At 47.2% G+C, this 56,826-nt stretch carries 62 protein-coding genes, 6 tRNA genes and 1 riboswitch (1 of these 69 only partly in view); of the genes, 20 read left to right on the top strand and 48 right to left on the bottom strand.

The features are described 5' to 3' along the window. From PAEAM_RS30460 to cysT, 7 genes are all read right to left on the bottom strand, one after another. Positions 1–255: MBL fold metallo-hydrolase (locus PAEAM_RS30460; protein WP_133120502.1), on the bottom strand; the 255-nt coding region annotated here is incomplete at its 3' end. A gap of 17 nt (positions 256–272) precedes the next feature. After that, on the bottom strand, positions 273–437 hold the full coding sequence (locus PAEAM_RS32075) for a hypothetical protein (RefSeq protein WP_165790115.1): 165 nt from the start codon (positions 435–437) through the stop codon (positions 273–275). A gap of 103 nt (positions 438–540) precedes the next feature. Beyond that, complete coding sequence (locus PAEAM_RS30465; RefSeq protein WP_100529921.1) at positions 541–987, bottom strand: hypothetical protein; 447 nt, start codon at positions 985–987, stop codon at positions 541–543. A gap of 157 nt (positions 988–1,144) precedes the next feature. Next, positions 1,145–2,209 carry a sulfate ABC transporter substrate-binding protein gene (locus PAEAM_RS30470; protein ID WP_100529922.1) on the bottom strand — a complete coding sequence of 355 codons (1,065 nt, stop codon included), beginning with the start codon at positions 2,207–2,209 and terminating at the stop codon, positions 1,145–1,147. Between the two features lie 25 nt (positions 2,210–2,234). After that, positions 2,235–3,299 carry a sulfate/molybdate ABC transporter ATP-binding protein gene (locus PAEAM_RS30475; RefSeq protein ID WP_036610770.1) on the bottom strand — a complete coding sequence of 355 codons (1,065 nt, stop codon included), beginning with the start codon at positions 3,297–3,299 and terminating at the stop codon, positions 2,235–2,237. A gap of 1 nt (position 3,300) precedes the next feature. Next, on the bottom strand, positions 3,301–4,098 hold the full coding sequence (locus PAEAM_RS30480; RefSeq protein WP_017689977.1) for a sulfate ABC transporter permease subunit: 798 nt from the start codon (positions 4,096–4,098) through the stop codon (positions 3,301–3,303). After that, positions 4,095–4,910, bottom strand: coding sequence for a sulfate ABC transporter permease subunit CysT (gene cysT / locus PAEAM_RS30485; RefSeq protein ID WP_017689978.1), 816 nt, complete (start codon positions 4,908–4,910; stop codon positions 4,095–4,097). Before cysT ends, PAEAM_RS30480 begins: the two co-directional genes overlap by 4 nt. A 494-nt stretch (positions 4,911–5,404) precedes the next feature. On the opposite strand from cysT, the gene PAEAM_RS30490 reads away from it, so the two are divergent. Further along, entirely contained in the window at positions 5,405–5,806 is a 402-nt protein-coding gene (locus PAEAM_RS30490) for a secondary thiamine-phosphate synthase enzyme YjbQ (RefSeq protein ID WP_100529923.1), read from the top strand. 189 nt (positions 5,807–5,995) lie between these two features. On the opposite strand, the gene PAEAM_RS30495 is transcribed toward PAEAM_RS30490, so the two are convergent. From PAEAM_RS30495 to tkt, 5 genes are all read right to left on the bottom strand, one after another. Continuing rightward, on the bottom strand, positions 5,996–6,598 hold the full coding sequence (locus PAEAM_RS30495) for a TetR/AcrR family transcriptional regulator (protein ID WP_036669101.1): 603 nt from the start codon (positions 6,596–6,598) through the stop codon (positions 5,996–5,998). 5 nt (positions 6,599–6,603) lie between these two features. Further along, positions 6,604–7,236, bottom strand: a complete 633-nt coding sequence (locus PAEAM_RS30500; RefSeq protein WP_036610785.1) for a YigZ family protein — start codon at positions 7,234–7,236, stop codon at positions 6,604–6,606. A 176-nt stretch (positions 7,237–7,412) separates the two neighbouring features. Then, positions 7,413–8,768 (bottom strand): glucose-6-phosphate isomerase, encoded by a 1,356-nt coding sequence (locus PAEAM_RS30505; protein ID WP_017689982.1) that lies wholly within the window; start codon positions 8,766–8,768, stop codon positions 7,413–7,415. A gap of 236 nt (positions 8,769–9,004) precedes the next feature. Next, the gene (gene ppnP, locus PAEAM_RS30510; RefSeq protein WP_017689983.1) at positions 9,005–9,322 is read right to left on the bottom strand and encodes a pyrimidine/purine nucleoside phosphorylase; all 318 of its coding nucleotides are present in this window, start codon (positions 9,320–9,322) and stop codon (positions 9,005–9,007) included. A 149-nt stretch (positions 9,323–9,471) separates the two neighbouring features. Next, a complete protein-coding gene (gene tkt / locus PAEAM_RS30515; protein WP_036610788.1) occupies positions 9,472–11,514 on the bottom strand; it encodes a transketolase in 2,043 nt (680 codons plus the stop codon). A 437-nt stretch (positions 11,515–11,951) separates the two neighbouring features. On the opposite strand from tkt, the gene PAEAM_RS30520 reads away from it, so the two are divergent. Beyond that, a complete protein-coding gene (locus PAEAM_RS30520) occupies positions 11,952–12,431 on the top strand; it encodes a hypothetical protein (RefSeq protein ID WP_100529924.1) in 480 nt (159 codons plus the stop codon). A gap of 74 nt (positions 12,432–12,505) precedes the next feature. Here the strand turns inward: PAEAM_RS30520 and purU are convergent, their stop codons facing one another. Together purU and PAEAM_RS30530 are read right to left on the bottom strand one after the other, a co-directional pair. Further along, positions 12,506–13,399 (bottom strand): formyltetrahydrofolate deformylase, encoded by an 894-nt coding sequence (gene purU / locus PAEAM_RS30525; RefSeq protein WP_100529925.1) that lies wholly within the window; start codon positions 13,397–13,399, stop codon positions 12,506–12,508. Between the two features lie 42 nt (positions 13,400–13,441). Next, positions 13,442–14,548, bottom strand: a complete 1,107-nt coding sequence (locus PAEAM_RS30530; RefSeq protein WP_017689987.1) for a deoxyribonuclease IV — start codon at positions 14,546–14,548, stop codon at positions 13,442–13,444. Positions 14,549–14,718: 170 nt separating this feature from the next. On the opposite strand from PAEAM_RS30530, the gene PAEAM_RS30535 reads away from it, so the two are divergent. Further along, positions 14,719–15,186 carry a DUF2621 domain-containing protein gene (locus PAEAM_RS30535; protein WP_036610792.1) on the top strand — a complete coding sequence of 156 codons (468 nt, stop codon included), beginning with the start codon at positions 14,719–14,721 and terminating at the stop codon, positions 15,184–15,186. Between the two features lie 159 nt (positions 15,187–15,345). Next, a complete protein-coding gene (locus tag PAEAM_RS30540) occupies positions 15,346–16,257 on the top strand; it encodes a TIGR01777 family oxidoreductase (RefSeq protein WP_100529926.1) in 912 nt (303 codons plus the stop codon). 12 nt (positions 16,258–16,269) lie between these two features. Here the strand turns inward: PAEAM_RS30540 and PAEAM_RS30545 are convergent, their stop codons facing one another. The 16 genes from PAEAM_RS30545 to PAEAM_RS30620 all read right to left on the bottom strand — a co-directional run bounded on the left by PAEAM_RS30545 (position 16,270) and on the right by PAEAM_RS30620 (position 30,525). Next, entirely contained in the window at positions 16,270–18,042 is a 1,773-nt protein-coding gene (locus PAEAM_RS30545; protein WP_100529927.1) for a DUF6382 domain-containing protein, read from the bottom strand. 49 nt (positions 18,043–18,091) lie between these two features. Continuing rightward, positions 18,092–18,607: an A24 family peptidase gene (locus PAEAM_RS30550; RefSeq protein ID WP_100529928.1), complete on the bottom strand. Its 516-nt coding sequence runs from the start codon at positions 18,605–18,607 to the stop codon at positions 18,092–18,094. Between the two features lie 11 nt (positions 18,608–18,618). Beyond that, positions 18,619–19,650, bottom strand: a complete 1,032-nt coding sequence (locus PAEAM_RS30555) for a hypothetical protein (protein ID WP_100529929.1) — start codon at positions 19,648–19,650, stop codon at positions 18,619–18,621. A 29-nt stretch (positions 19,651–19,679) separates the two neighbouring features. After that, positions 19,680–21,812 (bottom strand): hypothetical protein, encoded by a 2,133-nt coding sequence (locus PAEAM_RS30560; RefSeq protein ID WP_243391511.1) that lies wholly within the window; start codon positions 21,810–21,812, stop codon positions 19,680–19,682. Between the two features lie 76 nt (positions 21,813–21,888). Continuing rightward, a complete protein-coding gene (locus tag PAEAM_RS30565) occupies positions 21,889–22,566 on the bottom strand; it encodes a TadE/TadG family type IV pilus assembly protein (RefSeq protein ID WP_100529930.1) in 678 nt (225 codons plus the stop codon). Further along, the gene (locus PAEAM_RS30570) at positions 22,547–22,738 is read right to left on the bottom strand and encodes a Flp1 family type IVb pilin (RefSeq protein ID WP_100529931.1); all 192 of its coding nucleotides are present in this window, start codon (positions 22,736–22,738) and stop codon (positions 22,547–22,549) included. The genes PAEAM_RS30565 and PAEAM_RS30570 overlap by 20 nt, the downstream gene beginning before the upstream one ends. Before the next feature lie 11 nt (positions 22,739–22,749). After that, a complete protein-coding gene (locus tag PAEAM_RS30575) occupies positions 22,750–23,619 on the bottom strand; it encodes a type II secretion system F family protein (protein WP_100529932.1) in 870 nt (289 codons plus the stop codon). A 12-nt stretch (positions 23,620–23,631) separates the two neighbouring features. After that, positions 23,632–24,375, bottom strand: coding sequence for a type II secretion system F family protein (locus PAEAM_RS30580; RefSeq protein WP_100530030.1), 744 nt, complete (start codon positions 24,373–24,375; stop codon positions 23,632–23,634). Between the two features lie 61 nt (positions 24,376–24,436). Beyond that, on the bottom strand, positions 24,437–25,720 hold the full coding sequence (locus PAEAM_RS30585; RefSeq protein ID WP_100529933.1) for a TadA family conjugal transfer-associated ATPase: 1,284 nt from the start codon (positions 25,718–25,720) through the stop codon (positions 24,437–24,439). Continuing rightward, positions 25,717–26,943 carry a nucleotide-binding protein gene (locus PAEAM_RS30590; protein WP_100529934.1) on the bottom strand — a complete coding sequence of 409 codons (1,227 nt, stop codon included), beginning with the start codon at positions 26,941–26,943 and terminating at the stop codon, positions 25,717–25,719. Before PAEAM_RS30590 ends, PAEAM_RS30585 begins: the two co-directional genes overlap by 4 nt. Positions 26,944–27,103: 160 nt before the next feature. Beyond that, complete coding sequence (locus PAEAM_RS30595) at positions 27,104–27,487, bottom strand: VOC family protein (RefSeq protein WP_047842030.1); 384 nt, start codon at positions 27,485–27,487, stop codon at positions 27,104–27,106. A gap of 210 nt (positions 27,488–27,697) precedes the next feature. Further along, positions 27,698–28,561, bottom strand: coding sequence for a DUF6612 family protein (locus PAEAM_RS30600; protein WP_100529935.1), 864 nt, complete (start codon positions 28,559–28,561; stop codon positions 27,698–27,700). A 99-nt stretch (positions 28,562–28,660) separates the two neighbouring features. After that, positions 28,661–29,083, bottom strand: coding sequence for a thiol-disulfide oxidoreductase DCC family protein (locus tag PAEAM_RS30605; protein ID WP_100529936.1), 423 nt, complete (start codon positions 29,081–29,083; stop codon positions 28,661–28,663). Between the two features lie 188 nt (positions 29,084–29,271). Further along, a complete protein-coding gene (locus PAEAM_RS30610; protein ID WP_036610814.1) occupies positions 29,272–29,550 on the bottom strand; it encodes a hypothetical protein in 279 nt (92 codons plus the stop codon). 99 nt (positions 29,551–29,649) lie between these two features. Then, a complete protein-coding gene (locus PAEAM_RS30615; RefSeq protein ID WP_036610816.1) occupies positions 29,650–29,895 on the bottom strand; it encodes a zinc ribbon domain-containing protein in 246 nt (81 codons plus the stop codon). A 210-nt stretch (positions 29,896–30,105) separates the two neighbouring features. Beyond that, a complete protein-coding gene (locus PAEAM_RS30620) occupies positions 30,106–30,525 on the bottom strand; it encodes an organic hydroperoxide resistance protein (RefSeq protein WP_036610819.1) in 420 nt (139 codons plus the stop codon). Between the two features lie 401 nt (positions 30,526–30,926). Here PAEAM_RS30620 and PAEAM_RS30625 point away from each other — a divergent pair, with 401 nt between their 5' ends. Continuing rightward, on the top strand, positions 30,927–32,222 hold the full coding sequence (locus PAEAM_RS30625; RefSeq protein WP_047844170.1) for an Nramp family divalent metal transporter: 1,296 nt from the start codon (positions 30,927–30,929) through the stop codon (positions 32,220–32,222). A gap of 105 nt (positions 32,223–32,327) precedes the next feature. On the opposite strand, the gene PAEAM_RS30630 is transcribed toward PAEAM_RS30625, so the two are convergent. Further along, a complete protein-coding gene (locus PAEAM_RS30630) occupies positions 32,328–33,011 on the bottom strand; it encodes an HAD family hydrolase (protein ID WP_036669077.1) in 684 nt (227 codons plus the stop codon). 334 nt (positions 33,012–33,345) lie between these two features. Continuing rightward, on the bottom strand, positions 33,346–33,744 hold the full coding sequence (locus tag PAEAM_RS30635) for an HAD family hydrolase (RefSeq protein ID WP_235193755.1): 399 nt from the start codon (positions 33,742–33,744) through the stop codon (positions 33,346–33,348). A 115-nt stretch (positions 33,745–33,859) separates the two neighbouring features. Then, a riboswitch (cyclic di-AMP (ydaO/yuaA leader) is annotated at positions 33,860–34,035 on the bottom strand. A 371-nt stretch (positions 34,036–34,406) separates the two neighbouring features. Here PAEAM_RS30635 and PAEAM_RS30640 point away from each other — a divergent pair. Further along, positions 34,407–34,886, top strand: coding sequence for a glutathione peroxidase (locus tag PAEAM_RS30640; protein ID WP_036610823.1), 480 nt, complete (start codon positions 34,407–34,409; stop codon positions 34,884–34,886). Positions 34,887–35,032: 146 nt separating this feature from the next. Here PAEAM_RS30640 and PAEAM_RS30645 read toward each other — a convergent pair. Further along, a tRNA-Leu gene (locus tag PAEAM_RS30645) sits at positions 35,033–35,115 on the bottom strand. A gap of 443 nt (positions 35,116–35,558) precedes the next feature. On the opposite strand from PAEAM_RS30645, the gene PAEAM_RS30650 reads away from it, so the two are divergent. From PAEAM_RS30650 to PAEAM_RS30660, 3 genes are all read left to right on the top strand, one after another. After that, on the top strand, positions 35,559–36,260 hold the full coding sequence (locus PAEAM_RS30650) for an urease accessory protein UreF (protein WP_162158974.1): 702 nt from the start codon (positions 35,559–35,561) through the stop codon (positions 36,258–36,260). A 266-nt stretch (positions 36,261–36,526) separates the two neighbouring features. Beyond that, positions 36,527–36,730 (top strand): hypothetical protein, encoded by a 204-nt coding sequence (locus tag PAEAM_RS30655; protein WP_017690011.1) that lies wholly within the window; start codon positions 36,527–36,529, stop codon positions 36,728–36,730. A gap of 27 nt (positions 36,731–36,757) precedes the next feature. Further along, a complete protein-coding gene (locus tag PAEAM_RS30660) occupies positions 36,758–37,393 on the top strand; it encodes a nitrogen regulation protein NR(II) (RefSeq protein ID WP_053061478.1) in 636 nt (211 codons plus the stop codon). Positions 37,394–37,423: 30 nt separating this feature from the next. On the opposite strand, the gene urtE is transcribed toward PAEAM_RS30660, so the two are convergent. From urtE to urtA, 5 genes are all read right to left on the bottom strand, one after another. Further along, positions 37,424–38,119 (bottom strand): urea ABC transporter ATP-binding subunit UrtE, encoded by a 696-nt coding sequence (gene urtE / locus PAEAM_RS30665; RefSeq protein ID WP_076209466.1) that lies wholly within the window; start codon positions 38,117–38,119, stop codon positions 37,424–37,426. After that, positions 38,097–38,906 (bottom strand): urea ABC transporter ATP-binding protein UrtD, encoded by an 810-nt coding sequence (gene urtD / locus PAEAM_RS30670; protein ID WP_100529938.1) that lies wholly within the window; start codon positions 38,904–38,906, stop codon positions 38,097–38,099. The genes urtE and urtD overlap by 23 nt, the downstream gene beginning before the upstream one ends. Further along, positions 38,869–39,960 carry an urea ABC transporter permease subunit UrtC gene (urtC, locus tag PAEAM_RS30675; protein WP_100529939.1) on the bottom strand — a complete coding sequence of 364 codons (1,092 nt, stop codon included), beginning with the start codon at positions 39,958–39,960 and terminating at the stop codon, positions 38,869–38,871. Before urtC ends, urtD begins: the two co-directional genes overlap by 38 nt. Positions 39,961–39,981: 21 nt before the next feature. Further along, complete coding sequence (gene urtB / locus PAEAM_RS30680) at positions 39,982–40,887, bottom strand: urea ABC transporter permease subunit UrtB (protein ID WP_036610830.1); 906 nt, start codon at positions 40,885–40,887, stop codon at positions 39,982–39,984. Between the two features lie 182 nt (positions 40,888–41,069). Next, positions 41,070–42,320, bottom strand: coding sequence for an urea ABC transporter substrate-binding protein (urtA, locus tag PAEAM_RS30685; protein ID WP_100529940.1), 1,251 nt, complete (start codon positions 42,318–42,320; stop codon positions 41,070–41,072). Between the two features lie 261 nt (positions 42,321–42,581). Here urtA and PAEAM_RS30690 point away from each other — a divergent pair, with 261 nt between their 5' ends. Genes PAEAM_RS30690 through PAEAM_RS30715 form a run of 6 tightly spaced genes read left to right on the top strand, consistent with a single transcriptional unit; the run spans position 42,582 to position 47,365 of the window. After that, positions 42,582–42,884, top strand: a complete 303-nt coding sequence (locus PAEAM_RS30690; protein ID WP_100529941.1) for an urease subunit gamma — start codon at positions 42,582–42,584, stop codon at positions 42,882–42,884. A gap of 17 nt (positions 42,885–42,901) precedes the next feature. Beyond that, complete coding sequence (locus tag PAEAM_RS30695) at positions 42,902–43,291, top strand: urease subunit beta (protein ID WP_036610844.1); 390 nt, start codon at positions 42,902–42,904, stop codon at positions 43,289–43,291. Beyond that, positions 43,288–45,006: an urease subunit alpha gene (gene ureC, locus PAEAM_RS30700; RefSeq protein ID WP_100529942.1), complete on the top strand. Its 1,719-nt coding sequence runs from the start codon at positions 43,288–43,290 to the stop codon at positions 45,004–45,006. Before PAEAM_RS30695 ends, ureC begins: the two co-directional genes overlap by 4 nt. 33 nt (positions 45,007–45,039) lie before the next feature. Next, positions 45,040–45,735 (top strand): urease accessory protein UreF, encoded by a 696-nt coding sequence (locus PAEAM_RS30705; RefSeq protein WP_081595027.1) that lies wholly within the window; start codon positions 45,040–45,042, stop codon positions 45,733–45,735. 33 nt (positions 45,736–45,768) lie between these two features. After that, positions 45,769–46,488: an urease accessory protein UreG gene (ureG, locus tag PAEAM_RS30710; RefSeq protein WP_100529943.1), complete on the top strand. Its 720-nt coding sequence runs from the start codon at positions 45,769–45,771 to the stop codon at positions 46,486–46,488. Then, positions 46,469–47,365, top strand: coding sequence for an urease accessory protein UreD (locus PAEAM_RS30715; protein ID WP_165790116.1), 897 nt, complete (start codon positions 46,469–46,471; stop codon positions 47,363–47,365). The genes ureG and PAEAM_RS30715 overlap by 20 nt, the downstream gene beginning before the upstream one ends. A gap of 108 nt (positions 47,366–47,473) precedes the next feature. Here PAEAM_RS30715 and PAEAM_RS30720 read toward each other — a convergent pair whose 3' ends face one another. From PAEAM_RS30720 to PAEAM_RS30735, 4 genes are all read right to left on the bottom strand, one after another. Then, positions 47,474–47,899, bottom strand: coding sequence for a helix-turn-helix domain-containing protein (locus PAEAM_RS30720; RefSeq protein WP_036610863.1), 426 nt, complete (start codon positions 47,897–47,899; stop codon positions 47,474–47,476). 169 nt (positions 47,900–48,068) lie between these two features. Next, positions 48,069–48,151 (bottom strand) — tRNA-Leu (locus PAEAM_RS30725). A 17-nt stretch (positions 48,152–48,168) separates the two neighbouring features. Then, positions 48,169–48,244: transfer RNA gene (locus PAEAM_RS30730), tRNA-Lys, on the bottom strand. 106 nt (positions 48,245–48,350) lie between these two features. Continuing rightward, a tRNA-Glu gene (locus tag PAEAM_RS30735) sits at positions 48,351–48,422 on the bottom strand. A gap of 306 nt (positions 48,423–48,728) precedes the next feature. Here PAEAM_RS30735 and PAEAM_RS30740 point away from each other — a divergent pair. Continuing rightward, the gene (locus PAEAM_RS30740; protein ID WP_047842021.1) at positions 48,729–49,505 is read left to right on the top strand and encodes a DeoR/GlpR family DNA-binding transcription regulator; all 777 of its coding nucleotides are present in this window, start codon (positions 48,729–48,731) and stop codon (positions 49,503–49,505) included. A gap of 4 nt (positions 49,506–49,509) precedes the next feature. After that, positions 49,510–50,406, top strand: a complete 897-nt coding sequence (locus tag PAEAM_RS30745) for a Cof-type HAD-IIB family hydrolase (RefSeq protein WP_100529945.1) — start codon at positions 49,510–49,512, stop codon at positions 50,404–50,406. Between the two features lie 70 nt (positions 50,407–50,476). Here PAEAM_RS30745 and PAEAM_RS30750 read toward each other — a convergent pair whose 3' ends face one another. Both PAEAM_RS30750 and PAEAM_RS30755 read right to left on the bottom strand, forming a co-directional pair. Then, positions 50,477–51,148 carry an MgtC/SapB family protein gene (locus PAEAM_RS30750; RefSeq protein ID WP_100529946.1) on the bottom strand — a complete coding sequence of 224 codons (672 nt, stop codon included), beginning with the start codon at positions 51,146–51,148 and terminating at the stop codon, positions 50,477–50,479. 93 nt (positions 51,149–51,241) lie between these two features. Continuing rightward, positions 51,242–51,901: a flavin reductase family protein gene (locus tag PAEAM_RS30755; protein WP_100529947.1), complete on the bottom strand. Its 660-nt coding sequence runs from the start codon at positions 51,899–51,901 to the stop codon at positions 51,242–51,244. Positions 51,902–52,008: 107 nt separating this feature from the next. Between PAEAM_RS30755 and PAEAM_RS30760 the strand changes: the two genes are divergently transcribed. Continuing rightward, positions 52,009–52,707: an ArsR/SmtB family transcription factor gene (locus tag PAEAM_RS30760; protein ID WP_100529948.1), complete on the top strand. Its 699-nt coding sequence runs from the start codon at positions 52,009–52,011 to the stop codon at positions 52,705–52,707. Between the two features lie 222 nt (positions 52,708–52,929). Here PAEAM_RS30760 and PAEAM_RS30765 read toward each other — a convergent pair. The 3 genes from PAEAM_RS30765 to PAEAM_RS30775 form a co-directional block, all read right to left on the bottom strand. Next, positions 52,930–53,018, bottom strand: a tRNA-Ser gene (locus tag PAEAM_RS30765). Between the two features lie 6 nt (positions 53,019–53,024). Next, a tRNA-Asn gene (locus PAEAM_RS30770) sits at positions 53,025–53,100 on the bottom strand. Between the two features lie 93 nt (positions 53,101–53,193). Continuing rightward, positions 53,194–53,655, bottom strand: a complete 462-nt coding sequence (locus tag PAEAM_RS30775) for a SprT family protein (RefSeq protein WP_036669054.1) — start codon at positions 53,653–53,655, stop codon at positions 53,194–53,196. A 119-nt stretch (positions 53,656–53,774) separates the two neighbouring features. Here PAEAM_RS30775 and PAEAM_RS30780 point away from each other — a divergent pair, with 119 nt between their 5' ends. Further along, positions 53,775–54,131, top strand: coding sequence for a hypothetical protein (locus PAEAM_RS30780; protein WP_047842018.1), 357 nt, complete (start codon positions 53,775–53,777; stop codon positions 54,129–54,131). A 182-nt stretch (positions 54,132–54,313) separates the two neighbouring features. Further along, positions 54,314–54,457, top strand: a complete 144-nt coding sequence (cmpA, locus tag PAEAM_RS30785; protein ID WP_017690033.1) for a cortex morphogenetic protein CmpA — start codon at positions 54,314–54,316, stop codon at positions 54,455–54,457. 180 nt (positions 54,458–54,637) lie between these two features. Here the strand turns inward: cmpA and PAEAM_RS30790 are convergent, their stop codons facing one another. Beyond that, positions 54,638–56,826: the 3' portion of a Tex family protein gene (locus PAEAM_RS30790; RefSeq protein WP_036611182.1), read on the bottom strand. 34 nt of this gene lie beyond the right edge of the window; the window shows 2,189 of its 2,223 coding nt (coding positions 35–2,223); the start codon falls outside the window, past its right edge; the stop codon is at positions 54,638–54,640.

Consider the following 56,826-nt stretch of genomic DNA (forward strand, 5'->3'; position numbering starts at 1 on the left):
GTCAAAATGGGCATGAGTGATGAGCAGCGTATGCACCATACGTAATCCCTGATCCTCCATCTGTGATCTCCAGTCTGGTCCGCAGTCAATCATGAACTGTTCACTCGTACCATCCCCACCACCGTCAATCAGAACAGAAGAACGTTTCCGTTTATTCTCTCCCGTAAGCCTTGCCTCTGTACATACTTTGCACTCACAATACACACGTGGAACGCCCATCGCATCGCCAGTGCCCAGAAATGTTAGCTGATTCAATCCGCATTCCCCCTGAATTAATGATATGTAGATTGTAATCGTCCACCTCCGTTTTTGCAAAAAAAAGACCATCCCGCTGCAGTTCTCCACTGCAATTCGGGACAGTCTGTGGTCTGACCGTTCACCGTCAGACCTTTAATTCCATGCTTCGCTCCATTCGGGAGCGTACGCTTCGTCAGCATGTGATGCAACCTTATAAGCGGGTCATCCGCATGAAGGATCAGGCCTTACCTTTTAAACAGGCCACGACCGATTAATTCGAGTCACATCCACTCCGCGCTGGAACTATACCAGTGCCCGCAGCTTCAACGTCAGTTCCTGACCCGCAGGTACATCCTTCGAATCCGTAATGACCCAGTTCGATGCAAGCCGCTTCGCCAGTACCTCTGCCTGCTCCGGTTTCAACTGTAATCCGGTGATGATTCCTTCACCCACTGTGAAGTCTTTCTCGGGCTGTACCTTGAAGGCTTTCTCCAACCAGATTCCGAGTCCACCACGCGTGTTAAAGGTAATCCGGTAGCCATCTTTTACTGCTGCCTCCAGATTTTCACCATGCTCATCCGCATACGAGAAAAATTCGTTATATCGGTATTCCTCTTCAGACACGGCGTCAAAAGCGGAAACGTCCTTCGCTTGAATAGCTTTTAAAATTTCTTCCTCAGGCATCCCCTTACCGCGGGCCTGCTCCAGTCGAATTGCTGTACTTTGGGATAATTTGATCTCTGCACTCATCCAACTCACACCTTCCTGCTAGTACTATGTAACAATCATGATTCAGTATACCTCTATTATAACCTTTTGGCAGTAAAAAACCTCCATCTCTACTTCCATTGAAATGAAGGTTTAGTATCCACATGCTCGGTTACCTATTCGATTACATCAGCAATACTCATAATCCAGCGAGTACCTGATACCACACGCCGCGTTTGGAGTACAACGTACTTCGTACCTCGTCCCATCCACCCAGATAGTTGATATCAAATAGTCCTTCTGGCGTTGGGAATGTCGACTCTGTCTGTGCAAATACATCTGGATCTACTGAACGAAAACCATGCTTGGCAAAAATGCGCTGTGCCTCTGGTGTACGCAGATATGCGACAAAGGCTTCTGCCAGTTCGCGATTTCCATGTTTATCGGCATATTTATTCACCACAACTGCCGGGTTCTCAATCAGGATCGTATTTTTTGGAATGACGATGTCATAATCTACATTTTTGGCGATCCGGGCAAGCAATTCATTTTCATACGTGACGATGACATCACCCACACCATATTCGAATGCCGCCATCGAAGAACGTCCACTCTTGTCCAATGATTCAACGTTACGATGTACCTGTTCAAGAAAAGCCTTGGCTGCGGCAGGATCTTTCTTCCCCTCTTGCTCCTCCGACAGTTTCAATCCGGCACCATAAATGGCATTAATGTCCCATTGTGCGCCTCCGGATGTCTTTGGATTGGGGTACAGTACCTTCACTCCTGGCTTGGTTAAGTCCTGAAAATCACGAATACCGAGCGGGTTGCCCGCTCTTGTGCCCAGAACAACAATTGAACGGGTGATCATGCCCTCATTAGGGGTCTGTTTCCAATCAGAGCTAACCAGATCGGCTTTGACCAACTTCTCGATATCACTCTCCATCGCGAGCAAGGCTACATCAGCCTCGAATCCACCAACGATGGCTCTTGCCTGTGTGCCCGAAGCTTCATAGGATTCTTGAAAGTTAATCGTCTGTCCGGTTTTTGCCTTCCACTCCTCTTGGAACTTGGGTAGCAATTCGCCTACAGCATCTTTCGCTACACTATAAGCACCAATCACCAGCGTATTGGATGAATCGTTACCAGAGGGCTCGTTCTGTTCGCTTGACTCCTCCTGCTTGCTGCATCCAGCGGTCATGCAGACGAGCAGAAGCATGAGGGCAACATATAAGAGTATGGCTTTCTTCTTCCTCGTCTGCATGGGCAGCCCCTTTCTTCCACTTGATCTAAATCATCACCGGCATCGGATCTTCCTTCAGTCGGTTCTCAACCACCCAACTGTTGGAGTCATTGAACAGGTATGCACGGTGTACAAGGACTCGAATTTGTTGACCGATCTCCAATGTCGTTTTCTCCAGGGAACGATATGTGATTAACTTATGACCCTGTACGTCCACCTCTACCATCCATTCACTGCCGCGGAAATGAAGATGTTTGACTGTACCTTTTTCCGTTGCAGACAACATGGTGAACTCGTTTTTCAAGCCGATTTCAATATACTCCGGTCGAATCAGCGCTTTGGTATGTTCACCCTCGACGGCATGTTCGAATCCTTTCAACTGAGAGGCATCCTCCACAACCGTAGACTCCCCGATAAATGTGGCAACAAACGGTGTCTGCGGGTTTTTGTAGATATCCCAAGGTGTGCCCTTCTGTTCGAGACGACCTTGGCTGATAATCATGATTTCGTCCGCCACTTCAATCGCTTCATCCTGGTCATGCGTTACAAATATCGAAGTAATCCCTACCCGTTCAATCAACTCACGCAACCATGAACGCAGTTCCTGACGGATCTTAGCATCAATGGCCGCGAACGGTTCGTCCAGCAATAATAGCTGGGGCTCCGGGGCGAGTGCTCTGGCAAAAGCAACACGCTGACGCTGCCCACCAGACAACTGATGTGGGTAGCGCTGTTCGAAACCTTTTAAGCCGGTCAGTTCAACGAGTTCCATCACCCGATCACGGATCTGGGCTTTTGGCGTCTTCTTGACCTTGAGTCCAAAAGCAATATTCTCAAATACCGTCATATGTTTGAACAAGGCATAGTTCTGGAATACAAATCCGATGCCCCGCTCCTGTGGAGGCAGATGGTTCACCACTTTTCCGTGAAAGCGAATCTCTCCGGAACCCGGATTCTCCAGACCCGCAAGCATCCGCAGGATGGACGTCTTCCCGCCTCCGCTGGGTCCAAGCAGACCGATCAGATGACCTTTGGCAATATCGAATGAGACATCTTTTACCGCATGAAAATCACCGAAATGTTTGTTCAGATCACGGACTTCTACATGCATATCAATGCACTTCCTTTCGCTTCTTGGCCCATTCCATCATGAGCAGCAGCCCGACGGAGAAGGTGACCAGCACCAATGCCACACCATTTGCGGCAGCCACATTAAAATTCTCAACATCCTGGTACACCAGGGTTGTTGCGGTCTGCGTTTTGTTCATAATATTACCGGATACCACCAGCACTGCACCGAATTCCCCAAGCGAGCGCGCAACCGTCAAGACTAGACCATACACTACCGCCCAGCGGATCGAAGGCCATGTCACACTCCAGAACGTTCTCCAGCCGTAAGCGCCAAGTGTAGATGCGGCCTCCTCTTGCTGGGAACCGAGTTCCTGCAGGACAGGCATAACCTCTCTGACCATCAGTGGAAAGGTAACAAATAACGTTGCGATCACCATACCCGGGAAAGCATAGACCACATTGAATCCAATCCCTTCAAAAAAAGCACCCATAATGCTGTTAGGTCCCAACATCAACACAATCATCAAGCCGCCAATGACAGGAGATACGGCATAAGGCAGGTCTACAATGCTGTTCAGCAGCCCTTTTATTCGTTCACTCAGCCATCCGGCACGAACCAGATACAGAGCCATCATGATGCCAAACAATGTATTTAACAGGGTGACCACCAGAACCACCAGTCCGGTCATCATCAAGGCATGTAACGCCTCAGGGCGCATTAACCCTTTCAGGAATCCACCTGCCCCGTCTTCAAATGCGCCAATAAAAATGCGTCCAAGTGGGATGATCAGCAGTACAATAAATACCGCAAACGTCAGTCCGATTAACAGTCGTCTCATCGTCTTCTCCCCCGCATCTGCACCAGATTGATCAGCCAGAGGATCAGGAAGGAGAGCGTCAGGAGCAACACGGATACAGCAGCAGCCCCCGTTGGATTATCACTTTCAATCTCCCCGTAGATAAATACGGAAGCAGTCAGTGTTCTTCCCGGAATGTTACCAGCCACCAGCACAACAGCCCCAAATTCAGCCAGTCCTCTCGAGAAAGCCAGCATCCCCCCACTGATCATGCCAGGTGCCATAGAAGGCAGAATAACCTGCATAAACGTGCGAGCCTTGGATGCCCCCATCGTGTACGAGGCCTCTTCCTCCGAAGGATCGATTTCTTCCAGCAAAGGCTGCACTGCACGGATAACAAACGGAAACGTGACAAAGGTCATCGCGATAACAATGGCGGGCTGGTGAAATACAATCTCAAATCCCATGGATTCTGCCAGTTTCCCGATGGCACTGACCGGACCCAAAAGCAGCATAATCATCAAGCCGCCCACCGCTGTTGGCAGTGCAAACGGAAGATCAACCAGACTGTTAAGAAACGATCGGCCCACAAAACGATACCTTGTCAACACCCAGGCGATCATCGTGCCCAAAACCACATTAATCAGCGTGGCAATAACGGCCAGCCGAATGGTCAACAGGACGGCTTTCCACGCGATGGGGTCCATAATGCTCTGAACAAAGTTGCTCCATCCTTCAGAGAAGGAATTGACGTACACACCGATGATTGGAAGTACAATAAGTACGATAAAATATAACAATACGGTACTGCGAAATCCCCAAGTCCATCCCTTATGACGAAGAACGGTATTCATTGCTGCGTTCCCTCCCAGCCTCCGGCTTTAGCTCCGGTCGGCAGTCTTCCTGGATTTAATACGACATTTTTCCTAAGTTGGATGATATTACTTTAATATTATTCCCATTAGTCTACTTGGTTTTGCTTTTCTGATACTTTACCAGTTTGCAGTGCTAATCGTCAATGCTTTTATTGAATATAATTGGGCCTCATATGAGAACGATTAATAAAAATCGCACTGTACACTGCGCGGCCAGAACAACCTTCCGATCACTGTTATCCCCAGATTTCTTTGATCCCCTTTTTTAAGGGGAAATCCGGTGATAAAGGCGCAGCTTATGCTTCCGAAGCAGCTTTCCTACAGAAAGCTTTGAGCTTCCGCTTCTTCAGGTTATTTCTGTACTCTCCGTTATTGTGCGATTCACATATCCGTCTGCATATGTGGTTTGTTTGGTATGTAGTGGTTAAGGTACAATCGAGGGTAAGAACAGAGATGATAAGGAGTGATCTAACATGTTATACACGAAGAATATATCCACTTCCACACGAGATGAAATGAAGGATATCACATGGGACGTAAAGCAGGTTGTCCAGAGTAGCGGCGTACAGAATGGGACGGTGCTCATCTACTGTCCTCATACGACGTCGGGGATTGCCATCAACGAAAATGCAGACCCGGATGTGAAACACGATGTATTGTTGCGCCTTGACGAAGTGTATCCCTGGGAGCATCCCGAGTATCGACATGCCGAAGGTAATACAGCCTCTCACCTCAAATCGATCACAACAGGGCCATCACAGACGGTGATTATTCACGAAGGCAGACTGCTGCTTGGCCGCTGGCAAGGCATTTACTTTTGCGAATTCGATGGACCACGTGAGCGGGAGTACTTTCTCAAAATCATGGAAGGTTAGTTGGGTCCAATAGGCCTGCCACCTACTCGTTCATTTTTGCAAACACAAACAGGCGGTCCACCCTCATTTCGGGTCGGAGCCGCCTGACTTGGTCTGCTGCGTTTACTAACTTTCGCGAGACAACGCTATAAAGAATTAAAGTTATGACAAATCACCGCCCTGAAGTGTAGGGGTGCAACAACAGCGCCATTATTGGTCGCCAGGCTGCTGACCCAGATTGCGGCACAGCACTTTGACATGAGACAGCGCAGACGATTCAATCTCCACAAACGTTAAACGGTCCTGAATGTAATAAGAAATGAATCCGTGCATAGCCAAAAATAGCGTACGCGGTACCCTTTGAATATCCTCTTCCGTACAGTTCGCTTCATTCATATACTGCCTTATAATCGATGCAAACAATTCGAAGCAACGTCCCTGTTCGGTACGACAATAAGACAACAGTTCTTCGTCCCTGATCATAAACATAATTTCGTATTGGTATGGATTCTCCAGACCAAAGCGAATAAACTCCATCATAATGTGCTCTACCTTGCTCACATCATCACGAACTGGCCTGACCATGGCTTGCAGCAGCAAATGCCCCAGATGATTAAAATCTTCAACCACGATGGCATAGAACAGCTCTGCCTTTTCCTTAAAGTGATAATACAGCGACCCATGACTATAGCCCAGATGCTGGCCGATGCTTCGCATCGAAATGGCGCGGTATCCTTTGGTAATAAAAAGGTGCCTCGCCGCCTCCAGTATCCGCTCCCTCGACAACTCCTGTTCGACTGCTCTTCTAGCCATATATTTTATTCCCCTTCAATAAAATAAAGCCGCTGTCCCTCCGTGATCCGGGATTGCCCTTGCGTCAAATCCGTGATCCAGGCTACAAAAGCCTCGGTTTCACTATCCGGCGGAAGACAAGTCAACGTAACCTTATCGGTGAATCCAGTTTCACCTGTACGGACTTCCCGGCTTCTTAACTCATTTTCCACTTTACCCAGCCACGTATAATCCAGTTCAACAAACACTTCACGATGCAGCACGTTGGTAATGGCTTCTCCGGCTTCAATGGCTGCTACAGCTCCATCTGTATAAGCACGAATTAACCCGCCAGCTCCAAGCATGATTCCCCCGAAGTATCGCGTAACCACAATTGCCACATTTTTTAATTTCTGATTTTTGATCACTTCAAGAATGGGTTTCCCTGCTGTTCCGCTGGGTTCACCGTCATCGGATTGCTTCTGGATCTCGTCCCGCTCCCCAATCATGTATGCAGAGCAGTTATGAGTTGCATTCCAATGTTTTTTCTTGATCTCATCAATGAAGGCAACAGCCTCTTCTTCTGTCGTGACCGGCATAATATGACCGATAAATCGCGACTTCTTGATTACAATTTCCAGATTGCCCGGTCCTCGAACCGTGCGATAACGTTCAATCATCCTAAATCCAACTTTCTGATCTTTTCCTGAGTCCATTTTACAAGAAAGCAGTTCACCGCGCGAACGCGGACGAACTGCCCTGGTTATCTACATCCGGGAACCCTGCATCTTACACAAACAGTGATTACCGGTTAGATTTACATTACCTTATTCAACTATATGAGCAGACCGATGAATTATTCGGAAAGTCTCGCTTCGAGCGCTGCTTTCTCTTCTTCAAAGCCTGGTTTGCCCAGCAATGCGAACATATTTTTCTTGTAAGCTTCCACGCCTGGTTGGTCAAATGGATTGACGCCCAGCAGGTAGCCACTGATACCGCATGCTTTTTCAAAGAAGTATACCAGATATCCGAAAGAATATGGAGTCATATCTGGAATGTTCACAATCAGGTTTGGTACTTGACCATCTGTATGTGCAAGCAGTGTTCCTTGGAACGCTTTTTTGTTAACAAAGTCCATAGTTTTGCCTTCAAGGAAGTTCAAACCATCCAGATCGTCCGGATCGGATTTGATTGAGATATGCTCAGCAACTTCAGTAACCTGGATAACAGTTTCGAAGATATTCCGGCTACCTTCCTGGATGAATTGACCCATGGAGTGCAAGTCTGTAGAGAAATCAACGGATGCAGGATAGATCCCTTTGTAATCTTTACCTTCACTCTCTCCAAACAGTTGTTTCCACCACTCGGACACGAAGTGCAGGGATGGCTCATAGTTTACAAGGATCTCAGTGCCTTTGCCTTTGCGATACAATGCGTTACGAACAGCAGCATATTGATATGCTTCATTCTCAGCTACGTTCGGGTTGCTGTATTCTTTGGATGCGTCAGCCGCACCTTGCATCATTTCTTCGATGCTGATACCCGCTGCTGCGATTGGCAGCAAACCTACAGCTGTCAGAACGGAGTAACGTCCACCTACATCATCCGGGATAATGAAAGATTCGTATCCTTCTGCATTTGCCAGTTCTTTCAATGCACCACGTGCTTTGTCTGTTGTAGCATAGATGCGTTTGCGAGCTTCTTCTTTACCATATTTCTCTTCCAGTGCTGCACGGAAGATACGGAAAGCAATTGCCGGCTCTGTTGTTGTACCGGATTTGGAGATAACGTTGACGGAGAAATCTTTGCCTTCAACCAGATCCAGCAAATGAGTTACATATGTGGAACTGATATTGTTTCCTGCAAAATAGATTTCAGGCGTTTTGCGTTTGTCTTTTGGCAGATTGTTATAGAACGAGTGAGTCAGCATTTCAATCGCTGCACGTGCACCCAGGTATGATCCACCGATACCGATAACAATCAGTACTTCGGAGTCGCTTTGGATTTTGGCAGCCGCTTTTTGAATGCGAGCAAACTCTTCTTTGTCATAAGCCGTTGGCAGATCAATCCAGCCCAGATAATCGGAGCCTGTTCCTGTTCCGTTGTGAAGCTGCTCGTGAGCCAGACGAATCGGTTCTGCGAAATAATCCACTTCGTGCTGATTTACAAATTGCAATGCCGTGCTATAGTCAAATGTCACTTTTTTTGCCATGATCTCAAAAACCTCCTGATTTCGATTATAGTGCGTGTTCAAACTTTGTAATCAAAAGCGGACTTTTTGAACAACCTCTTATATTATGTCCGTATTCCATTCTAAACAACTTGCCTTAAGGATACTTCAAATCCACGGGGCTGACAAGCTTGCAGCTCGAACTTTGTCGTTAGAATTCAAGAAGCAAAAAGGGTAAACCGAATCCGCGGGTTGCGGTTCTGCTTACCCTTCTTATGTTATTCCGCCGGGTACGAGCAGACGTAGTCAGTAACGCTGCGTATCTCCAGTTTAAATTTGGATTCGGCAGGCACGTGGAACGTAGCTTGGCCTTGAATCTCTTGCCACTCTTCTTCTCCGGGAAGCAATACTTTCAGATCTCCGGACAGAATCTCCATAATTTCACGGGAATCCGTACCGAACTCATAACTGCCTGGAAGCATGATGCCCAGAGTCACTTTGCTGCCATCCCCCAAAATAACCGTTCTGCTGGTTACCTGACCATCATAATAAATGTTGGCCTCTTTCACTACACTGACTTGATCGAATTGTGACATGCGTACCCGCTCCCCTGAAGTTAATGAAAACAAAAGGCAAAACAGATCAGGGCGATCATGAGTCACCGCCCATCTCTGCGGAAATAACTTACTGCCATGGATCAGGACAGCATGATGCCCTCCCAACCATAGCAGCGCTTATGAAGCTATTACAGCAATGCTTTTACGCGGCTAACCACGTTATCCACTGTAAAGCCATACTCTTGGATAACACGGTCGCCAGGCGCGGATGCACCAAATGTGCTGATTCCGAGAATGTCACCTTGATCTCCAACATATTTCTCCCAGCCCATTGGATAAGCCATTTCAATCGCAAGACGAGCTTTAACATCCGGAAGAAGAACGGACTCTTTGTAAGCTTTGTCTTGTTTCTCGAACAGATCCCAGCTTGGCATGCTGATTACGCGAACTTGGATGCCTTGTTCTGCAAGCGCCGCTTGAGCTTTAACAGCCAATTGCACTTCAGAACCTGTAGCGATAATTTGTGCTACCGCTTTGCCATCTTTTGCATCAGAGACAACATAAGCACCACGTTTCACGTTCTCACGTGAACCTTCAACCGTACCTTCCAGGATCGGCAGGTTTTGACGAGTGAGTACGAGTGCAACCGGGTTGCTCTTGTTCTCAAGCGCGTAAGCCCAAGCAGCCGAAGTTTCATTACCATCAGCCGGACGAATAACCGTCAGGTTAGGAATGATACGCAGGGATGCCAATTGCTCGATCGGTTCGTGCGTAGGACCGTCTTCACCAACAGCGATACTGTCGTGAGTCAGAACATACGTTACAGGCAATCCCATCAGGGCAGCCAGACGAACAGCCGGACGCAGGTAATCGGTAAATACGAAGAACGTACCTCCGAATACTTTCACACCGCTGTGCAGTGCCATACCGTTCATTGCTCCAGCCATACCGAATTCACGGATACCGAAGTAGATGTTACGGCCGGAGTAATCTTCAGGTGTGAAGTTCTCCAGGTTGTTCAAGTGAGTCATTGTGGAGCTTTCCAAGTCAGCAGATCCACCTGTCAGTTGTGGCACGTTGTGCGCCAGACCGTTCAGAGCGTTACCGGATGCTACACGAGTGGAAAGAGCTTTGTCTGTTGCTGCATATTTAGGAAGATCACGGTCCCAACCTTCTGGAAGGTCGCCGTTAATCGCTGTTTCGAATTGAGCTGCCAGCTCAGGGAAGGCTTTTTTGTACTCGGCAAATTTCTCATCCCAAGCTTTGTTAGCAGAGATACCACGATCTTTCACTTGTGCAAAGTGATCGCGAACTTCAGCTGGTACGTGGAAGTTTTCTTCGTAAACCCATTTATAATACTCTTTAGTCAATTTGGCTTCGTCTGCACCCAGTGGAGATCCGTGAGTACCGCCGTGGCCGCCTTTACCTTGTTTGTTCGGGCTACCATAACCGATAACCGTTTTAACTTCGATCAGTGTAGGACGCAGTGTATCTGCTTGACCTTCCTGAATTGCTTTTTCGATTGCAGGCAGATCGTTACCATCTTCAACGCGCAGCACTTGCCAGCCATAAGCTTCAAAACGCTTCGCGATGCTTTCGGAAGAAGACAGATCCAATTTACCATCCAACGTGATGTCATTGGAGTCGAACAACATGATCAGTTTGCCCAGGTGCAAACGTCCAGCCAGGGAAGCTGATTCATGAGATACGCCTTCCATCAAGTCGCCATCACCACAGATTGCGTAAGTGTAGTGGTCAACTACGTTGAATTTGTCTTTATTGTATGTTGCGCCCAGTTGAGCTTCAGCCATCGCCATACCTACAGCCATTGCAATACCTTGACCCAGTGGGCCTGTAGTTGCATCAACACCTGCAGTATGTCCGAATTCCGGGTGACCCGGAGTTTTGCTTCCCCATTGACGGAACTGTTTCAGTTCTTCCATTGGAAGATCATATCCGCTCAGGTGCAGCAAGCTGTACAACAACATGGAGCCATGTCCTGCAGACAGGACAAAACGGTCCCGGTTAACCCAAGTTGGGTGGTCCGGGTTATGAGTCATCGTTTTTGCAAAAAGTTGGTACCCCATTGGAGCGGAGCCCATAGGCATACCCGGATGTCCGGAATTTGCCTTCTCAATTGCATCAATCGCCAAAGTACGTACGGTAGTAATCGACAGGTTGTCGATTGTAGTGTTCTCGTCCTTTTGAATCGCTTCGTTCTTGTCAGTCATGGTTTGTCCTCCTCATGTCTTTAGATAAGTCGGGTGCGCAAGCGAATCCCTCTCATCATACAAGCAAACCGAATTTCACAATAAGTGAATCCGCTTGAGTGTTTCATTTTGACTTATTCACTTTTGTATTGTATCACTTGGCGTGAAGCTTTTCCATAACCTTCTTTTAGAAGTTCGTGAAAAATCGGTTGTTTGTGATGAATATTCCTTGGCCTATCAAGCAAAAATCGTACTGTACAAGGTACTAAATTCCAAAAACAGACTTAAGGAGCCTCGTAAATCCATCGCATGAAGTATAACCTTTTACCTGAAAACCATGCATTTTTTAGATATTCATCCTCAATTCACATATAATGTTCCTTAATATGGATTACAAAATTCGGGCTGTGGTTTACTTTTTTCAGATGTACACGCGTCAATCATAGGAGGTCTCGATCATGCCAGATCCTGCTGCTCACCCATCAACATCGGCAAAACACTCATTACCCTGGATATCCGGTATTTTAACGGGAATTCTCTCGGGAGTTGTCCTGGGATTTTTCCTCAAAATGATTCAGGCCATCACAGGTGAACAAGTATATACTCTGCTGCTGAATATTGATTTTGTGCCTGGTCTTCCGCCAACCTTACCCGAATTCATTGAATTTGCTTTGCATCTCATCGTGTCCGTTGTCATCGGTATCTTCTATCTGTGGTGGGTAAGGCATTCAGGCCGCCCTATGATCAAAGGAATTTTACTTGGTGCAGTCTCGTCCTTGCTCTATATCCCACTCTCTCAATTGTCATCACGTGTGCCAGACCTGTACGATGTGTCCGCCATCCTCTACTGGATTGTAGGACATCTGCTGTTTGGTATTATGCTTGGCTTGTGCGGAAAGTATATCAACACAACAAAAAAAGCGACTCCCGTTTCGTAAACGAATTGGGGTCGCTTTATTGTTAGTCTATTACGTGGTTCCGAATCAACCTTGCACAGTATTAAAGCGTGAGCTTAAAATACAACGGTTTTATTTTCGTGAACAAGAACACGGTCTTCGACATGCCATTTCACGGCACGTGCGAGCACAACACGCTCAATGGTACGTCCAATACGTTTCAGCTCGGTTACATCGTCCCCGTGGCTTACACGCTGCACATCCTGTTCAATAATCGGGCCGCCATCCAGTTCTTCCGTAACATAGTGCGCTGTCGCACCGATAATTTTAACACCGCGGTTGTACGCCTGCGCATACGGTTTACCACCCACGAAGGCTGGCAGGAACGAATGGTGAATATTAATGATTCGATTGCGGTAATGCTCAATGAACATCGGAGAGATAATCTGCATGTAACGAGCCAGAATGATCACATCCACATCGTTGCCGATGACGTCCAGTTGGCGCTGTTCCGCTTCTTTTTTCGTATCTGCTGTAACTGGGATATGATGATATGGAATGCCAAATGATTCTACATAGTCCTTCATGTCCAGATGGTTGCTGACCACAAGCGCAATATCTGCATCCAGGTCGCCTGCCTGCCATTGCCACAACAATTCAACCAGACAGTGATCTTCTTTTGATACAAAGATAGCCAGTTTCTTCTTGCGACTGACCGCAGATAACGTCCATTCCATCTGGAAACGCCTTGCTACTTCTTCAAAATCAGCTTCCAGTTTCGGCAAATTGACCAACAATTGCGGAAGATCAAACTCAATTCGCATAAAGAACATGCCGCCAGCAGGGTCCATTGTGTACTGGTCCGACTGAACAATGTTTGCACCATGCTGGTGCAGGAAATGAGATACGGCAGCTACAATTCCTGGACCATCCGGACAGGAAATAAGCATGCGCGCACGATCGGCGCGGTTTTTAGAATCAGGGCGTACTTGTTTAGCGTGGATCTCCATGGGGTTATTCTTCCTCCTTCAATTAAGCCATGACCTGCGGGATTAACCCGCAAGCCATGCAATCAAGCGATGATTCAGTTGTTCTTCATTCAAATGCGGGAATAGTGCAGCTTCAGTCACCATGTCATAGAGGCGTTCCAGCGGTTCGCGCGGATCTGCCTTTTTGGCTTTGGCATCATTTTTGAGCAACGTCCACACATCCAGAATATACGAACGAGACTCAATCTCTTTACCTTTGAAAAAGTGTTGCAACTGTTCTACTTCTGTCAGGAAATCCTGGCCGAATCGACCGGCAACATCCCCACGAAGCAGCGCAATCTCCACCTCATACATTGGACGCTGTGTCTTGGCCTCTTTACCAATCCAAGGTGTCTCCAGAATAAATGGACGTCCTTGAAGCTTCTCATGGTTGACGATGCGGTTAATCGCTTCAAACCCGATCCAGCCAGAGCCAATTGGTGTATGACGGTCCTTATGCGCACCCACAGCATTCTTACTATCATTAATATGCATTACGGCAATGCGGTCAAGTCCTACCGTACGATCGAATTGTTCCAGTACACCGTCAAAATCATTAACGATATCATATCCGGCATCATGAATGTGACATGTATCCATACACACAGTCAGGCGCTCGTTATATGTTACTTTCTCGATAATCTGAGCGATCTCTTCGAAACTGCGACCCATCTCCGTACCTTTGCCAGCCATGGTCTCCAGAGCGATGTTCACATCCGTGTCTTTCACACCCTCCAGCACTTCATTCAATCCTTCTGCGATCCGTCCGATCCCATAGTGGGCATCTTTGTCTGTAAATGCGCCGGGATGTAATACGATGTTTTTCACACCAATAGCATGTGTCCGACGAATCTCTTCCTGAAGGAAATCTACAGCCAGTCTAAACGTATTATCTTTGTATGAGCCAAGATTAACAATGTACGGTGCATGGACAACGATATCTTCCATTCCACCCTCTTGCATGGCAACCTTGCCTTCTTCAATATACATGGACTCAATTGGCTTGCGACGTGTATTTTGTGGTGCACCCGTATATATCATAAACGAACTGGAACCGTACGAGGACGCTTCCTTCGTTGCACTCAATAATCCCTTGTCCGAAAAGGACACGTGGGAGCCGATTTTCAGCATTATTGATCCCCCTTATTCTGAATTATCCCTTATTCTAACGCGATTATCGAAATAAATCTAGAAATGCGCTATAATTCGGGATAGAGGCTATTTTTTACAGCTAATATGTGGAACATGGGTAGGCGGAATCCGTCTTTCCGTGAAAATCAATGAACCGAGGTGACTCCGCAATGATTTTCGACTCCTACGCGATAATACTAAACAGCTATTCCCCCAGCAATTGGTTTATGAATACGATCGCATTCTGGACTTTTTTATTGCTAGGCAGCATGTGTATCGGTGGATTTTTCATGATGCGCAAGTTTTTGAAAGTGCTACCAAAAGCAGACGGAAAGTCCAAACTGGATTGGCAGAATTATTGGGTTGAAGCCAGCCGTCACTTATGGACAGATGAAGCCAAAGCTTTTTTGGATCAACTTGTGGAGCCTGTGCCTGGGCCATTTCGTGACATCGCCAAACATTCCATTGCTGCAGAGATCGGTAAGATTGCAGTTGAAGACAATGCCACGGAAGTATCGAGAGATCATTGCATCAAAGGATACATTATTGCCACACCAAAGCGGGATAATAAGTTTTTGGTAAAATTTTTGGAGAAAAACAAAATCGATTATTCTCCTTATCAACATTTGATTAAATAAAATAAAAGATGAGTTAAGTGGCATATAGATTTGGTTAATTAGATACAGATATGCTCCGTCAGGTAAGTTATTCCCAACAGGCAGTGCTTACCGTACGGGGCTGTTTGTCGATCCAACGGTATATCTCAGCGCAGTGAAAATACAGAGAGGATGTTTGATATGAAAATCGCCATTTGTGGAGGTACCGGATTTGTGGGAGGAGCACTTGTAGATTACTGGCTGCAAGCCGGGCACCATGTGAAAGTTATTACACGAAAACTGCCTGACTTGCATACTCCAAGTAAAAATCTTACATATATATCGTGGGAACAAGTCGAAGAACAACCTCACTTGCTTGAAGGTATGGACGCTCTCGTTAACCTTGCCGGAGAAACGCTGAATCAACGTTGGACAACCAAGGCGAAGCTGGAGATTGTTGAATCCAGAGTCACGACCGTAGCGCGGGTAGCCCGATTGGTAGAATCCCTGGAACAAAAGCCGGAAGTGGTCGTTCAGGCTTCTGCCATGGCCATCTATGGAACCTCTCCTAACGAAACCTTTGACGAAAGCAGTCCCCAAAAATCAATGAATTTCCCGTCCCGAGTCTCGGAACAATGGGAAGTTGCTGCAGATGCAATCAAAAATGTAAGACTCGTTAAAATCCGGGTAAGTCTTGTTCTTGGACATAAAAGAGGTGCGTTTCCATTGATGAAACTTCCTTATATGCTGGGTGTTGGTGGCAAGATCGGCAGTGGCAAGCAATGGACTAGCTGGATTCACATTATGGATATCGTAAGACTCATTGATTTTAGTATTCAAAATAAACAAGTGTCAGGTCCGGTCAATGCTTCCTCACCAAATCCCGTTACCAATGATGAATTCGGTCGTACGGTCGGTAAAGTGTATCATCGCCCTCACTGGTTCCCCGTACCCAGCTTCTTAATTAAAACCTTAGTTGGTGAACTATCCGTTGTCGTGCTTCAAGGGCAGAGAGTCATTCCGCAAAAAGCTCTCGACCACGGATTCCAGTTCACCTTCCCAACCTTAACCCAGGCACTGGAAGATCTGAAACACCGCGGCTTATCTGACTGATTGAACTATGTCTTATCCAACCGACCGATAAGTGTAGACTGATTCCGCAAGTGTAAATGTGTCTCCATCCGCCAATGGATACTCCTTATACGGAGCAAGAATATTGCCCTGAAGAATGGTTCCATTGACGGAACCCAGATCCTTAATCACATAGCCCGATTTGTTCCGGCTCAATTCCACATGAGCACGGGACACGCCGGTCGCTGTGTCCACCCACTGAACCATGTCTGCTGATCTTCCGATGACAAAAGATGCTCCTTGCACATCCATCCGTTCATTTTGGTCACTGCTTCCAGATCTTCGTTCAAGATAATAAGACGCCATCACCGGGCCCGCCCCTGTAAAATTACCTCCACTCAGATTCTGCAAATTTACGGTTGCCTCCGCAACTGCATCCTGTCGAATTAGCTCTGAAGTTGAAGCTACCGTTTCCACATGGCGCTGAACGAGCGGTGGTTCGGAGTGTTCAGGTGTCATGTGCAGACTTTGATAACGGGAATGCTCGCTACCACCTTCTGAGGCGGATACAATCGTTTGGTTTATGCGTTCCTCTTTCCTATCAGCTGTATTCCAGCGCCAACTTTCCTGAAATTGTTCCTCTTCATCTTCCGTTTGCTTACCTTTGTTCTTACCTAAATTGAATGAAAAAGACCGCTTATTCTCTGAGTCATTATGAGGGCTTGCCTTGCGCTTCCACGTCCATCCTGCTACACCAAACAAGCCAAGGCTTAGTACCATGCACAGGATCATCTGCGTCTGTCCTGGTTGCTCCATGTATATAAATCTCCATACCAATGCCATGGCAACCATGCAGCCCAGTATGATATAGGTTACTTTGGAAGATCCGGGCTTCTCCTCCACTTCCATATCAACACGATCTAACGAATCGTACGGGTTACTTCCTCTCTTATCCATGCTGTTTGAGCTCTCTAATGAAGATTGCTCAGGTGAGCGCCTGCCTGGAAAGCTTCGAGATCTCAGCGGAATGTCTTCAACCTCAGATTCACTCTTATTGTGCGGCTGACGGAAATTTAGTTGCGGCCCCACAGGAGCATTTTGAACGGGAGCACCGGATTGATATGGCCGAGAAGTACCTGTGGCTAGCCTGCTATCTCGCTCAGAAATCGACGAATGAAGATCACCTCTTGAATCATTGGGTGTTTCCGAAGTTCTGGACGAGAGAAATGCTGCGCCTCCTCCATTCTCTTGCTCGTCAGCGTATAATTCCAGCAGAAGCTCTCGCAACTGTCTGATATCCCAGCGTTCGTTGTCACATAACTGCAGAACACGCTGAATACCTTCTCCCTGCAGTTCCTGTACATGTGCCATCAGCCTGATCACCAGCTCACGGAATTGCTGAGGCATTGGATCAACCTCAACTGTATCCATGATTGGTACATATACCATCCCAAGCTCACCCTGTTCGAATGAACCGTTGATGAACAAGTACTCTTCCTGGATCATTAATTTACGGGGCTCCAACATATACTGTCGGCATTCCGTGAAGGCATCAGCTAGTTGGAACAACAAACCATACAGAACACGCAACTTGATTTTGCTTGACTTTAACATCTGAGATAACATCTTGTACCCTGATATGTCGTACTGCAAAGTTACATTTCGATCGACTTCCCGAATATGAACAGGAAGAAGTCGCGGAATCTGATTGGAGGACAACATCCCCATCTGTACCCGGCTTAATTCCTCCATTCGTAACCCTTCTGCTTTTTCCAAAACCATGAACGCTCCGCCGTTACGAATAAAATCTCTCGTTAATCCATACATGCCAATCCTCTCTTTCCATTGTTATTCTCAAATTTTTCTACTTCTTCACTTAAGGGAAAAGTCCCGGGATAAAGACCGTGATAAATCCAGGTAACACCGCCAGCATAAACGGAAACTTCAATGTCTTCTCTGTGTTAAACAGCTTGAGGGAACCAAGCATGAAGAATCCGGCAAGATTGCCTGCCATGCCTCGAATCCGTTTCGCTGAGTCCTTGCGGAATAGAAGTATCACTAAACCAATGGCGCCCGCGTACAAAACGGAGTAAATAATGACATGAATGCCAAAAGCAAGTCCCGTCCATGCGCCAATCCCACCAAACAATTTCACATCTCCTGCCCCTACGGCTCCAATCGCATACATCAGAAACAAAATGCCAAAACCTGCTGCAAATCCAGCGGCTGAGAACAAGAAACCATCCCAACCTCCCCATATGATGTGGGCCAATACGCCTGCAACAGTCACGGGTAAAGTCAATCGATTTGGAATTTTCATGGAACGAATATCTGTAATAAAAGCTGCAATGACGTATATGCCACAGGCAATGTAAAACCACTCCACCTCCATCATCTCCTCATTTATTTTCTGGAGGCCACGTTAAACGTAGTCTCCGTCTTGGCACCGTCCCCTGTCTCGACAACAAAACTCCAAGTCCCTTCTGTTGTCCGAGTACCAACAAACCAGTTCCATTCAATAATTCCATTCTCATCTGCGGTAGCCCAGCCGATGTGCTTCGCAGAACTTTCACCTGACTTGTAAAATATCGTTAAGTTGGCTGTCGCTCCTGGTTCTACCTTCACCTTGATCGTTGCATTGTTGCCTATGTATGCCGGGTCAGGCTTCGACAGTACCGTTGCTGAACCCGCAGTATCCCCGTCTCCTGCGCTGCCATCTGATCCTTCTCCGGTATCTCCAATCCATACCCGTTCTGCCGCAGCAGCCTGAATCCGAAGTGGTTTACTGAGAAAGGGGACTTTTATAGGCAATTCATAACTCAGTTCAAGTCGGAAATATGGATTTGTTTTGTTTTTGAGATCTGGTATCGAAATACCATTCACATGAACACGTTCCATATTAAGCAGCGTTGGCTCGATAAAAGGTTGAAGCAGCGGTTTTACCGTGGGATCAAGTACGGTTTCCAAGACGGATGTTTTGATCTCCTGTAGTGGCTGTTCACCACTGGCCGCCGCTGAACGTACCCAATCACTTAAAGGCTCGGGTAGAGAAGAAGCATAACCTTCTGCCCATTCCGTCAGTGATAACTCCGGTATCTTCCAGCCCCCTCCTGAACCTTCTCCGCCAGCAGAATCAGAAGGTGTGAATGCAAGGGAAACGGGATATATTTTCGTTGATAATTGCTTTACTGCTTCCCCTGCCGTGCTCTGTAGCGCTGTGGAGATTAGAGTCATTTGCACTATGAAGATGAGAAACATGATAAAGAATAGAAAGACAGGTAACACCAGTGAAGCTTCCAGAACCATGCTACCCTGTTCCTTTTTTGGAGAACATATCTGCTTTTTGAGAGACTTCAAACGCTGCAATCTGATTATTCGTGTTAAACGAATCTGCTTTTGTGCGCTTTCTTTTTCATAATGTTGCTGCTTATCCATAATCCCTCCACCGAAACGATCCTAATTATTCAATAGGAATAATCCGCCTTCCGCTCAATGAAAAATCGCCCATCTTCAACCTGATCCTCACTACCCATAACTGCACCTATGCTTCTAACCACCCCTGGTAAAAACCACAGTTTGATGCTACTACGCATGTTACCCGAAGCATACGTCTGTTTCTCATCTGGATTCACACCCGTATTCAATCGAATTAGCGCCAGCATTCTGGACATTTTGCGTTCATTGTTGCTATGCATCAATAGGAACAATCGGAGATGGTCCCTGTACGTCAGTTTGACTTTGATATACTTGGATAATTCCACACTGCCCTCTTTTGCTAGTTTCACCATATCCGCGATGGCGTTTGTAATCCCGTATAAGATGGCCGCCGATAATACCAGAAGTGGGTTCCCAAGCTTGCTGTGCTCAATTAACCCTTCTGCCGTCCGAATAGCCAGCCGCATCCCAAAAATCTCCGCATATGCCGCAGCGATATTACCCGAAGGATTATGAAACCCATAAACGATATACTCCAGTTCCTGATTCTCCAGTTTGAAAACATCACCAGCATCTCCACCACCTTCAGTCCAGGTAAATAACTGACCAAAATCCATGGAGTTAAAATAGGCTAAAGCATATTCATTCTGAAATAATTCGTCGCCAAGACTGTCCAGCAGACCGGACATCCCGCCAAACAAACTGTCCATTCCCTTCATGGCATCGCCACCAGAGTCATAGGGATCTCCAGCAATCTCTACCTTTTTGCCTTCCTCACGACTAGCCTCGTTAAAAGAAATATTAGCGTTGTAATATTCCTCCAACTGTTTGAAAGCGTCCATGGAACCCGAACTTCCATTCTGAATCTGCGACAAGATTCGTTTGACATCCTTCAATTTCCCTTTGGATTCTTTGTCATTCGCTTTGCGCTGGGCATCCGACCCACGACCACTCTCCAGCTGCTGCTTACTTTGCAGGATGAGATTGGCAGGACCGCTACGTACATAGGTATCCATATATCGTTCCGTAACCTGACTTGCCTGTCTGACCGCCGGTTTAATCGGAACACCGCTCATGGCCGTGACACTGCGAAGCTGTGTATTCAATTCCATGTTGTCTCTTCTGACGTTAGAGAAGTCCGAATTTTGGGAAACAACCCGTGCCTTCAATTGATCAAATAGGCTATCTGCCCTCACAAGCTCCGAAGCAAGAGAACGTGTGCTTTTAGCTTCACTGCCTGATCCAGTAGATGCAGGACTCGTTCCAGGCAAACTCGAGTTGCCCACGTTGTCATAGCTCGCATTCTGCGAACGGTTCTCCCCCTCCGCGATCACACGTTTCATTTCCTCATTAACTTTGCGCGCTTCTTCGATTTTGGACTGTGCTTCCTCCAGCTTTGTTTGATGGGCCTGTAACGCGGGCTGTATGATCATGCTGATGCCTGTCACCACATTACCAACACCAGTCCGATAACGCGTCAGTTCCAATATGTATTGTTGCTCTCTGAACGGCAGTCCCTCATCCGCCTGTTTCTTGTTCAGATAATCTGCATAACGTGCTGCTGCCTCGGCAGCTGTCTCAGGTGTTTCTTCCAACATTTCTTCATAGATGGCTTGTGAAGGCGGGTCCATGATCAACTTCGGAAGATTCTTCAGTTTCTCCGCGGATTCCGTCTGATTGGCAATGGCTTCATCCAGTAATTCTTCACGTTTGTCATATAACTTCTGTAATTTTTTCAGCAAGTCTACCGTATGCGCGGCTTCCTTCATCTCATCCGATATCGGTTTGAACCGATTGATCACTTCAAGGGTAAAATCAACCGGAGCCCGATACTTCATATCCTCCTGAATCTGGCGATTAAATATATCGTATCTGCCCAGTTCACGCTCCATGCTCAGCGAAGTTGTATCCCACTGGATATCCAGAATGGGGAATCCATCTTTTACAGCTGAAGGCTTCACGCTATCATTTAACACTTTAGCCATAATGGCATCCCCACTGCTGTCGCCATACCCGAATAAACCATACTCCCGGAGTGATGTGTCATAGGCTGACATGACGGATCTCATCGCAGCATGTGTCATGCGTTCGGTCTGCACCTTGAATGCCGCTATACGAGCGTAATCAATAAATATAGCGACAAACATATAAACTCCGGCCAATATTAATATTAAAAAAAGGGTTACGGCTCCCAATTCACCGTCTTTTTTTCTAAACAGCTCCGCCCTCCTCCTTTTCTCACTTTTTGCTTTTGCCAAAATGCTGCACAACCTGTCCGGCTTCCGCTGCAGTACTCGCGGCTTCACCGCCTTTGCCTTTAAACTTGGCTGCGTAATAACGGACCAAATCGACCGTTCGAATGAATTCAACCGGTTCAACAACTGCGGACGATCCTTGAGTGAGGACACGGTTACCTGAATCGAACAAAAAAGAAGGAAGAGGCAAAGAAATTACTTGTTCCAGCTTGGTTGTTACTTTCCGCTGAATCAGAGAATTCTGATACTCAATCGTTCCTTTCATAGCTGAGGGCATATGTTGCACCGCTTGTGCTAATTTCTGTTCCGAGAGATTTCCGCCTCCACCAGCAGGTATAGAAACGCTAACCTGATTCTCCGCTCCCGCCCAGCCAAACAGCGCGCCAAGCATACGATCATCCGTCAGTCTCCAGTACAGATTGTCATGTTCTCCAGCGACAAATTCACCCGTCATCGCCTGCTTGTGGCTGTTGTCCCAGCTATAGGCCGCACGTTCGGAAGCTGCATAGGCGTGTTGATTCAAGAATGTCTTTTGATACATGTACACGGTGAAGAAGAGTAATAACACAAGAATAAACAGCACAACAGGGAAGATCAGGGAAGCTTCAACGGTGAAGCTCCCTTCTTCCTTCTTCAGCCTGTTAACCCGGGAAAAATTCATTACTTTTTGTATCCACTTTTTTAAGAAGGTCTCCTACTAATTTTTCAATTTCCTTCCTGAATAACAACGCAATAATGATAATAACCCCGATAATCAGAATCATTTCCAACGTGCCAAGTCCGTCCTCTTCCTTCCAAAATGCGTTTACCTTGTTCTTCAATACTTCCATCATCCCAATTCCTCCTACATATTCATCATCATAAAAGCAGGTGCCCCGATCATGACCACAATCGTAAAAAAGATCAGTACCATCGGAAACACCAGTTTGGAAGAAGCCTGTTCTCCCTTCGCCCGACTGACAGCCTTGCGTTTCTCCCACAACACATGTGACAGATCCCGCAGCGCCAATACAAAGTCACCTCCCCCACGCCGGAAATTCAGCAGTACCGTTGTCGTAAAAATCGTCACTTCTTGTACACCGCAGCGGCGACTGAACTGTTCAAATGATTGTTGAAACGAGTAACCATTATTCCAGTCTCCCACCGTCTTTCTGAGTTCGTTGTAAAGCGGATGTTTCCGTTCCCCCTGGCTTGTCACACAGTGAACGATGGCACGTTGCACGGTCTCCCCTGCGCCAACCAGCAGTACAATTCGGTTCAGCAGCTCAGGCAGTTCCATAAGAATATCCTGGTCTCTTCGCTGCACCTTTGTATTGAGGTCTTTGTAGAGCGCAAAAGGCAACGCTGCACCGAGCGCGAGCCCACCCACCATACCTCCGATGCCCATATCTCCAACGAGTGATAACAGGCAGCCCACCAGCAGCATGAGCCATGTATAGGTCAACATTTCAGCGCAATACAGCATCGTTTTCTCTCCACTGTGCTGTATGCCGTACATTTTCTGAATGGCATGTTGCATTCGAAACATGAGCACTGGCAATCGGCGTCCAATCTCGAACTTGTCCAATATAAACAGGAAGGGGCCATGTAATTTTTTCAGTCGTAATCCTTCCATATCCAGCTTGCGCAGATGCCGGTAGGTCTGTCCCCGGGTTCGATCCAGCACCAGCCATCCCGCTCCAAGCATCCCTGCGACTATAACGGGAAGCAGCATCGTTTCAGCTCCTTACACTTTGATATCCATAATGCGAGTAACCCACAGATAACAGCAGGCGAGTACTGCCAAGGCACCACTAGAGATGAGGTACCCCATCCCACTATATAACGGCTCCATAAAGTCCTTGGCGGTCAGATTGAGGAATATCAGAAAAATAAATGGAGCGGCAAACATCACTTTTGATTCGAACTTTTTCTGCGATACCGCGACCATAATATCCTGCTGAATGTCCAGCTTCTCACCAATCACCGCAGAGGTACGACGCACAACCTCAACCAGATCCCCGCCAGTTCGTTTGCACGTAATGAACACATCTGCAAAATTCGTAATATCTTCAATCTGCGCCCGATCTGCAAAATCCTGTAGCGCCTCTTCAATCGGTTGCCCATACTCCATCCGTGTCCGCAATATCGTGAACTCACGAATCAGATCGGTATCCGCTTCCGGGTTCAACATCCGCAGATCCTCCACGGATTCCTTGAATCCATTTTCCACCGATTTTCCTGCGGCCAGTGCCGAAGATAATGCATATAACGCTTGCTTAAAATGTAAACTGAGTGTCATTCTTTTTCGTTCCAACAGCACTTTAGTCCAATGTTTTGGTACCCATATGCAACCCGCAGCCAGGATCGCTCCAGCCAACCAGTGATGGTAGAACAGAATTCCGATGCCAAAAAACAGCAGACCACTAATCAGCATACAGACCATTCGTTGTCTCCGGGAAAGCGCATATACGGTGTAATCCGTCAACATCTGTCTGGCTTCACCCAACAGTAATCACCTTCCAATGGCTTTAATTCACGTTGTTATCTGATTAATCTATTCCAACACTATACTGTTCTATGTATTCATCCAGCCATTTCCCGAGCCCAGCCATCTGAATTTTATCCACCTGATTCAACTTTCCAACCTGTACTAACCCGCCAATAATTTTGCCTTCACGCTCTTCTTGTTCCTGGAAACGAAACAGTGGATTCAGCATAACCTCACCGTCCTGCATGCCAATCACTTCACTAATCTCTGTCACCCGCCGTGAACGATCTCGTAGCCGGGACAGATGTACAAAAATATCGATTGCTGAACTAATCTGCTGCCTTACAACCGCAATAGGAAGATCCGCACCGCTAAGCACCATCGTTTCGAGTCTGCTGATCATGTCGGAAATCGTGTTCGCATGCCCTGTAGACAATGATCCATCGTGGCCAGTGTTCATGGCCTGTAACATATCCAGCGCTTCTGCGCCCCTGACTTCCCCAATCACAATCCGGTTTGGACGCATCCGTAAGGAAGACTTGATCAGATCCCGAATAGATATCTGTCCCTTGCCTTCGGTGTTTGCATTCCGCGTTTCCAGTGATACCAGATTTGGTACCGTAACTATCTGTAGCTCAGCTGAATCCTCAATGGTAATAATCCGTTCATCGGCAGGGATAAACTGGGATAATGCATTCAGAAAGGTCGTTTTTCCCGATCCGGTCCCGCCTCCAATGAAGATGTTGTATTTGCTCCGTACCAACTGCTGCAATAATTCTGCCGCTTCTTCATGCAGGGCTCCCTTTTCAATCAGATCGGACATCTTCATCGGTTCACTGGGAAATTTACGAATCGTCATCGTGGGGCCTTTCAAGGCAATAGGCGGCAACACGATATTGACCCGCGAACCATCCTTTAAACGGGCATCTACGATTGGAGAAGACTCATTCACAATCCGGTTTACCCCAGACACAATCATCTGGATAATATCCTCGAGCCGTTCCCTGGACTCAAATTCAAGGGTGATCTGGCTGACTTCACCTTCCTGCTCCACAAAAATCTCCTTGTGACTATTGATCATAATTTCCGTAATATCGGGATGATCCACGAGTGGTTGCAAAATATCCAATCCACGAAAGGAGTCAAACAATCGCTGTACCAGCGTGTGACGCTCTCCTGAGGTCAGATCATCCAGCTTCGGGTCGGTGAGAACTTTGCGTTCTATTCCCTGCCACAGTTCATCATCTCCTGCGGAAGAGGTTAGATCGAGGCCAGCCCTGACTTCCCTGCGCATCATCTGAAACTGTTCTTCACGATCCAGTATTCTATTGGATGAATCCGTCATAACGCCCACCGATCCTGCTTCTGAAGCTTCTGAATTCGTCCCGTCTGCTTCAATTCTTCTTCGCCATCTTGTACCAGCATGGCACATAATCTCTTCACTTCACGTTGGAAGATCGGAGAACTAAGCATGACTTCCTCCTGACTGAGTTGCTTCCAAGAAGGGATATAGGGCAACACTGCATCCAGATGCAGATCAGGGCGTGGAAGTACATTGACGACATTGTCCCGATATTTGTTAACCACAAAGCGTGAACGATCCAACATACTTTCGTACAAATCTGGCTTCGTACGCTCAGCATGCTGTAACCATTGTCCCCATCGATGCATGGCAGATATATCATCCTCAACCAACCAGACAAATGCATCTGCTGCATCCAGCACCCCTTCACTGCGCCCATCCCAACCGGAATCCCCATCCAGAATCAGCACGTCATACTGTCCACAATCCGTTAAATAACGAAGCAGATTCGACGTATCCTCACGAGTCATTTGCAACAGTTCTTTCCGATTCGATAATGGCCAGAACACATCGGATTTCAGCGCTTCATGCCGGACCACATATCCGTCTACGCCCTTCGATTGTACCTGTAATTGCTTGCCGGATTCTTTTCTGCCCACCTTCAGATCGTATAACAGGCGGGACAATCCCGTCTCCGCATCCGGGTGACGCTGCCCACTTCTAGTTAGTCCCTTTTCCAGAAACGGGAGCGTACTGTCCAGCGTCTCCAGATTCAGATAGAGAACAGCATAACCTGCAAGTCCCAATTGCTTCGCCATATGCAGGGCCACTGCCGTTTTGCCACTTCCACCCGAAGCGGATACTACACCGATGGAGAGAGTCTCTTGCCCTGGATGGTGAACCTTCTTACGGCGTGGCTGCCGGCAAGCATGCATCACAGCATCCAGCAAAGCAGGCAAGGGTTGATATTTCATCAGCCGCTTGGCCTCATCCACCTCTTCCATCCCTTCACTAAGCATTAGCCAAGGTACACCTGATACTTCTCCCCCGTTATTCAGCCAGTCATTCAGAAACTCCGGTTCCGCAATAACCAGATCCGGTAATTCTCTACCTTCTTGCTCTTTCATGTGATCCCTGAACGAATCCTCTTGGGAGAATGCCGTGAAACGCACATGAAGACCAGCCGAATTTCCCTGTACATAATCAAGCCAGGCGCTAATGTAATCCCTATCCTTTGAAACCAGAACAACCTTCAGTACAATCAATTTCTCCTTCCCTCCCTGTCAAAAAGCACAAAAAAGCACCGTCCAATAACCGCATGAATATGCAGTATATGGACGGTGCTTCCGTCACGTGCTATGAATGTATGGATAATATAGCATACAATTTCTGGGGGAGCAAGGGATTTATTCTAACCCTTTTTCCTTAAGAGTTGTACGGTGAATCGAACTCAATAATGTTACGGTCCGGATCAAGCACAAAAATCTGCGCGAATCCAGCTACACTGTCAGGTCTCGCTTCATACTCAATTCCCTGCTGCTCCAGCCAGGCTATAGTCCCTGAATAACTGGTGACCCAGATCGCAAAGTGACCGTCTGTAGTATCAATCCCAGCCTCACGTAACGTGTGACCCTCCGGGTGCTGAAGCAGATGAAGCTGCTGGCTGCCGATAGCGTACCATGTACCCGTGGAGCGGAAGGCTGGACGTTCAATCTCCTGCATGCCTAATAACCCCGAGTAGAACTTCTTCGCGATTTCCAGATCACGTACAGCCAGACTAACATGGTGGATGTGTGCATATTCAATCATCTTTTATATCCCCCTCTTTACTTCAATATGACTATACTATAACACCTTGAACCCTGACCATAATCTCCGCTAAACAGAAAAACACCCCTGATTCTAATCCGGTAAACCTCTCGGCTCACACAGATCTAGTTCAGAGGTGCCCTGCAAACGGCATACATTGATGCTTGCTTACCGCATTAAATCATCTTCAGCACATTTGGCATAACCAAATTATTTAGCGCTATCCAATGCTTCTTGTGGAATCTTGATCTCTTCCACTTGATCGTGGTTAGAAAATGTACTGTTCATCTTCATGTCCATCGTCATTTTCTGTCCATTCTGTTCCATCTCCATGACCATGGTTACGTCTGTACTTGCAGGCAGGTAGGTTTCTTTGTTGATCATGTATTTCATCTTCATGCTGGTGATATTCATCTGATCAAGCATGGCTTGCATCTGGGCATCCGATCCGTTTTGCTCCATCACGGCTTTGGCCAGTTCCTTCACGTTATCACCGGATACGTCAGCGTTAATCACATAATTGTCGCCTTCTTCGGTCACTTCAGTATCTTCTTCGATCTTTTTGAATTGCTCCAACTCACCTTCGGGATTCATGCTTGCTTTCATCTGCTCAATCAGTTCCTTGGTTTGAGCTTCAGGAATCGCAACCCATTGATCCCCAACTTGAGAGTAGATTTTATCCGATGTGATATACTGCTTCACGTTCTGAGCTTCCTGTCCCGACATTTCCATTTTCATCTCTTGGTAGATCATCATTGGATCTTTGATGATATCCATTTTGAGCGATGTTTTAACCTGTTGATCCTGTGACTGTTCACCAGCATCCAGTTTCAGATTCTGATCAATGTTTGCTTCAGTTGTGAAGCTTTTCATTTCTTTGGTTGCTGCATTCGTTTTGGTAATCAACTCATCCAGGGTAGGGATCTTTGTTTCCTGCTCCGCAGGTGTATTACCCTCGTTAGATGTTTCATTGTTGGTCGCTGGCGGCGTTGCCGTGTTGTCTGTGTCGTTTCCGCATGCTGCCAAGCTTACTGCTAATAATGCCCCGATAATTAATGTAGTCCACTTCTTCAAGTTGTTTTCCTCCCAAAATAGATATGATCTGTAGTCATTACCCAATTATTTCCGCTATTAATCATCAAATTTGGATACAATGTGTCGCACGAGACTTTTTCACAGAAATCGATCTTTAATCTCAGGTGTAGGCAACATGCAAGCTTCATCCTTGCCAAACCAGCGATAACGGTTGCGAGCAACCCAGTTATAGACTACATTACGAATAAATTTCGGTATGATGATGAACACATATAACAACGGATAAGGAAATTTTAGACCTTTGGCCAATCGCAGTGCGGCGGTTGAACGTGTATAGTATTTTCCATTTTCAATCAGCACAAAGGTGTCCATACTATCTGTCGACAAATTGCCTTTCTTCAGCAATTCCTTGGCTACATCCGATTGAAGCGATGCAAAATGATATTTTCCTTCCGGATCACGCTTGATAATCCATTTGGTTAAGCCCTGGCAGAAGTGACAGACGCCATCCACCAGTACGATGGGATGTCCCTGATGCACATCTGTTTGATTTGCTGTCATATTGGCTGCCTCCTATTGTTGCGGTTAGAGTAACTTACCCAATCTGGGCCTTCTTGTTCACTAATTCTAAATTTATTTCTAGAGGTAGTTCAAAAAGACTGAACACCGCTCTTTTTGAACATGCATTAATGGGAAATATAAAGAAAAAGAGCGCAGGCATTGTGCCCACGCTCGTATCTGTCCGACAATTACTCCGTAACTGCCTTTTCCATCCATTGGTCATCGATCATCTGTTGATGCAGGTCACTTGCCCACTGGTCCATACATTTGCAAATGAAATCTTTGCGACATACTGGACAAGGCGTTTTCTGCAGACGGCTGATATTGGTCATCTTCCATTCCGGGGAACGGGTGTAGAATACACGGCATTTTGTACCGTCTACCAAATTCATTTTGAATTCATACAATCCGTCTTCCTTGTTACCATAAGCTAATTCTAAATCTGCAATACGCGGTCTATAAGACATGGATATCACCTGTTTAATTCAAATTTGGTTCATGCAATGACACTACTCAGTACTAAGTTATATTAAAGAAAATTCAGATCAATGTCAACTCGCGCATGTCTACCCGCCAAACAGAATATCCAGAATCGTCCCTACCTGTCCCTGTTTTTTCCCTTTCAAGACATCCGGATCAAATACTTCAACATACCCGCAGGAAGCACAAGCCACGAACAGGTAGTGGTTATGCTGTATATCAAACATCTTGCTCAGGCCTGCTCCTGACATGGAAACTTCCTTAATGTTACAATCCGTACCCCTGCATTTTGTGCACACAAATCGCCGCTCGATCATCTCTTCAATACTCATCTTCGTTCCCCCTTTATGGAATGTGTAGCATGAAGTGAGAGTGCAATTATGTAAAATAGTACGCGATCTGGCATCTAATCTCCTGCATCATGTCCTTATATGATAATCAACACAAAACCCTGCCGATTGCCAGCAGGGCTTTGTAGTCGAACATCAGGTATCTGGGATACCCTGCTCTATATGTTCCCTTTACTTACCAGGAGTCAAATCTTAAACTACGTTTAATACAACATCAATGTTGCCGCGTGTTGCTTTGGAATATGGACAGAAATCATGCGCCTTGCGGGCCAGTTCCTCTGCTTGACTGTGATCTACACCAGGCATGCTAACGTCCAGACGAACAGACAGCTGGAAACCGTCATCCGCAGGGTCTTTACCAATGGATACGTTACTTGTAACGACCACATCCTCCAATTTCACACCTGCTTTGCGTGCTACATTGGCAAGGGCACTTTCATAACATGCTCCATATCCAGCGGCAAAAAGCTGCTCAGGGTTAGTACCTTCACCACCGGAGCCACCAAGCTCTTTTGGCATTTTTAGATCATGCTTGAGCACGCCATCCGAAGAAGTCACCGAACCTGTACGTCCACCTTTAACTGTCGCTACTGCTGTATATAAAGCTTCCATTCAGAATCTCTCCCTTATCCATATAGTTTTTTTACTGCCTTCCTTTCAATTTAAACTTCTGGCTCATTTTGAAACGCAATTTTGTATCTTTATCAGCTTTTACAACTTTATTATTTTCATGCATTTCAATGCCATGGCTGTATTTTCCCTAAGGTTGGGTAATATACGAAGGGGCATCTTCAAGCTATAACCGAAATTTTGTGCTGATACATAAAAGTTGCACTAGACAAAAATAATTGAAGGAGTACAATGTAACAATAAACATAAAAATTTAGATATATCATGAGTGGTTTGTACCGCATCAATATCTCAAAATCAATAATTCAAAGTCAGGTGATTATCGTATGAGTAAAAAAAATCCGTTCAACGCTCCTTCAAGAGAATCATTATCTACTGCGGGCATGGCCCCTTCCCTTGGAGAAGCACATAGTTCCATGAAAGTTCCGCAGAATGCTGCATGGTGGAAGAAATTCCTCGCCTTTGTAGGCCCAGGATACCTCGTTGCCGTAGGTTACATGGACCCGGGGAACTGGGCAACAGATATCGCAGGCGGCTCGCAGTTCGGGTATACCTTGTTATCCGTTATCCTGTTATCGAACCTGATGGCCGTTGTCCTTCAGTCGCTGGCTGGCAAGCTCGGCATCGTCACTGGACGGGATCTGGCTCAAGCCTGTCGTGAAAGATTCAGCATGCCTGTTGTTATGATGTTATGGATTCTGTGTGAACTCGCCATTGCAGCTACCGATCTGGCTGAGGTCATAGGTTCTGCCATCGCATTAAAGCTGTTATTTAACATCCCCATGTTATACGGCGTTATCATCACCGCAGTTGATGTACTCCTGATTCTTGTTCTGCAAAACAAAGGCTTCCGCGCTTTGGAAACTCTCGTCATTGTGCTGATGGCAACCATCGCCCTCTGTTTCGGGATTGATCTGTTTCTGGCAAAACCGGATATGGGCGGTGTTCTCCATGGTTTTGTACCAAATGTTGAGATTCTGCAAAACCCGGCCATGCTCTATATTGCCATTGGTATTATCGGAGCAACCGTGATGCCGCATAATCTGTACCTGCATTCTTCCATTGTGCAGACCCGTCAGATCGAACAGACACCACAGGGCAAAAAAGAAGCCATTCGGTACTCGACCATGGATTCTACGATTGCGCTGACACTGGCCCTGTTCATCAATGCAGCCATCCTGATTGTATCTGCCGCTGTATTTCACAGTGCTGGTATGACGCAGGTTGCTGAGATCGCTGATGCCTATCATCTGCTGACACCTCTATTAGGTACTACGGTTGCAAGTATCCTGTTCGGTGTGGCGCTGTTAGCATCAGGTCAGAACTCTACCCTTACAGGTACACTCGCTGGGCAGATCGTTATGGAAGGTTTCCTGAACATTCGAATTCCGGCATGGCTACGCAGACTGGTCACACGTCTGATCGCCATCATCCCGGCGGTAATTGTCACAGCGATTGCAGGAGAACATGGCACAGAAGAACTACTCATTTTGAGCCAGGTCGTGCTGTCACTTCAATTGCCCTTTGCTGTAATTCCCCTGGTGATGTTCACAAGTGATAAAAAAAGTATGGGTGCATTCGCCAACAAATTGTGGCTCAAAATCATCTCATGGGTCATTACAGCTATTATCGTTATGCTAAATGTATATCTGATCATTCAGACGATCCGCTTGTTCTAATCTCATTCTAATCGACTAAATACTAAAAAGGCTGACCAACTCCGGTATGCTATACCCAAGTTGATCAGCCTTTATTGTTGCAATCCAATAAACAACCATCTGAATCTAATCCTGATTTGGTATCAGTAACGGCAAGAGTTGATCCAATGAATCAACAGTCCAATCCGCACGTTTGTCATCCGATAGTTCTGGCTGGAATCTTCCGTAACCCTGCATAATTCGAATCGTACGCATGCCCAGCTTCCGAGCAGGTATAATGTCGTTATCGATCCGATCGCCGATCATGACGGCTTCCTCCGGTTCACAACCGGCCTGCTTCAAGGCCACAGCGTATAACTCAGGGTCTGGCTTGGACACTCCTTCTTCAGCCGAACATGCCAGAACATCAACATACTTCCGCAAGCCGTAACTCTCCAGTCTCTCTTCCGTTCCAGGACTCTGATTGGCAATAATGCCAATGCGATAATGCCGTGACAACTGCTGAAGAACGGAATCTGCTGAAGGAAAAGGACGTTCAAGATCTTTTTGAAACTTCAGCTTGTCCTGAATCTGTTTTTGATGTCCCTCGTCTTTAACAAATGTGCGAATTGCCACTCTCATAGGCCATTGCTCATATTTTCGGTAACAGTTCGCGAACAGTTCGCGTACCGTCTCAATCTTCACCGGATACCCCAAAACACAAGCTTCACGGACGAACTGTCCAATAATATCATCAACCGGCTCCCATTCATCCACCAGTGTATCTCCAACATCAAAAAACAACCATTTCAATCCACCTACATCCGGCACGCCAATTCCTCCTTGTAAGCCACAGGTGATTCCTGATCCTAATCGAGTTCAAAAAGTCTGGTTTTCAGTACCAAGAAGATGGAATGAAGCTAGAAATGGAGTAGCGGAGCGTAGGGAAAACTACGTGAGCCACGGACATTTCGGCTGAATTTCATATTCGATGCTGATGATGCCGTTAGGCATCCTTCGTAATCAAAAGCGGACTTTTTGAACAACCTATAGAAACCATAAAAAAGAAGACTCACCATCCTGCATGAGTCTCCTCAAACTTCCGTTTATCGATACATTCAATTATAACAGGCACCTTACACCTGAGCAATCACAAGCTATGGCATTAACCATTGAGGAGAAAGCCAACTTCCCCATTGAGCGAATATACAATCCGGTCTGCGCCCATGCCCCGATAGATGCCCTTAGGATGACTCTGCTCCGTAATGACGCACAGGGATTTCGATGTCCATGAACGGCAGATCTGTAAATAACGACAGGTCAGATTCAGGCTGTTCTCGAAAATAAACACGTTGCCTACGCTGCCCTGCGGCAAAAACCATTTTTGAGCTGCAGCCGTATTCATGCGAATGACATGTTCTACTCCGATTCTACGGAGTCTTCGCTCTTCCCCTGCACTGTTGGTTAGAACGGCAAACGGCATTTTTTTGTACATCAGCAATTTGATAAATTTGCGTCCTGCTTCATTTGGAGCAGTCACTAAGATCATCTCAGTATCCATCATTCGTTCCTCCCTTGGCGTGAAAAGACAACAAAAAAGAAGCGTGGGGGACCAAGGCCTCCCGAACGCTTCTTAAATAACCCATGGCGAAAACACCATGAACCAGCGTACGGCTTGTTGCCTCTCCCTTTAACGCTTACGAGGTTAGCTGACGGATTCGGGCGCGAGAGTCGCCCTATTTCCGGCTGTCACCGGAAAATTCACCCCATGAATGCCCACTGTCCTGGACAGCGCATTCCGTTGGTTCCCCCGTTTCCCATTCATTAATGAATGGAAACTCAGCGATTAAAACATCGTTCGTATATCTTAAGGTAAGATCGAGCGATATTATCGTTTGTTTCGTTTTTCAAGTACAATTTAGTTTAAATTGAAATTACGTTATGAATCATACACCCCCGCCATGACGGTGTAAAGTCCTTACAGATCACCGAATCGGCAGATTTTTGCCAATACTCGTTCATAATAACGCTTACAATAAGGTTATACTCTATCCATCTCTTCAAGGCTATCTAATTCTCACTCTAACGAAAATCCCTTCGTAATTCATTCACGTATTCAGCACAACTTGCCTGTTTTGATTCTTTTAACACCATATTAGTTTTGCAATATTTAATTGCAACCAATATAATAGAAGATATAAGAGTAAATAAATGGAGGCGATTTAGATGACAGTCTACGATTACAAAGTGAATACCCTTCGCGGTCAAGAAGTTGAAATGTCCGACTACCGTGACAAAGTGCTCCTGATTGTGAATACGGCAAGCTCATGCGGCCTTACCCCTCAATTCAAAGGTCTGCAAGAATTGCAAGACAAATTTCAAGATGCTCCATTTGAAGTGCTTGGTTTCCCAAGCAACCAGTTTGCACAGGAAAAAGGATCTTCCGACGATATTGCCGAGTTCTGTCAGATGAATTATGGCGTGAGCTTCCCCATGTTTGAGAAAATTGATGTGAACGGCTCAAGCGCTCACCCTCTTTTCCAACACCTTAGCACAGAGGCTCCTGGCCTGCTCGGCTCCAAAGCAATCAAATGGAATTTCACCAAATTCCTCGTGGATCAGAACGGACAGGTCATTAAACGTTATGCTCCCAAAACAACACCGGACAAGATTGAAGAAGATATCAAGAATTTGCTGCAAAAATAATACACAGGCTACCCGTAGCCGGAAGGTAGAGCAACATTCCTCCGGTAATGGATGGCCTTTTTTCAACCCAGATGTCATACTGTTCGAAAAAGACAAAAAAAGAAGCTTCCCATTAATGGAAAGCTTCTTTTTAATCGTTCATATGATGCGGTCGAGAGGACTCGAACCTCCACGGGCATACGCCCACTACCCCCTCAAGATAGCGTGTCTGCCATTCCACCACGACCGCATGTCGTAAATAATCGGCAACAGAATTGATTATACCGGGTTCAGAACTAAAAGTAAAGTATTTTTTAATACTTCTTTTTCAGCTAGGCATTTTCATCAAAAATCGCATAATCTCGTCATCTTTACCCATGAACTGCATATGATTAGATTTGATCCCCTCTTTTTCGGTAAGAGCCGATCTTGTTGATTCATTTATATATAGTCCTGCCTTATATATAGTCCTCCCTGCACTTCTCCACATAAATAACACAATAAGTTATATAAAATAACACAATATTAAATTCCAGATTTAATCCATTAAATTTCACGGATACTATTGACAAAAATCGGACATTTATGGGATGATAACTATCATATAATTCGGATTTTTAAACATAAAGCAAACAAAAAGGAATATTAATGTCACTTAAAGTGACATTTAACGAACACAGGAGGCGAATGATTGTGAACCGTGGGAATAAGCTGCTCGATTATGTCAAACTGCTTGATTCCTCTATTCAGGTTGGAGGGTTCACCCATTCCTTCGGCATGGATATCCATATCAGGGAGGGTACCATTCGTAATGCTGAAGATCTCGAATCATTTATGCGTTGTCAGTTGCATCCCAGCATCGTTCGTCTTGAAGGTATGGCCATCAAAGGTATCTATACCGCAGCAGATCACAAGGATACATGGCGGATAGCTCTGATCGACAAGCTTGTCCATGTTCAGCGAACCCCTGGAGATCTCAGAGAACAAGCTGCCGCCATGGGTAAACGATTGATCAGACTCGCACGCGCTCTGCACCCCTGGATTGAATTCAGCCAGCTCGAACAGATCTTTGCCAAATATGATTCGGTTGGCTGCCTCTCCACTGTTCACGCCTGGATTAACCACCACCTCGACATCCCGGTCGAGGAGGCGGTCCTTGGTTACCTGCATTCAGCCATGAATGCCTGCATAACCGAAGCCTCCAAAGTCATTCCCCTGAACAACGATACAACCAAGGATCTGATGGTCCGCCTGGCCACAGATCTGGAGAATGAATGGAAGACCGTCAGCGCCTCGGCTGCGGATGGACTGGCACAGCCAACCTCGATGTCCATGAAATCGTTTTTCCCCAGTTTCCATATGCTCGGAGCTGGACTTCATGCCTACAGGGCCTAATCCTCTTCCTCCTCATGCCTGCTCCCCTTCATTCAAACAAACTAAAAAACACGCGGCAACCTCCTTGCCGACGTGTTTTTTGTCATTTTATTTGTTTTATTTACGTATTTACGCCATTTATAATCACAAAATACACTTTTTTCCGTCTTTTTTAATTGTTAGATGACGAATTTACGTATATAATGAAACATACAGCTCGCATTTCTATATATTCTACATGAAGAAAGGGCGGCTGAATACTACATTCTAACCAGGGGTGAACCCTTTTGAACAAGAAAAAACCAGTTACTCCGTTCGGATGGGCCATCAAACGACGGCTAACCGAACTTCAAGTGGACCAGAAGACCTTTTGTGAACAGCATGGCATCCCACCCTATCGTTTATCCAATCTTATTCACGGCACACGCAAAGCAACCCGATTCAGGCACCTGGTCGCTGATATTTTGGATATTCCAGATGAACTGAGATAAGATTTCTGCCAAAGGAGGGTCTCATCCATGAGACATGTTACATCCGATCTGGAGAGGCTGTCGTTCCAGTCCATACGTCACCAGCTCATCATCGTTGATGACAATTGGATTATCCAAAGTTGTAACCGTGCCTGGCAACAGGGACTTGGTCAATGCTCACCAAACCCGGATATACACAGTAGTCATAGACACTACCTGCACCTGACGGAAGCCTGGGCAAAACGAGGCAAGAACGCTAACATGGCACTTGTCGCACAGAATTTGAAAGAACGCGGAATACCCTTTAATCGAAATCATACATATGACATCTGCGTGTATACTGTATACAACGAAAAGAGGTGGTTTCGTGTAGAACTCACCCCTCTATCTTATTCAAATTCAATTCTGGATACCGATCTTGCTTTAATTGCACACATGGATATTACCGAACAGAGAAAGACAGAACACCAATTGAAGAAGGCATTGTCTGAAGTGCGCACATTGCGCGGACTGCTGCCTATTTGCGCCGTCTGCAAACAAATCAAGGACGAAGAGGAACACTGGAACTCCGTTGAGAGTTATCTGGAGAAGCATACCCACGCCGAATTCACCCATGACATCTGTCCGGAATGCATCCGGCGGTTATATCCGAAATACTCGAATATCCTGGACAAGCGCTCCTGAAACCTTTCTCCACTCGCCGACTAACTACAACTATACGGAGAGATGATGTTCAAACTGCGACATATCCAGTTCTTGCGGTGTCCCATGCAGGGTTATGGTTCCTTTGTCCATGATATAGATGTAATCTGCGGCACTTCGTACAAAATCAATACTCTGCTCTACCAGCAGAACCGAGAGGTTCCCCTTTGCCTTGAGCTGCAAAATAACCTGCCGAATGTCCTCCACGATAGAAGGCTGGATGCCTTCTGTCGGCTCATCAAGGAGCAACAACCCCGGACGCGAAGCCAATGCCCGAGCGAACGCCAACTGTTGCTGCTGTCCACCACTCAGATCCCCGCCCTGCCGTCCATACATCGTAGCAAGCACTGGAAACATCGCCAGTACATCCTCCGGGAACGTTTTTACTCCCGGTGCACTTGTCTCCAGACCAAGCAATAAGTTTTCTTTCACCGTAAGCTGCGGGAAAATCTCCCGCCCCTGCGGTACATACCCAATCCCTGCCCTTGCCCGCTTGGCTGTGTCCAAGGTGGATAACTCCTGATTTTGCCACTGAATACTGCCCTTGCGTGTTTTGAGCAGCCCCATTAATGTTTTCATCAACGTTGTTTTCCCCACACCGTTACGGCCCATCAGACACACCACCTGTCCAGGCTGTACATCCAGGTTCACACCACGAAGCACATTGCTTTCCCCGTAGCCGGATTCAATTCGTTGCAGCGACAGCATGGTCATCCCTCCTTTTGCCCAGATACACTTCTGCCACTTTCGGGTCTGCCTGTACCTCCGCCATCGTACCTTCCTTCAGCAGTTTCCCTTCATGCATCACCGTTACCTTGGCTGCGAACTCTCGCACAAACTCCATATCATGCTCCACCACCACAACCGAGCGTTCACGCGCAATCTCTTGCAGAAGTCGCCCGGTCTTGTGTGTTTCTTCATCCGTCATGCCTGCGGCTGGTTCGTCCAGCAACAACACCCGCGGCTCCTGTAGAAGCAACATGCCAATCTCCAGCCACTGCTTCTCCCCATGTGATAACGCTCCTGCACGAGCATCAACGCGGTCTTGCAGACCAATCTGGAGGGTAACATGCTCCATGGCAGCACTCATTTTCCCATATCTCCGAATGCCAATGGCTTGTAAAGGGGAACGGCGAGTCTCCGCCGCCAGCATCAGATTCTCCTGTACCGTCAGACCTGCAAAGATCGATGGCGCCTGGAATTTGCGTCCCACACCTTTGCGAACAATCTGGTGCTCCTTCAGTCGTGTTAATTCCGTGCCATCCCCCATCTTCACCGTGCCGGACATGGGTTTTGTTTTGCCACATATCACATCCAGCATCGTTGTTTTCCCAGCACCATTGGGTCCGATTAGAAAATGCAGATCATGTTCATGCAACTTCAGATTCATGCCTTTGACAGCAACGAACCCACCAAAGGCCACCGTAATATCCACGGCTACCAACACCGCTGATTCCTCAGTAGACTTTAGGTTTTTCCCGAGTGACTTGGACATGCGCACTCTCTCCTCTCCGCTTCAGCAAGCGAACGACATGACGATACACACCTACAATACCGTTTGGCATGAACAAAACTACCGTTACAAAGAGCCCACCAATGACAAACAGCCACCCTTCAGGGTAAGCCTCACTTATGCCTGTTTTGGCTGCATTCAGCACCACCGCTCCGATGACCGCTCCAATAAGCGTACCGCGACCACCCAACGCAACCCACAGGACCATCTCAATGGAGGGTACAATCCCCATCATCGATGGCGAGATAATACCCACCTGAAGAACAAACAACATGCCCGCGATACCTGCAAGCGCACCGGAAAAAGCAAAAGCCAGCGTTTTATATCCTGCCGGATCATATCCGAGGAATCGCACCCGATTCTCTCCATCACGCGCTGCTTCGAGCACCTGGCCGAACCGGCTGTTCACCATCCGACGACAGAGCACATACGCGATCACCAGAACAGCAAGCGTTATATAGTAGAGAGCAATCGTTGTTCCAGCGGAATGAAGTGTAAAACCAAAGATCGAATTATATCCGGTAATGCCATTTGTTCCACCCGTCCATTCCTGTTTACCAACAAAGAGTGTTACCATAATAAGAACCAAAGCTTGAGTCAGGATGGTAAAATAAACACCGGTGATCCGGTTGCGGAACGTAAACCACCCCAGAGCAAAGGCAAGCAATGCCGGAAGGGCTATCCCCAATAACAGCGCCACCGGGAAAGAGCGAAATGGTTCCCAGAACCACGGCAGACCACTGAGACCACTCCATCCCATGAAGTCAGGAAGCGTTGCTCCACTGGCCTGAAGCTTCAGATACATCGCCATCGCGTACCCACCCAGACCAAAGAACACCCCATGCCCAAGGCTCAGCACACCCCCATATCCCCAGATCAGATCGAGACCGATGGCCAGGATTGCCAGTGCCAAAAACTTGGCTAACAGACTCAGACGAAACTCCGTGGAGATTAGCGGGGCAAGACACATCATGATCAGCACAACCGCCCAGATAATTCTCATTTTCAGACTGCCAGTCTTGAATAAAGCGGACATGAACTAACCCCCTTTTTCACGTTAATCGAGACTCCGTGTGCGCATCGCGACCAAGCCGCGTGGTTTCCATTGCAGGAAAGCAACGATACATACAAACACAAGCACCTTGCCAATGGAGGCCGAGGTATAAGTTTCGAACAGCGTGTTGAACATACCAATCCCCAATGCACCACACACGGTTCCAACCAATTTTCCCACACCACCCAAAACAACCACCATGAACGCATCCACAATATAATACGTACCAAGCGAAGGACCAATCGGACCAATGAGCGTTAATGCACAGCCAGCAATTCCGGCAATGCCCGAACCAATCGCAAAGGTCATGCCATCCACCCGCCGGGTCGAAATCCCAAGACACCCCGCCATGCTCCGATTCTGCATCACAGCCCTCATTCGTCTTCCGGAAGATGTTCGATAGATATAGAGATACATACACAGCAGCACCACCGCAACCAGTGCGATAATGAAAATTCGTTTATACGGAAATACAATACCATCCGAGATCGCCAATCCCCCATTGAGCCAAGCCGGACTGGATACTCCCACATTGGGTGCTCCGAATATGGTACGGGCCAGTTGTTGCAGCATCATGCCTACACCCCATGTCGCAAGCAGACTATCAAGCGGCCTGCCATACAGATGCCTGATCAGAACCACTTCAAGCAACCAGCCAATTAGAGCCGCTACAATGAACGCAATCGGCAGAGCCACAACAAAATAGGCACCAAACCACGCCGCTGGAGCATAGGACATGAACAGATTTTGTGTTACATATGTTGCATATGCACCGATCATGATCAGTTCACCGTGAGCCATATTGATGACATTCATCAGCCCAAACGTTACTGCAAGCCCCAATGCAATCAACAACAGAATTGAACTGATACTCAGACCATTGAACATCTGCAGGATAAACATATCCATCGCTATCCCCTCCTCCATACCGTGACTCTCGATATTTCACATGAATTCAATTATGGGCAGTAACACTTTCCACATCACAGTAACGCTTTACCGCGATACGGTAAGAGGATGTGTTGTCACACCCTCGTTTATGTTTCAGCTGCTTTGAAGCGAGTTGCCTGTTTTATTGCGAGGTTTCTATGTTATTTAGCGCTGAGGGTTGCTCCCCATTCATACGTTTTCAGATAAGGGTCCGGCTTGACAGGCTCACCAGAATTCCACAATTCCTGGAACTGCCCATCCTCCTGCACCTCACCGATCCGTACGGTTTTGTAGATATGCTGATTCTCTCCATCCACGGTTACCTTACCTTCCGGGGCATCAAACTCCAGACCCTTGGCAGCTGCCTTCACCTTCTCCACGTCGGTTGATCCTGCTTTTTCCACCGCCGCCTTCCAGAGATAAACCGCCACATATCCCGCTTCAATCGGATCAGCTGTCACTCGATCAGCACCGTATTTTTCTTTATACTTGGCAACAAATGTTGCATTCTCAGGTGTATCCGTTGTCTGATAATAATTCCACGAAGCCAGATGCCCCTTCAATACGTCTGCGCCAATACCACGGATTTCTTCCTCCGCCACACTTACCGAGAGGGTCGTCATCTGATCCGAGGAGATTCCGGCATCCTTCAATTGTTTGAAAAAGGCCACATTGCTATCTCCGTTCAGCGTATTGTATACAATATCCGGCTTCGCAGCCTTGATTTTGCTAATGATGGTACTGTAATCGGTATGACCCAGCGGTGTGTACTCCTCACCCACCACTTCGCCGCCCTCTGCTGCGAGTTGTGCCTTAATGACCTGATTGGCCGTTTTCGGAAATACATAATCTGAACCGAGCAGATAAAACGTCTTGCCCCTGTTCTCCAGTAACCAGGTTACGGATGGAACGATCTGTTGATTGGTTGTTGCTCCTGTATAAAAAATATTTGGCGACGATTCCAATCCCTCATATTGCACCGGGTAAAACAATAAACCTTTATTCTGTTCAAACACCGGGAGCATAGCCTTCCGACTTGCAGAGGTCCATCCACCAAATACAGCAGCGACCTTATCCTGTTGCAGTAACTTTCCAGCCTTCTCCGCAAAAGTAGGCCAATCCGAAGCGCCATCCTCAATTACAGGCTCAATCTGTTTACCCAAAACTCCGCCCGCGGCGTTGATCTCTTCAATGGCAAGCATCTCCGCATCTTTAACAGATACTTCACTGATCGCCATCGTTCCGCTGAGAGAGTGAAGAATGCCAACTTTAATCGGTTCACCGGATGCAGCCGGCTCTCCTGTACCACCTGAACCCGAAGCTTCAGGCGGCGCAGTGCCCTCCACACATCCTGTCATCACAATGACCGCACCGAGCAAAATACTCCATAACTTGACCGAATTCTTCTTCAATAGCCTACACTCCCTTTTTTTAGTCTATTGACGAACATTAAGGTCTTTTGCGTCCGAAATGTTCGTTGATCCAAATTATGGAGGGTCACACTCCTCATGTCAATATAGCTTACATAATTTTATTTCATGCCTACTCGTTTCATGCATACTGCTAATAAGCCTTGAAGCTTATTGACAAAGAAATCACCCTGTGTGAGTATATTTAACATATAACTTGATTCATGAACATATCAGACACTATAAGCGAAAGGTCGGATTACCTTGCACTGGACTGAGCAGGAAAAAGAAAAACTCCTGATTACCGTGGCCGCTAACCTCGCCCGTGAACGCAGAGCACGCGGACTCAATTTGAATGTTCCCGAAGCCATCGCCTTGTTGACCTCTGAACTGATGGAACGAGCACGGGATGGAATGAGTGTTGCCGAATTAATGAGATACGGAGGCACCATCCTGACACGTGAAGACTGTATGGATGGTGTTCCCGATATGATTCCTGAAGTACAGGTAGAAGCCACATTTCCTGACGGTACAAAACTGGTTACTGTACATGAACCAATACGCTGAGAAAGGCAGGAGAAACCATGATTCCTGGTGAATACCGTTTGAAGCCAGATGACGACATCATCTGTCATCCGGATCGTTTAACCCTACGACTCCTTGTCCTTAACCGCGGCGACCGCCCCGTCCAAGTCGGCTCTCACGTTCACTTCTATGAAGTTAATGCAGCACTGGACTTTGATCGCACGTCAGCTTTTGGACATCGCCTGCACATTCCGGCAGGCACCGCAGTTCGCTTCGAACCCGGTGAAGAGAAACCTGTTGAACTCACGACCTTTGGCGGCAAACGCCAGATTCACGGGTTCAACGGATTAACCGAAGGCTCTGCGGATCAAGCCCCCGATCCAGTGAAACTGGAGGCATTCCTGAAGACGTTCTCCCCTCCCATACAAGATGGAGGTGAACCTTCATGAAACGAATGAGCCGTGAACAATACGCGTCCATGTTTGGACCAACAACCGGCGATGCCGTAAGACTTGCGGATACCGAACTATGGGCAGAGATTGAACATGATTATGCCGTATATGGAGATGAGAGCAAGTTCGGGGGCGGCAAGGTTATCCGCGACGGGATGGGCCAGTCTACTACTGCTCTGCGAAGCGACGGCACCCCTGATACTGTCATCACTAACGCTATCATTATCGATCATTGGGGCATTGTAAAAGCGGATATCGGCATTCGAGATGGTCACATCTGCGCCATTGGCAAATCCGGTAACCCGGATACAATGGATGGTGTTCATCCCGCACTGGTCATCGGTGCTTCCACCGAAATCATCGCCGGTGAAGGCATGATTGTAACCGCTGGCGGCATTGATACCCATATTCATTTCATCTGCCCACAGCAGATTCAGACTGCGTTATCCTCCGGGGTCACGACCATGATCGGCGGCGGAACAGGACCAGCAACAGGAACCAAAGCCACCACCTGCACACCAGGAGCCTGGCATATCCACCGGATGCTGGAGTCGGCAGAAGCTTTTCCCATGAACATCGGTTACCTTGGCAAAGGCAACAGTTCCAGCACCGCACCTTTAATCGAACAGATTGAAGCGGGTGTAATCGGCCTGAAGTTGCATGAAGATTGGGGCACTACCCCAAGCGCTATCGATGCCTGCCTGACTGCCGCCGGGGAACATGATGTTCAAGTCGCTATCCATACCGATACATTGAACGAAACCGGATTTCTCGAAAACACCCTGGCCGCAATCAACGGCCGGACGATCCACACGTACCATACGGAAGGCGCTGGTGGCGGACACGCACCGGATATTATCCGGGCCGCTGGGGAGTCCTACGTTATCCCCTCATCAACCAACCCAACACGACCGTACACACGCAACACTGTAGAAGAGCATCTCGATATGTTGATGGTGTGTCATCACCTGGACCCTTCCATCCCGGAAGATGTCGCTTTTGCGGATTCGCGGATTCGTCCCGAAACCATCGCAGCCGAAGACATTTTGCATGATCTTGGCGTGTTCAGCATCATCAGTTCCGATTCTCAAGCCATGGGCCGAGTGGGCGAAGTCATTATCCGCACCTGGCAGACAGCCGACAAAATGAAAAAACAGCGCGGCAAACTTGAGCTCAACCCGAATTCCCCCTCCGATAACGATCGGATCAAGCGATATGTCGCCAAGTACACCATCAATCCAGCTATCGCACACGGAATCGGTCATCTCGTCGGTTCGGTGGAAGTTGGCAAGCTGGCAGATCTAATCATATGGAAACCAGCCTACTTCGGAGTTAAACCCGAGATTGTCATCAAAGGTGGCATGATCACATTTGCCCAGATGGGTGATCCCAATGCGTCCATCCCGACACCTCAGCCCGTATTTGGCAGACCGATGTTCGGAGCCTATGGTAGCGCCATTGCCAGCGGATCGATCACCTTTGTCTCCCAAGCCGCAGCAGATGTAGGAATCAAAGAGTCATTGGGCCTGAAAAAACGGGTTGAACCCGTCAAAGGCTGCCGCTCGGTCAGCAAAAAAGACATGATTCATAACGACGTCGCCCCTGTCATTGAAGTCGATCCCGAAACCTACGAGGTACGCGCCGACGGCGAGCTACTCACCTGTGAACCCGCAGACGAGTTGCCTATGGCACAGCGGTACTTTATGTTTTGATAGGAATACGGATTAGCTGATAAGGGGGCACTCATGATGAACAGTGGCACGAAGCTACTCCGTTATGTTCAGCTGCTGGATTCGGCCCTGCCCATCGGTGGTTTCTCCCATTCCTTCGGTCTGGAAGCTTACACGCATGATGGCACCGTGCAAAATACCGCGCAGCTTGAACAGTTTATTCGCAGCCAGCTTCACTCCAGTCTTGTACGACTAGATGGTCTTGCCATCAAAGGCGTCTATCAGGCGATAAAACAGCAAGATGCCGCTCTACTTGCCCTGTATGACAAACGTGTCCACGCCCAGCGCTCCCCTCGGGAACTCAGGGAAAGCGGCCACAAGATGGGAAAGAGACTGCTCAAGCTGGCCCGTTCACTCTATCCATGGATGGACTTTTCCCTGATTGATGAGGCCATACGGGAATACGGTGCGTATTGTGGCATCACGACCATTCACGGTTATATCAACTATCAATTGGAGATTGAATTGGATGAAGCCGTTACCGGGCATCTGTATACCTCGGTGAACGCTTATGTGAACAGTGCACTTCGCCTGCTGCCCATCGGACAAACCGAAGCGCAGATGTTGATTCAGAAACTGCTTGATGATATCGAAGCGGAATGGGCGCTTATTCGGGACAATGACCCGGAGGATATGCACAGCTTCGGAATCGCCCAGGAAATCTACGCCATGCGGCATGAGACCTTACCCGCGCGGCTGTTTATGTCTTAACTACAACTTTTATCTAACTTAGGAGGAATTGTTATGTGTGGAGGAGCTAATCATACGCATCATCCGGAGTGGGAACGTAAGGCATTTGATCGGAGTCGTCCGATGCGAATCGGAATTGGCGGACCGGTAGGTTCAGGTAAAACAGCCCTTGTGGAGAAGCTGTCCAAGGCACTGCGTACACGTTATAGCCTTGCTGTCATCACCAATGACATTTATACCAAGGAAGATGCCGAGATTTTGCTGCGTCAGAATGCACTGGCACCAGAGCGTATTATCGGCGTAGAGACAGGCGGATGCCCGCACACCGCTATTCGCGAGGACGCCTCCATGAATTTCGAAGCGGTTGACGAGTTGATTGAACGCTTCCCGGATCTGCAATTGATCTTCATCGAGAGCGGCGGCGACAATCTCTCTGCTGCATTCAGTCCGGAACTGGCTGATGTATTCATCTACATTATCGACGTTGCTCAAGGAGAGAAACTCCCTCGCAAAGGCGGTCCCGGCATCACGCGTTCAGATCTGCTGTTAATCAACAAAACCGACCTCGCCCCTTACGTTGGCGCAAGCCTGGAAGTTATGAAAAATGATACCGAACGGGTACGCGAAGGCCGCCCTTATGTCATGTCTAATCTAATGAGCGGTGAAGGTGTATCCGAGATTGTCCACTGGCTCGAACATCAATACATGGATGACGATGCTTCCGCTGCACATCTGCATTCATACAGCCATGAACATGGCACTCACTCGCATTAATTCATCTTCTGTCCCAACGGGAACAGAGATAAATGGGAATGAAAGTGCAGGTGCGCCCGTCACACGCCGCAGCGAGCTTCGGGCCACCTTTGCCTTTCAAGGCGAGCGCACTGTCATGACTGATCGTTATTACAGCGCACCACTCCGGTTTAGCCGATCCTTTCGACCTCCCGGAGGCGGAACCGAATTATGTGTGTACACGTCAGACGTCTCTCCTGGCGTCCTTAACGGGGATCACTATCATTCCAAGTGGGAATTAGGTGAAGGCACCCATGTCATGCTGAGCAGCACATCTGCTACCAGACTTCATCCTACACCTTCCATTCCCTCATCCGTTAATCATCACTTTCGGTTGGGAAAAGGGGCCACGCTGGAATACTTCCCTGAATGCGTCATCCCTTTCAAGGGAAGTTCTTCTGCGCTCGCTGTAACCTTTGAGCTGGAAGAACAGGCAATCCTGGCCTATGCAGATATCTGGTCTGCCGGACGGATTCATCGGGGAGAAGCGTTCCAATTCGAGCGTTACCGCAGCTTGACGGAGATATGGCAAGGTGAACAACTGGCTGTCTGGGATCGATTCGGACTCGAACCGGATACCGATGATCCCAAACACTCAGCGTCTCTCCTTCACTACACACATACCGCTGCGTTATGGATGATTGCCCCAGGGCTTGGTACTGCGGAGTTGGAGCAAGTCAGATCTGTGCTACCACCAGATGGACGAATGCTCGCAGGCGCAAGTTTGCTGGCATCAGGTGGAATCGGTGTTCGACTCCTCGGCATGGCAGCCTGGGAACTTCAGGAGCAATGTCTTCAGATCTGGAACACACTCCGCCCACATCTGCTGGGCAAAGAAACTCTTGTCTTTCGTAAATAAGGACATCAAGCGTAGTTAACACCAAAAAACCTCTGAACTGTCTCCGAGTGTGTTCGGATTAGTCCAGAGGTTTTTGTACATTCAGTCTATGGATGCTGCTCATATCACTTACGCTTCGTTTTCCTCAGAATCGTTCTCTGATTTGTTCTCAGGTTTATAGCGATAGTCGCCAGCATCCTTACTTTCCTTGGATTTACGGTAACGGGTGAACTCAATATATTCGCTGATAAAAGACTGTTCCACAGTCGATAATTCACTTTCTTGGCAATTCAATTGCCGCAAAACGTCAAAAAAATAATCCTCCCGTTTTTCCCGAACCATCGCTTCCTTCGATGGACGTCCAATCATGAGCCAGTCGAGGCTCACATCAAAAAACGAAGCAATCTCAATTAATTTATTCGTACTCGGAATAGACTTGCCACGTTTCCAATCACCCAGATTGCCTGTGCTAATCTTCAGCTGTTGGCAGAAAGCCTTCTTGGTCATTCCTCGTTCGGCAATCAGGTGTTCAATTCGCTCATAGATCGACTGCATACAAGAACCGCCTTCCAACCGTAATAATCAACTCATCTGCTTGAATTATACCACATTATTCCTGAATGCTCAGCCTTTATATGCCTGGAACAGGATGAGGTATATCGTATAACACAAAGATAGACTCCCATGAATGATCATAGAAGTCTATCTTATATTGTTGCTGTGATGCGGTCGAGAGGACTCGAACCTCCACGGGTATACACCCACTACCCCCTCAAGATAGCGTGTCTGCCATTCCACCACGACCGCATATTCAATTGTAAAAATGGTGAGCCATGAAGGGCTCGAACCTTCGACACCCTGATTAAAAGTCAGGTGCTCTACCAACTGAGCTAATGGCTCTTGCTGTAAACTTCACCGGATGTGCCATGCTTCATTCTTGTCTATAAGAGCAATGACTTTGAGGATTACTCATCGAAAATGTAGATCTCATGAGGTGGTGAAGATATGACCCGTAGGGGATTCGAACCCCTGTTACCTCCGTGAAAGGGAGGTGTCTTAACCCCTTGACCAACGGGCCTTAATAACAAGTTGTCTTTCTTGGCGACAAGAATGAGTATACCACAGGACAATTTGAACTTGCAATACTTTTTTTAAAATTTATTTTTCAAGCCTTTTTGTCCATTGCATACTGTTCTTCAGAGCCCCGTTATTAGCCACCTCCCGTTCATGCCAATGTCATCCCCGTGCAGGAATAATGTAAACCATCCATCAAAACACTTATAAAAACTTACGTTCACTTATAATATTGCAAATCACATTAAGAATACTTATAATTAAAGTATCAGTATAAGTACGGTCATCCATACACTCGGAGGTGACATGTTTGTTTCAAGAAGAACGAATGCAGCTCATTGTTGAACATCTACGCAAACACAATCGCATCTCAGCCGATGATATTGTCGCCTTGTTTGATGTATCACGGGATACTGCACGCAGGGATCTGATTAAGCTTGAGGAACAGGATGCCATTATCCGAACACGTGGCGGCGCGATTCTCCCCCCTCCTCCGCAAGAATTCAGATCCTACAAAGACCGTTTACTCGATGTATCTGAGGAAAAGAGGGCCATTGGCAAACTCGCTGCGGCCATTGTAAGGGAAGGCGAGATCATTATTCTGGACTCTTCCACGACTGTACAGGCCTGTGCCGAGAACTTAAACGGCAAATCCTGTACCGTCATTACTAATTCGATTCATTCCGCTGATCTTCTCTCCAATCACACTGCTGTCCAGATTCGTTTGCTCGGAGGCAAAGTAGATAAGGAACAACGTTATGTCTACGGTACTTCTGTTATCGAGACCCTCTCCCACTATTATGTAGATAAAGCCTTTATCGGAATTGGCGGTATCACCATGGATGGCTTCAGTGCTTCCGAAGAGGAAGGGAAAATTAAACACCAAATGATGAAAGCTGCCAAGAAAGTTGTTGTTCTTGCAGATCAATCCAAGTTTGATAGACGTTATGGTTATCGTTTTGCCGACTGGTCATTGGTGGATGTGTTGATTACGGATCAATGGCCAACCAAAGAATGGCTTGTTTTTCTAGCCGAACAACAGGTTGAGATTCTCATTCCTGAACCTACAGATGATAAGGAGTTGTAAATATATGAAATTATTTGCCACAGATTTAGATGGAACTTTGTTGAACATAGATAGCCAGATTAGCCCGGAGAATGCCGCAGCCATCCAAAAGGCCCAGCAATCCGGTATGAAAGTTACCATTGCAACAGGACGTGTCTATTCCGATGTTGTGACCATCAGCCGCGAAGGTGGAATCAAAACCCCGATTATCGGCTCCAACGGAGCGACAATTCATGATGCAGACGGTGAACGTTTATTCCATCTTCCGCTCGATCGTGACACAGCAGCTTCCGTCATGCAGTGGCTGGAAGATCATGATGTCTATTATGAGGCTTCAACACAACAAGGCATCTATGCCCCGCGTAGCAGTCATGAGACCTTGCTCGCCGAAATGGAACGTGTTCTTGGTTCAAACCCTGGTGAGGACATTGCACGCATGATTCGCTCCATCAAGAAACACTATGACAAAAAAGACTACCACCGCGTAAACAGCCATCTCGAAATTCCGGCAGAAGCCTACATCTATAATATTATGGCCTTCTCCATGAATCCGGACAAAGTAAAGACAGGACGAGAATACTTCGCTTCCCGATCTGATGTCGCTATGGTTGTATCCTTTGAGCATAACTTCGAAATGCAGCACCCGGACGTCTCCAAAGGTAATGCCCTCACCAAACTGGCGGCTCACCTGAACATCTCCATGGAGGATACAGTAGCTATTGGCGATAACTTCAATGATGTCTCCATGTTAAAAATGGCAGGACTCGGCATCGCCATGGGTAATGGCGAACCCGAGATCCAGGCATTAGCCAAAGCCATAACGCTGACCAATGTGGAGCACGGTGTAGCCCATGCCATCGAGTGCCTGCTTGAAGGTAAACCGGTATCCCGCCCTGAAACGATTGTCGGGGAAGGTCAGTAATTGGAATTGGACCCATACTGAATTAAGTACTGAACCTGCATGATCACCTGTTGATCCATGCAGGTTCTCTTCATTTTAACTCCGCAGATCGAACGTGAGGCACGTCCTGTAACAAAATAATCAGTTGCTCGCCCCGGTATGAACCCGGTAGTTGCAATGTGAACTCAAGCACAGTCTCTTCCACGGAGTCTGTGCTTGTTTGCTGTTCTGTCTTAAATCCGATGACCGAGATCTTCTCCTGTCCCAGCAGTGCCAAAACAGTCTTCAGGGCCTCTCCTTCATTTTGCAGATGGATGGTTAAAGTCTCTGTTCGGGCGGATACCAGCCAGCGTGTGGGTCTATGCAGTAACATCTGTGCCACGACAATAATCAGCGTCACGCCTGCACCCGTCCAATACAGACCTGAACCCACAGCAAGTCCCATGCCTGCCGTAGCCCATATGCCAGCCGCTGTGGTCAATCCCCTGACCGTGTGACGCTGTGTGAAGATCATGCCCGCTCCAATGAACCCCACACCGCTAACGACTTGTGCAGCGATCCTTGAAGGGTCAAGGGACAGATTGTCCCAGCCAGCCTGATCCTGGAATCCGTATTTCGATACAATCATCATCAGGGCAGCACCAACGGCGACCACAAAATGAGTACGGATTCCCGCTTCTTTCATTCGGTTTTTGCGCTCATATCCAATTAGCACACCACATATTCCAGCTATGAGTACACGCATCAAATATTCCACTTCCATGCACATCACCTCTTTCATTATGTATATGCTTACATGAGTCTATCTTTACTATTACCCAATCTTTACATGACTAATAAAGAACTTCTACTCAGGTCAATTCTCTGCCCGGAAATTTTCCCCTTGTCTCTTGCCCAATCCGAAATAATGTCTGAAATTATATATCAGCGGATGCCATTCCTCTGGATTAATTTTGTTCGGTCCAGATATTAGTCTTGTGTGCGCGTGCACCTTCAACGCTTTCACTTCAACAATCGCCATGAACGGTGTATGTTCGGGAATACGTATGTGTTGTACAGCCGCTTCAACCTGGAGCGGACATTCAACTATTTTATCTGGAGCCACCTGAACCGAGCATTCAGATGTCAGTCCAGCTACAGTGAATTTATCATGACAATATTCATAGCCCATCTTCCTTTTCTCCTCAGGAACCGGTGTGACTCCCGTATAACGACCCAATGCCTCAACCTGTTTCCACATGTTCGCATCCGGCAGATTAATTACACACTCCGGGTGTCGACTCAGATTTTCATAGGCTTTGCCGTGTGTCCCTAGACCGAGAACCAGACAATCCCCCAGTGCCCAAGACGAGGATAATGGTGACAGGTTGGTTGATCCATCCTCATTTAATGTGCTCAGCAGCACTACAGGCGTACCATAATATAAAATACTGGGATTAATCGTCTCATGTTGAATCACTTCTGGACTCGCAGACAACTGCTCTGTAGCAAAGTCCTGTTTCGTTATCTTTTTCATCCTGTACCTCTCCTGTTCCCATTCCAATGCTTTATAAGCTCAATCTGACCCATATGGGACGATACAACTCGATTGTAATACAGTAATAGTTCAGGTATGATCGAAGTATGAATGTATATCCGAATATTACTGTTATTGCGTCGTTAATCGCTGATCCAAGCCGCGCTATTTTTCTGTCATCCTTACTTGATGGCCGTGCGTTGCCTGCAGGAGAGCTTGCTCATATGGCAAGTGTCACTCCCCAGACGGCAAGCAGCCATCTAGCTAAACTCGTAGAGGGAGGATTACTCGAAGTTGAACAACAAGGACGCCACCGATACTACCGTCTTGCAAACAAAGAAATTGCTAATCTGATTGAAAGCATGGCCAGTATTGCTCCGCCTGTACAGATCCGCTCTCTCAAACAATCCGATCAGCTTCAACAACTGAGTCATGCACGGACCTGTTATGGTCATCTGGCCGGGAAATTGGGAATCTCGCTCTGTGAAGCCTTAGTACAAAAGGGGTATCTTTCAGACCCCGAAGAGGCACACAGCAAGGATTATCAAGTTACAGAGAAAGGAATACAGTGGTTCACTACGTTCGGAATTGAACTTCAGATGAAGCCGGGATCACGCCGTGCCCTCGCTCGCAAATGTCTGGATTGGAGCGAACGCCGTCATCATCTCTCAGGTATGCTTGGGGAACAACTCAGACATCGGTTAGCGGAACTGGACTGGATTCGTCAAAAAACAGGAAGTCGCTCTGTCGAAGTAACGGAAGCAGGCAAGAAAGGTTTATACGAGATGTTGAGCATTTCACTTTAGGCTGAGGCGTACACCAGGGATAAGCAAAGATCAGTAAACGCAAAAAATCCCCTTCACACTGACCGTTAACCGGTCTAATGTGAAGAGGATTTTTTGTGCAATCAGAACGGAGAAAGAGGAGTACTCTCACTTCGTTCGAGACTGCGAAGTATTGCTAACGAAGCTTATGCTCCGACGAACCTTTAGGGTTCTCATCCCTTTGCAGAGAAGTTTAATTCAGAACGGAGAGAGAGGGATTCGAACCCTCGCACCGCTTACGCAGTCTAACCCCTTAGCAGAGGGTCCCCTTATAGCCACTTGGGTATCTCTCCAAGAAATGGCTCCCCGAACAGGGCTCGAACCTGTGACAACTCGATTAACAGTCGAGTGCTCTACCAACTGAGCTATCAGGGAAAATTAACTTGAATAAGATTAATCTACCATGATTAATAATCCAAGTCAACATCCCTTCCATCACTTTCTTTAATACATTGAACGAAACGCACATCAGATATTCTGAAGCCCCAGTTTTCCCGCACAACGACCACAACGATAACGCTTCGGATCTATTTTCCGTTTGCGCAAATATTCCGTACCACAGCTCTTGCACACCAGCTTATAACGATATGGCAACGGCTTTCTGCCTTTGCCGTCAGGAAGTGATTGGCAGTAACGCGAGCCGCCAACCTTCTGCAATAAAGCCTTGAATTCCGGATCACGATGCTGATAGCCGCGCCCACGAATATGCAGATGATAGTGACACAGCTCATGCTTGATGATTTTCTCAACCTCATCTCGCCCATAGGCTTCGAGTTGATGCGGATTGATCTCAATCCGGTGACTTTTCAGCATATAACGCCCCCCCGTCGTGGTCAGGCGACTGTTAAACAACGCTTCATGGGTGAACGGCACTCCGAAATGATCCAGTGATACCTGTTCAATCCATTGTTGCAATTCCTCATTTTCCATCGATATCCTCTCCTTGCACCCCCTCGGAGCATTTGTTTTTCCGGTATAATACTTGAATTTTAACCGTTTCGTAGGCTACACTGTCAAGTAGAATGTATGAGGGGAGATTATTACTCGTTATGCCTACAATGCGCTATGTCATCCTGCAGCAGGAACAACACTTGCAGTTCGTGGAAATGCCCGCAGATTACGCCTATCAACTCAGTGCGCTCAACCTGCGCCTGCACAAGGAAATTGATAAACTCACTGCAGCAGATGTCCCTGTCCTGCCTTGGGCGATCGCCGAATGTGACAGCCTCGATCTCCTAAACGAAAATCTTACTATCATCGGCGGCCTTGATTATATCAATGCGCTTGAAGAATCTTTTGCAGTACTACGTGAAAGCCATTATCCTTTGATTTCTCTGCTTACCGAAATCCGGGCTCTTCAGGCCCAATTGGAACAATGGTATGAAGAAGAGATGGAAGCTCTCTAATTCACCGCAGGTATCATTTTATAATGATGAGAACGAAAAGCACATTTCCCTGAATTGGGATTTGTGCTTTTTTTTAAGTGAATAAGATTGATTTGCCGGAGGGCTCCACTTATCCCGCACAGTCCAGGCTATTGCCACATATGCTAACGTACAGATGAATTATGCAAGAGGAGGAGATACCCTTGCCTCAATGGCTTTGCAATCAACTGATGCGTGCATTTCACAAAAAGGACAGCCGGCAAATCAAGTTGCTGAACGAATGCTGGTTCTTTTATCGTAACAAACCAGCAAATGGCACACCACGCAGCGCGGAGAACGAACTTTAAGAGGTTGTTCATAAAAGTCTGCTTTGGATTACGAAAGATGGCCTTTTGAACACGCACTTTAAGAAAATGCACATATTGCCCACCGTACTTACTAGAGGAATTAGAACGGATAACGGGACTATTACTGTCGACAACAAACAGCCTTCCTGGTTAGGGAAGGCTGTTCTCCAATCCTACTATTTAAGAAGACTGTTGCGCAGAAGCAGGCTTCTTCATCGTCAGGCCGACACGGCCTTTTTTGGTATCCACACTCATAACCCAGACCGTTACATTATCCCCGACAGACACAACGTCCATCGGATGTTTAACATATCCGTTGCTGAGCTGTGAAATATGGACAAGCCCATCACTCTTGATCCCAATATCAACAAAGGCACCAAAATCAATAACGTTCCGAACCGTACCTTGCAGCTCCATGCCTTCCACCAGATCCTCAATTTTCAATACATCTGTACGGAAGATTGGCAACGGCATTTCTTCACGCGGGTCACGCCCCGGACGCTGCAAGCTGTCCAGAATGTCACGCAATGTAGGCACACCTACGTCCAGTTTCACAGCCAATTGTTCTGGCTGTTGCTCTGACAGTAATACCGACAGTTCCTTGCTGCCCAGCTTGTCCAGTGCAACCTGAAGCTCCTTGAACAGCTGATCCACTACCTTGTAAGACTCAGGGTGAATAGGTGTACGGTCCAGCGGGTTCTCTCCCTCACCAATACGCATAAATCCTACGCACTGCTCATAGGTTTTGGCACCCAGACGTGGCACCTTCTGCAGCTGACGGCGGTTCGTAAACCGGCCATTTTCTTCACGGTACTTCACGATGTTTTTGGCAATCGTAGCGTTAACTCCGGCAACATATGACAGCAACGAAGGTGATGCTGTATTCACATCCACACCCACATGGTTAACTGCGGATTCCACGACAGCCTTCAGGCTTTCTTCGAGAATCTTCTGGGATACGTCATGCTGATATTGACCCACGCCAATGGCTTTTGGATCAATCTTAACCAACTCCGCCAGCGGGTCTTGTACCCGGCGAGCAATGGAAGCTGCACTGCGCTCCGCAACATCCAGATCAGGGAATTCTTCCTGGGCCAGCTTGGATGCAGAATATACACTCGCGCCTGCTTCGTTAACAATCAGATACACAAGACTTTCATCACCGTTCTCCTGAATGATCTCGGCAACAAACTGCTCCGTCTCACGTGATCCGGTACCATTACCAATGACGATCAGTCCGATATCATATTGCTTGATCATGCGATGGAATACTTCGGCAGCTTCACGTTTCTTGTTGTGTGGTGGCGTTGGGTAGGTCACAGCCACTTCCAGCAGTTTGCCCGTATCATCTACTACAGCCAGTTTACAACCGGTACGATAGGCCGGATCGACACCCAGCACACGTTTGCCATGAATCGGCGGTTGAAGCAACAGGTTACGCAGATTGGCCGAGAATACCGATATGGCCTGATTTTCACCTTTTTCCGTAAGTTCTCCACGAACTTCACGCTCAATGGAAGGCGCAATCAGCCGCTTGTATGCATCTTCAATCACATCACGCAGGATATCCTGCACGGCAGAAGCACCACGAATGATCTGTCCTTCCATATGGCGATGGGCCGGTTCTGCCTGTACGTCCAAGCCGACTTTCAGAATACTCTCACGTTCACCGCGATTAATTGCGAGAATACGGTGTGGAGGCATCTTTTTGGCTAGTTCGCGGTAATCATAATAATTCTCGTACACGGACTCCTCTTGAGCATCCTTCGCTTCTGAAGTCAGCATGCCGTGATCCAAGGTGTACCGACGAATCCAGGCACGAATGGCAGCATCGTCTGCGATATTCTCCGCGAGAATGTCTTTGGCTCCCTGAAGCGCCGACTCCGCATCTTCTACACCCAGTTCAGCATTGATATATTTCGCAGCTTCCTGGAGTACATCTCCTTGTTTCGGTTGACCCCAGATCCATACAGCAAGGGGCTCAAGACCTTTTTCCTTGGCCACACTGGCACGCGTTTTCCGCTTCTGACGGTAAGGTCGATACAAGTCTTCCACTTCCTGCAGCTTCACAGCTTGCGTAATGGATTGCTTCAGTTCTCCGGTCAGTTTGCCCTGTTCCTCTATAATACGGATGACTTCCAATTTGCGATCCTCAAGATTGCGCAGATAAACAATGCGTTCTTCAATCGATCGCAGCTGGTTCTCATCCAGCTCTCCAGTCATTTCTTTACGGTAGCGGGCGATAAATGGAATCGTATTGCCTTCGTCCAGAAGCTCCGACGTTGTACGGACCTGCTTCAAGGACAGTGACAGTTCCTTGGCTACCTGTTTGATGATTCGTTCATGGCGTTCTGCCTTTATTGTTTCTT

Origin of the sequence: Paenibacillus sp. GM1FR, from assembly GCF_002803315.1 — a bacterium.
Taxonomy (GTDB): Bacteria; Bacillota; Bacilli; order Paenibacillales; family Paenibacillaceae; genus Paenibacillus; species Paenibacillus amylolyticus.

What these genes read in the sequence shown, in the direction of transcription:
- PAEAM_RS30465 (WP_100529921.1), bottom strand. Translation starts at nt 987, where the DNA reads ATGAGTGCAGAGATCAAATTATCCCAAAGTACAGCAATTCGACTGGAG.
- PAEAM_RS30565 (WP_100529930.1), bottom strand. Translation starts at nt 22,566, where the DNA reads ATGAATTTTTCCCGGGTTAACAGGCTGAAGAAGGAAGAAGGGAGCTTC.
- PAEAM_RS30720 (WP_036610863.1), bottom strand. Translation starts at nt 47,899, where the DNA reads ATGCAGTCGATCTATGAGCGAATTGAACACCTGATTGCCGAACGAGGA.
- PAEAM_RS32075 (WP_165790115.1), bottom strand. Translation starts at nt 437, where the DNA reads ATGCTGACGAAGCGTACGCTCCCGAATGGAGCGAAGCATGGAATTAAA.
- PAEAM_RS30755 (WP_100529947.1), bottom strand. Translation starts at nt 51,901, where the DNA reads ATGAAAAAGATAACGAAACAGGACTTTGCTACAGAGCAGTTGTCTGCG.
- PAEAM_RS30750 (WP_100529946.1), bottom strand. Translation starts at nt 51,148, where the DNA reads ATGGAAGTGGAATATTTGATGCGTGTACTCATAGCTGGAATATGTGGT.
- PAEAM_RS30635 (WP_235193755.1), bottom strand. Translation starts at nt 33,744, where the DNA reads ATGATGGATACTGAGATGATCTTAGTGACTGCTCCAAATGAAGCAGGA.
- PAEAM_RS30595 (WP_047842030.1), bottom strand. Translation starts at nt 27,487, where the DNA reads ATGATTGAATATGCACACATCCACCATGTTAGTCTGGCTGTACGTGAT.
- PAEAM_RS30475 (WP_036610770.1), bottom strand. Translation starts at nt 3,299, where the DNA reads ATGCATGTAGAAGTCCGTGATCTGAACAAACATTTCGGTGATTTTCAT.
- PAEAM_RS30760 (WP_100529948.1), top strand. Translation starts at nt 52,009, where the DNA reads ATGAATGTATATCCGAATATTACTGTTATTGCGTCGTTAATCGCTGAT.
- PAEAM_RS30540 (WP_100529926.1), top strand. Translation starts at nt 15,346, where the DNA reads ATGAAAATCGCCATTTGTGGAGGTACCGGATTTGTGGGAGGAGCACTT.
- PAEAM_RS30530 (WP_017689987.1), bottom strand. Translation starts at nt 14,548, where the DNA reads ATGCTGAAAATCGGCTCCCACGTGTCCTTTTCGGACAAGGGATTATTG.
- PAEAM_RS30545 (WP_100529927.1), bottom strand. Translation starts at nt 18,042, where the DNA reads ATGTATGGATTAACGAGAGATTTTATTCGTAACGGCGGAGCGTTCATG.
- PAEAM_RS30780 (WP_047842018.1), top strand. Translation starts at nt 53,775, where the DNA reads ATGCCTACAATGCGCTATGTCATCCTGCAGCAGGAACAACACTTGCAG.
- ppnP (WP_017689983.1), bottom strand. Translation starts at nt 9,322, where the DNA reads ATGTCACAATTCGATCAAGTCAGTGTAGTGAAAGAGGCCAACATTTAT.
- ureC (WP_100529942.1), top strand. Translation starts at nt 43,288, where the DNA reads ATGAAACGAATGAGCCGTGAACAATACGCGTCCATGTTTGGACCAACA.
- PAEAM_RS30705 (WP_081595027.1), top strand. Translation starts at nt 45,040, where the DNA reads ATGATGAACAGTGGCACGAAGCTACTCCGTTATGTTCAGCTGCTGGAT.
- PAEAM_RS30575 (WP_100529932.1), bottom strand. Translation starts at nt 23,619, where the DNA reads ATGCTGCTTCCCGTTATAGTCGCAGGGATGCTTGGAGCGGGATGGCTG.
- PAEAM_RS30745 (WP_100529945.1), top strand. Translation starts at nt 49,510, where the DNA reads ATGAAATTATTTGCCACAGATTTAGATGGAACTTTGTTGAACATAGAT.
- cysT (WP_017689978.1), bottom strand. Translation starts at nt 4,910, where the DNA reads ATGAATACCGTTCTTCGTCATAAGGGATGGACTTGGGGATTTCGCAGT.
- PAEAM_RS30660 (WP_053061478.1), top strand. Translation starts at nt 36,758, where the DNA reads ATGAGACATGTTACATCCGATCTGGAGAGGCTGTCGTTCCAGTCCATA.
- PAEAM_RS30585 (WP_100529933.1), bottom strand. Translation starts at nt 25,720, where the DNA reads ATGACGGATTCATCCAATAGAATACTGGATCGTGAAGAACAGTTTCAG.
- PAEAM_RS30715 (WP_165790116.1), top strand. Translation starts at nt 46,469, where the DNA reads ATGGCACTCACTCGCATTAATTCATCTTCTGTCCCAACGGGAACAGAG.
- PAEAM_RS30775 (WP_036669054.1), bottom strand. Translation starts at nt 53,655, where the DNA reads ATGGAAAATGAGGAATTGCAACAATGGATTGAACAGGTATCACTGGAT.
- PAEAM_RS30555 (WP_100529929.1), bottom strand. Translation starts at nt 19,650, where the DNA reads ATGGATAAGCAGCAACATTATGAAAAAGAAAGCGCACAAAAGCAGATT.
- PAEAM_RS30570 (WP_100529931.1), bottom strand. Translation starts at nt 22,738, where the DNA reads ATGATGGAAGTATTGAAGAACAAGGTAAACGCATTTTGGAAGGAAGAG.
- PAEAM_RS30640 (WP_036610823.1), top strand. Translation starts at nt 34,407, where the DNA reads ATGACAGTCTACGATTACAAAGTGAATACCCTTCGCGGTCAAGAAGTT.
- PAEAM_RS30505 (WP_017689982.1), bottom strand. Translation starts at nt 8,768, where the DNA reads ATGGCAAAAAAAGTGACATTTGACTATAGCACGGCATTGCAATTTGTA.
- tkt (WP_036610788.1), bottom strand. Translation starts at nt 11,514, where the DNA reads ATGACTGACAAGAACGAAGCGATTCAAAAGGACGAGAACACTACAATC.
- PAEAM_RS30490 (WP_100529923.1), top strand. Translation starts at nt 5,405, where the DNA reads ATGTTATACACGAAGAATATATCCACTTCCACACGAGATGAAATGAAG.
- PAEAM_RS30550 (WP_100529928.1), bottom strand. Translation starts at nt 18,607, where the DNA reads ATGGAGGTGGAGTGGTTTTACATTGCCTGTGGCATATACGTCATTGCA.
- urtD (WP_100529938.1), bottom strand. Translation starts at nt 38,906, where the DNA reads ATGTCCAAGTCACTCGGGAAAAACCTAAAGTCTACTGAGGAATCAGCG.
- PAEAM_RS30620 (WP_036610819.1), bottom strand. Translation starts at nt 30,525, where the DNA reads ATGGAAGCTTTATATACAGCAGTAGCGACAGTTAAAGGTGGACGTACA.
- PAEAM_RS30625 (WP_047844170.1), top strand. Translation starts at nt 30,927, where the DNA reads ATGGCCCCTTCCCTTGGAGAAGCACATAGTTCCATGAAAGTTCCGCAG.
- PAEAM_RS30605 (WP_100529936.1), bottom strand. Translation starts at nt 29,083, where the DNA reads ATGACAGCAAATCAAACAGATGTGCATCAGGGACATCCCATCGTACTG.
- PAEAM_RS30500 (WP_036610785.1), bottom strand. Translation starts at nt 7,236, where the DNA reads ATGATTGAACGTTATCGCACGGTTCGAGGACCGGGCAATCTGGAAATT.
- PAEAM_RS30480 (WP_017689977.1), bottom strand. Translation starts at nt 4,098, where the DNA reads ATGAGACGACTGTTAATCGGACTGACGTTTGCGGTATTTATTGTACTG.
- PAEAM_RS30610 (WP_036610814.1), bottom strand. Translation starts at nt 29,550, where the DNA reads ATGTCTTATAGACCGCGTATTGCAGATTTAGAATTAGCTTATGGTAAC.
- PAEAM_RS30695 (WP_036610844.1), top strand. Translation starts at nt 42,902, where the DNA reads ATGATTCCTGGTGAATACCGTTTGAAGCCAGATGACGACATCATCTGT.
- PAEAM_RS30495 (WP_036669101.1), bottom strand. Translation starts at nt 6,598, where the DNA reads ATGGCTAGAAGAGCAGTCGAACAGGAGTTGTCGAGGGAGCGGATACTG.
- urtC (WP_100529939.1), bottom strand. Translation starts at nt 39,960, where the DNA reads ATGTCCGCTTTATTCAAGACTGGCAGTCTGAAAATGAGAATTATCTGG.
- PAEAM_RS30470 (WP_100529922.1), bottom strand. Translation starts at nt 2,209, where the DNA reads ATGCAGACGAGGAAGAAGAAAGCCATACTCTTATATGTTGCCCTCATG.
- urtE (WP_076209466.1), bottom strand. Translation starts at nt 38,119, where the DNA reads ATGCTGTCGCTGCAACGAATTGAATCCGGCTACGGGGAAAGCAATGTG.
- PAEAM_RS30580 (WP_100530030.1), bottom strand. Translation starts at nt 24,375, where the DNA reads ATGTTGACGGATTACACCGTATATGCGCTTTCCCGGAGACAACGAATG.
- ureG (WP_100529943.1), top strand. Translation starts at nt 45,769, where the DNA reads ATGTGTGGAGGAGCTAATCATACGCATCATCCGGAGTGGGAACGTAAG.
- PAEAM_RS30535 (WP_036610792.1), top strand. Translation starts at nt 14,719, where the DNA reads ATGATTTTCGACTCCTACGCGATAATACTAAACAGCTATTCCCCCAGC.
- PAEAM_RS30615 (WP_036610816.1), bottom strand. Translation starts at nt 29,895, where the DNA reads ATGAGTATTGAAGAGATGATCGAGCGGCGATTTGTGTGCACAAAATGC.
- purU (WP_100529925.1), bottom strand. Translation starts at nt 13,399, where the DNA reads ATGGAGATCCACGCTAAACAAGTACGCCCTGATTCTAAAAACCGCGCC.
- urtB (WP_036610830.1), bottom strand. Translation starts at nt 40,887, where the DNA reads ATGGATATGTTTATCCTGCAGATGTTCAATGGTCTGAGTATCAGTTCA.
- PAEAM_RS30520 (WP_100529924.1), top strand. Translation starts at nt 11,952, where the DNA reads ATGCCAGATCCTGCTGCTCACCCATCAACATCGGCAAAACACTCATTA.